The following is a 57671-nucleotide window of genomic DNA, read 5'->3' as shown; positions in this document are numbered from 1 at the left end:
CGGTCGTCAAGCACATCGGCTTGATCGTGCTGTCGATCGTGATGATCTATCCGCTGATCTGGCTGGTGGTGTCCTCCTTCAAGCCCAACAGCGAGATCTTCAGCGACCTGAGCATCTTCACCACCGACCTCACGCTCGACAACTACGTGCACGGGTGGACGGCGCAGCAGCTGCCGTTCAGCGTGTTCCTGGGCAACTCCACGATCCTCGTGGTCGGGGCGATCATCGGAAACCTGGTGTCGTGCTCGCTCGCGGCATACGCGTTCGCCCGGCTGAAGTTCTGGGGCCGCAACGCCTACTTCGCGATCATGCTCGGCACGATCATGCTGCCGTTCCACGTCGTGCTGGTGCCTCAGTTCGTGATCTTCCGGGAGCTGGGGTGGCTGGAGACGTTCCTGCCGCTGGTGGTGCCGAAGTTCCTCGCGACCGACGCGTTCTTCATCTTCCTGATGGTGCAGTTCATCCGCGGCATCCCGAAGGAGATCTTCGAAGCGGCCCGCATCGACGGGGCGGGCCACGCCCGCATCTTCGGTCAGGTGACGCTGCCGCTCATGGTGCCGGCGCTGGCGACGACGACGATCTTCACGTTCATCTGGACGTGGGGCGACTTCTTCGGACCGCTGATCTACCTGCGCACCCGGGAGAACTTCCCGGTGTCGGTGGCGCTGAAGGGCTTCATCGACGCGCAGTCGTCCTCCAACTACGGCGCGATGTTCGCGATGTCGGTGGTGTCGCTCATTCCACTGTTCCTCGCGTTCCTGATCGGCCAGAAGTACCTGGTCAAGGGCATCGCCACGACGGGCATCAAGTGAGGGAAGACGGCATGACCGCGCGCACGCGCTACGGGATCATCGGCACCGGCAGCCGGGCGCAGATGTACATCGATGCCATCTGCGGCATCCATTCGGAATCGTCCGAACTGGTCGCCTGGAGCGACCCGAATCCGGGGCGCGTGGATTGGCACGAGCGGCGGGTGACGGATGCCGGCGCGCCGGTGCCGGGGCGGTTCGCGCCGTCCGAACTGGCCGCGGCGGTGGCGGCGCACCGCATCGACCGCGTGATCGTGGCGTCGCCGGACTGGACCCACGCTGACCACATCGTCACAGCGCTGGAGGCCGGGGCCGACGTCGTGGTCGAGAAGCCGCTGACCACGAGCGAAGAGGGCGTGCGGCGCATCGCCGAGGCCGTCGAGCGCACCGGGCGGTCGGTGACGGTGACGTTCAACTACCGCTACTCGCCGCGCAACGCCGAGCTCAAGCGCATCGTGCAGTCGGGGCAGATCGGCGAGGTGACCTCGGTGCACTTCGAGTGGGTGCTGGACACGTCGCACGGTGCGGACTACTTCCGCCGGTGGCATCGCGATAAGCAGTATTCGGGGGGCCTGCTGATCCACAAGGCGTCGCATCACTTCGATCTCGTGAACTGGTGGATCGACGACGCGCCGGTGCGGGTGTTCGCGAGCGGTGGGCTGCGCTTCTACGGCGCCGACAACGCCGCGCGCCGCGGGATGGGCCCGCGCCCGGAGCGGGGGACGAGTGACTCGCCACTGCGCGACGGGTTCAGCCTCGACCTGCGAGACGACCCCACGCTGAGCGGGCTGTACTACGAGCAGGAGCACCACGACGGGTACCTGCGCGACCGCGACGTGTTCGACGCCGGCATCACGATCGAGGACAATCTTTCGCTCGTGGTCGACTACGCCGGCGGGGCGTCGATGTCGTACTCGCTCAACGCCCACTCGCCGTGGGAGGGCTATGTCGTGGCCATCAACGGCACGCAGGGTCGCGCCGAGCTGACCGTCGTCGAACGCGGCGCGGTGCTGCTGGCGGACAACGGCAGGCCGGGATCCATCGTCGATCCCAGCGCCCGGCCGGAGGACGTCGCGCGCACCGAGGCGCACCGCCCGGTGTCGGAGCGGCTGCTGGTGCAGCGGCACTTCGAGCCGGCCCGGGAGGTGCCGATTCCGGTCGCCGTCGGCGGGCACGGTGGCGGCGACGCGCAGTTGCTGGACGATGTCTTCCGCGGCGGTGCGCCCGATCCGCTCGGCCGTGCCTCGACCTGGCATGACGGCATCCGCTCGATGGCCGTCGGCCTGGCCGGCAACCGCTCCCTCGCGACGGGTCAGGCCGTCACGACCGACGCCGTCCTCGCCCTGCTGCGCCCCGTCACCGTCGACGCCGAGTGAGTATTCGCGCTGCCGAGTGAGTACTCGCGTCGGTGAGTGAGTACTCGCGTCGGTGAGTGAGTATTCGCCGCGGGGACCACGTATCCCGCGACGAATACTCACTCGAGCCGACGAATACTCACTCGAGCCGACGAATACTCACTCGAGGGCCGGAATACTCACTCGGGCGGGGCCGGGGTATTCGGCGGCGCCGTGCACCAGCGTCGTCCCGGCAGGGACCTCGACCTGCAGCCGGTCGGGACGCGCGTCCACGACCACGTCGCCGAACGGCGTCGGGGTCACCGCGGCGGCCCACTGCAGGGCACCCAGACACGGATCGACGGTGGACCGGCGCCACCCGTCGGTCAGCGGACGGATGCCGAGCACGAGCTCGGGCAGCAGCGCCGCCGGTCCCGCCGACCACGCGTGACACAGGCTCTTGCCGAACGGCCGCCCGTACATCTCCAGGTCGGACCCGTCGCCGCCGAAGTCCTCCCAGAACGTCGTCGCGCCGGCATCCAGCATCCCCGACCACAGCCGCCGCACCTCCGCGACCGCGGCGACCCGTTCGCCCGTGCGCCCCAGCGCCATCAGCGCGAACGCGCGCATGAACGGCGTCCCCGCCGACGAGCGGGACACAAGCTGCACCGCGTCCGCGCCGGGGGTCAGTTCCAGCCCCGCGAGCACCGCGAGGAAGTTCGGGTAAGCGCTGGAGCACTCCGGATCGTCGAGATACTCGCTCCACAGCCCGGACTGCGGATGCCACGCCCGCGCGACCAGCTGCGCGCGCACGGCCGCAGCCGCCGCCGTCCAGGGGGCGGCCTCCGGGTGTTCGGCCACCGCGAGCACCGATCCGGCCGAGCTCAGCGCCCAGAACCAGAGGATCTGGATCGCGGTCGGCACGCCGTCGGCGCGGAACTGCACCCCCCAGTCCAGGAACACCGCGCCGGGCCCGGCGTGCGGGAACGACCCCGCGACGCGACGGGGCCGGAACAGCCCATCGGCATCGGCGAACGTCGCCAGCTCCGTCAGGCACGCGTGAAGGTGCTCCGCCTCGGTGCGCGCGAACTCCGTATCACCGAAATACCGCTGGTACAGCCCGTGCGAGATCACCCACCACAGCGAGTAGTCCGAGATGCCGTTGACGAACCCGTCGCGCGGCCGGCCGAGCCCGCGCAGCGTGGTGCGGATGATCTCGGGGTCGGCGAACGCGGCGGCGTTGGTCAGCACGCCGAGGGCGTGGTCGCCCATCCACGGCATCCGGTCGCGTTTGATGCCCTCCAGCAGCACCGTCTGCATGCACAGCCGCAGCGTGTGGGCGCTCGTGGCCCAGATCGTGTTCAGCGTGGGGTCGTCGGTGAGGAAGGCCCCGCGCCGCGGTGCCGGACGGATGCTGGCGTGCACCGTGACGGACTCGGGGACCACGCCGGTGACCGAGGCGTAGCGGAATCCGATCGCATGGTCGGTGACGTAGACCCCGGAGGCGGTCTCGGTGAGGTCGCACCGGCTCTCAGCGGCATCCGCTCCGGCGGCGGCTTCGGCCTCGGACTCGCCCGTCGTGAGCACCGGGCGCTGCGCCGCGACGATCTGCACCCGGCCGAGCACCGGGGCAGGAAGAGCGTACGGCGAACCGCGCGGACGATCGCGTCGCCCTTGGTGAGCACGGCGAACGGCGCGACCAACCCGGCCGGGAACTGCGCATCCGCGGCGGGAACCGTCGGCCGGAACATCCCCGAGGGGGAGGTGCCGGCGACGTTCTCGGCGTAGTCGACGTGCCGGATGGCGCGCCGCCCCACACCGATCACGCGAAGCAGCGCGCCCGCCTCGTACTGGCCGCGCGGGTAGAACCACGCCCGACCGGATGCCGTGGGCAGCCGATCCGGCAGGGTGCCGGCCCCGCTGGCGCGGGAGCAGAGGATCAGCTCCTCCCGCTCCCACACCGGCGGCGGTTCAATGGGCTCTGTCGCCGTCACGACCTCGCTGCGTCGCTCGGCACGACCGCCGCGGCGGTGGCGACCAGCCGGTAGCGGCCGTGGGTGAGCGACGCCGGCGCCGGGGCGCCGTCGACCGTCGCCGTCGACCGTCGCCGTCGACCGTCGCCGTTGAGGCGGCGGTGGCGGGCAGATCCAGGTCGGCGCGGACACCGAAGGGCACCGTGAGGTCCGCGGTGAAGATGTCGTCCTCGCCCAGGGCCCAGTCGATTTCGACCGGGCCGTAGCACCTGCACCAGCGTGTCGTCGTGGAACCGCAACTGGTGCGCCGAGGCTCCACAACCGGCCACCGCCCCCGAGTGAGTATTCGCGCTGTCGAGTGAGTATTGCTGCTGCCGAGTGAGTATTACCCTCGCCGCAGATGCCGCGCGATGACCAGGCGCTGAATCTGGTTGGTGCCCTCAAATATCTGCATGACCTTCGCCTCGCGCATGTAGCGCTCGGCAGGGAAGTCCCGCGTGTACCCGGCGCCGCCGAGCACCTGGACGGCGTCGACAGCGACCTTCATCGCGTTGTCGGTCGCCAATAGTTTCGCGATCGATGCGTCGTGGCTGAACGGTTCCCCGCGGTCCTTCAGGCGTGCAGCGGCGAGATACATCGCGCGCGCCGACGAGACGGCGAGGGCCATATCTGCCAAGAGGAAGCCGAGTCCGTCGTGTTCAATGATCGGCCTGCCGAAAGTCTCGCGAGTGCGGGCGTACTCCACCGACAGGTCCAGCGCAGCCTGCGCCAGGCCGGTCGCGACTGCGGCGATACCGAGCCGCCCGGAGTCCAGCGCGGAGAACGCGATCGCCAGGCCCTGACCTTCTTCTCCGATGCGGTTGCCGACGGGGATGCGTACGTCATCGAAGTTCATCGTCGCGGTAGTCGAACCCGTCAGCCCCATCTTCTGCTCAGGTGAGGCCGCCGACAGCCCAGGCGTGTCCGAGGGCACGAGGAAGCAGGAGATTCCCTTCCCGCCGTCGTCGGAGGTGCGGGCCATGACGGTGTAGAAGTCGGCGTGGCCGCCGTGGGTGGTCCACGCTTTCGCGCCGGTGATGACGTAGCTGTCGCCGGTGCGCACCGCCTTGGTGCGCATCGCCGCCGGGTCGGAGCCCGCGTGCGGTTCGCTGAGGCAATAGGCGCCGAGGCGCTCACCGGAGAGCATGTCGGGCAGCCATCGCCGCTTCTGCTCATCGGTGCCGTAATACGTCAGCGGGAAGCACGCGAGGGCGTGCACGCTCACCCCCACGCCGATGCTCGCCCAGGCGGCGCCGATCTGCTCGAACACCTGCAGATACGTTTCGGCGGGCTGTGCGCCGCCCCCGTACTCCTCGGGGTACGGCAGGCTCAGCAGGCCCGAGCGTCCTAGTGCGAGGAAGACGTCCCTGGGGAAGGTGCCGTCGCGTTCGGCCGCTGCGGCGCGGGGGATGAGTTCACGACGCGCCAGCGCATCGGTCAGGCCGAACAGCGCCTCCGCAGTGTCATCGAGGCTGAGGTGGCGAGCCGGCATTCCTACCCCTTCGTCGCGAATGATCAAATACTATGCAATCTTTACATACATAAGTACACTGCTGTCGTCCCCGATCGAGTCCCAACGAAAGAGCCGCGAATGATCCGAACCGCGTTCACCGACACTTTCGGCGTCGAGCATCCCGTCCTGTGCGGCGGCATGACCGGCCTGGGAACGGCGGAGCTCATCTCCGCCGTGGCGAATGCCGGTGCCCTCGGTTTCCTCACGGCGCTCACCCAGCCGACGCCCGAGGCCCTCGCCGCGGAGATCGCGCGCACTCGCGAACTGACGGACAAGCCTTTCGGCGTTAATCTCACGATCCTGCCCACGATCAATCCCGTGCCCTACGACGAGTACCGCGCCGCGATCATCGATTCCGGCATCCGCATCGTAGAGACGGCCGGCTCCAGCCCCGCGCCGCACATGCCAGATTTCCATGCCGCGGGCGTGAAGGTGATCCACAAGGCGACCAGCGTGCGCCACGCGGTCTCCGCCGCCAAGTACGGCGTGGCGGCCGTGAGCATCGACGGCTTCGAATGTGCTGGGCACCCCGGTGAGGACGACGTCCCTGGCCTGATCCTCATCCCCGCCGCGGTGCGCGCCCTCGACATCCCCGTGGTCGCCAGCGGCGGGATTGCGACAGGCGCCGGTCTGGCTGCAGCCCTGGCGCTGGGCGCGTCCGCGGTGAACATGGGAACGCGTTTCGTCGCCACGACCGAGGCGCCTGTGCATGCGAACGTCAAGAAGCAGATCGTCGCCAACAGCGAGCGAGACACCATGATCGTCTTCCGGACCTTCCACAACTCTGCGCGCGTGGCACGCAATTCCATCTCCAGGCAGATCGTGGAGATCGAGGAGCGACCGGGCTCGACCTTCGCCGACGTCGCGGCGCTGGCATCCGGGGCGCGCGGGCGCGACCGTGTGCTGGGCCAGGGCGACATGGAGGACGGGCTCTGGTGGGCCGGTCAGACGCAGGGACTCATTCACGAGATCGACACGGTCGCGAATGTCGTCGACGGCATCGTGAGCGAGGCGGAGGAGATCATCCGGCACCGTCTCGCCGCCTTGGTCCAGCCCGCGGCAACCGCCGTCTGAGCCACGCGCTACGGCAACCGGCCCGCACGCGGGCCATCGGAAGGAGCACGCATGAAGGTCGACGAGATCACCGCCGTTGTCACTGGGGCCGCATCCGGCTTGGGAGCGGCCACCGCGGCGGCGCTGGCTGCCCGCGGCGCCGAGGTCCTGGGACTGGACCTCCCCGCGCAGATCGAGAAGGCGCCGGCCCGCGATGGGGTCCGCCTGGTCCCCGCCGACGTGACGAGCGAGCAGGACGTCGCCGACGCGCTGGGCACGGTGCGCGTGGATCGTCCCCTACGCGTCGTGGTCAACTGCGCCGGCATCGCGCCGGCCCGCCGCATCCTGTCGTCGAAAGGGGCGCACGAGCTCGACCTGTTCCGCCGCACGCTCGAGGTCAACACCCTCGGCACCTTCAACGTGATGCGGCTGGGAGCGGAGGTGATCGCCCGCGCCGAGGCGGATGAGCACGGGCAGCGCGGCGTCATCATCAACACGGCCTCGGTGGCGGCATACGAAGGCCAGATCGGGCAGATTGCCTACTCCGCCTCCAAGGGGGCGGTGGTGGGCATGACCGTCCCCGCCGCGCGCGACCTCGCCCGCGTGGGCATCCGGGTCAACACCATCGCCCCGGGCATCGTCGACACTCCAATGCTTGCGTCGCTTGGTCCTGAGGTGGGAGCATCGCTCGCTGCCGGCATCCCATTTCCGCAGCGCTTGGCCCGCCCCGACGAATTCGCGCAACTGGTACTCATGCTCATCGAGCACGACTACCTCAATGCGGAGGTAGTCCGCATGGACGGCGCACTGCGGATGCAGCCGCAGTGACAAGGGGCGGAGGACCGACGACGAAGCGCGAGCGGACGATGAGCGCGTCCGTCGCGCCGATCCGCACTCGTCTTGACGGTCAGCTGTTCCGCATCACGCTCGACCGGCCCGATGCGGGCAACGCCGTCGACCTCGACACTGCCCTGGCCCTGCAGGACGCGATCGCGTCCGCGGAGGCGTCCGCCGCCACGGTGATCGTGCTGGACGCCGTCGGTTCGGTGTTCTGTTCCGGAGGCGACGTGGCCGCCATGGCGCGCGCGTCCCATCCGTCCGCGTTCCTGGACCGATTGGCCGGGGCCATGCACGCGGCGCTCGAGGCGATGACCCGATCCCGGTTGTTCGTCGTGGCGGCGGTGGACGGTGCGGCCGCCGGCGGCGGTCTCGGTTTGGCCCTGACCGCCGACTATCTCATCGCGACACCGCGCGCGCGGTTCCTCACGGCCTATGCCGGCGTGGGCCTGACCCCTGACAGCGGGGTCTCCTCCCTGCTGGCCCGCAGCGTGGGGATGCACCGCGCCCTCGCGCTCGCCGCGACCGGACGCCCTCTGACGGCGGACGAGGCGCAGCGGTGGGGGATCGTTTCCGAGGTGGTCCCGCCAGAGCAGCTCGCCGCGACGGTCGACGGGCGCGCGCGCGACTTCGCCCGTGCTGCCGGCCCGGCGTTGGGAGAAACCAAGAGGCTGATCCGCGCGGCGGCTGAGGCAACGTATTCCGCACAGCTCGCGGAGGAACAGCGGACGATCGCCCACGCCGCCGGCACCCCTCACGCGCAGGAGCGTATCCGCGCCTTCCTGGACAGGGGCGCGGCGGCGCGCGCAGAATCGACGGCGGAGCCGGCGAAGGAGCAGGGAGTCTGACATGGAGAACGCGGTCATCGTGGATGCTGTCCGCACGGCATCCGGCAAGGGGAAGCCAGGCGGAGCCCTATCAGGCGTGCACCCTGCGGACCTCCTCGCCGAGCTTCTCGCGGCGCTGGTCGAGCGGAGCGGTCTGGACTCTTCTCAGATCGACGACGTGCTCGTCGGCTGCGTCAGCCAGGTGGGCGACCAGAGCACGAACATCGCGCGCGGCGCGGTGCTTTCGGCCGGCTTCGATGTCGCCGTGCCCGCCACCACCATCGACCGCCAGTGCGGATCGAGCCAGCAGGCAGCGACGTTCGCCGCGCAGGGCGTGATGGCCGGCGGATACGACGTCGTCATCGCAGCCGGGGTCGAGTCGATGAGTCGCGTCCCCCTCGGCGCCGCAGCAGGAGGAGGGTCGCCGGCGGGTTCCCGCCTGGCCGCGCGCTTTCCCGACGGGCTGGTGAACCAGGGAGTGGCCGCGGAGCTCATCGCGAAAAAGTGGGGGCTGAGCCGCGACGAACTCGACCGGTTCGCCGCCGAATCGCATCGCCGTGCCGCCGAGGCGGCGGCGTCGGGGGCGTTCGCGGAGGAAATCCTGCCGATCACGGTGCCCGGGCCGGGTGGGGAGCGCCTCGTCGACCGCGACGAGACCGTGCGGTCCTCGACCACGGCGGAGGGCCTTGCGGGGCTGCAGCCCTCCTTCCGGACCGATGAGCTGGCGCAGCGCTTCCCCGACCTGGACTGGTCGATCCATCCGGGCAACTCCTCACCCCTCACCGACGGGGCGTCTGCGGTGCTCATCATGAGCGAGAGCGCCGCAAAGGCACTCGGGCTGCGGCCGCGCGCGCGGTTCCATAGCTTCGCCGTCGTCGGCGACGACCCGCTTTACATGCTCACCGGCCCGATCCCGGCGACCCATCGGATCCTCCGTCGATCCGGTCTGGGTATCGGCGATATCGACGCCTTCGAGGTCAACGAGGCCTTCGCCTCTGTTCCGCTGGCCTGGGCTGCGGAGTTCGATGTCGATCCGGCCCGCCTGAACCCCCGCGGCGGCGCGATCGCCCTCGGTCATCCGCTGGGCGCGTCGGGAACCCGCCTGCTCACGACGATGCTCCACCACCTGGAGGCCACGGGTGGCCGCTACGGCCTGCAGACGATGTGCGAGGGTGGCGGGATGGCCAACGCCACGATCATCGAGCGTCTCTGAGAGCGAGCCGCCCGCGGCGTCACTCGGCCCAGTGCGGCTCGCGCTTCTCCTGAAAAGCCGCCGGACCTTCCTTCGAGTCCGGGTGCGCCCAGTGCCGTTGCACGAGCTCCCAGCCCAGGTCGCGATAGCTCCGCACGGAGTCTGCGAGATACGCACGGATCACCCGTCGCGTGTGTCGCACGGCGGTCGGCGATCCGCTGCACACCTTGTGAGCCAGATCCAGGGCGTGCTCGAGGAGATCCTCGGCGGCGAGCACCTCCGAGACCAGCCCGCTGTCCAGTGCGGTCGCGGCGTCGACGATCTCGTGTCGTCCCAGCAGTGCCATGCGTACCGCGCGGTCGCGTCGCATGAGCGTCATCAGCTCGACCGGCTCGATCCCGCTGACCTGCCCCACGCTCACGTGGGAATCGATGAAGCGGGCCCCGTCTGCGGCGATGACGATGTCGGCGTCGGCGACGAAGTGCAAGCCGCCGCCGGCGCACGTACCGTTGACGGCGACGATCACGGGCACGTCGACCACGCGGCCGGGCAGGAACGACAGCTCTTCGTCGGCGTCCCTGCCGACCTCGGTGCGATCGGACGCGAGCATGCTGACATCCGCTCCCGCGCAGAAATGGCGTCCTGCGCCAGTGAGGACGATGCACCGGATGCCGCGGTCGGCGGCGAGCGTGCGCCACAGTTCGCCGAGGTCACGGATGAGCTGCTCGTCGAGAGCGTTGGCGCTGGCCGGCCGGTTCAGCGTGACGAGCGCGATGCGGTCCTCGATGCGGAGGTCGACGACCTCGCTCCGGAAGTCTGCCGTAGGGGTCATCGCTTTCCTCCTCGAAAGGTCGATCTGACCACCATATATCTATACCCTTTAAATGATTAGCCGCGGTCATCGGGAGAGGTGGGCATGGTTGCATCGATTCTGGAGCCACCCGAGTCGCGCGGGATCGGCGAGTGACGAATTCGGCTCGTGTGGGTGAGGGTGTCGATCTCCTCGTCGAGCGGTGCGGTGCGACCGCCGTCATCAGCTTCGACCGGCCTGGGGCGCGCAATGCGCTGAACCGCCGCACACGCACCGCCCTCGTGGCCATCCTTGAGCGACTCGACGCCGATCCGGACGTGCGCGTCGTCGTGCTCACTGGCTCCGATCCGGCTTTCAGCAGCGGCGTGGACATCAAGGAGCTGCTCTCCGATGAGGCGTACGAGGCTCCATTGACCGACCCGGCAACGTGTCTGCGGGCGCTGAGCGTGCCGGTAATCGCCGCCGTGAACGGGGCGTGCGTGTCGGGCGCTCTGGAGATCGTCTTGGCGTGTTCGTTCGTCCTGGCATCTGACCGCGCGAGCTTCGCGGACACGCATGCGGTCCTCGGGCTGACCCCGGGGTGGGGGTTGAGCGCCGAATTGCCGGCGGCCGTCGGTACGGCCCGCGCACGCCAGATGACCCTGACTGGACGGCCGGTCGACGCGCCGACCGCTCTCGCGTGGGGCCTGGTGAACGAGGTCGTCCCGCACGAGCGGCTCCCCGACCGGGTGCGGGAGGTGGCGGAGGAGATCGCGGGGGCACCGCGTGCCGCGATCGCCAACGCCGTACGCCTCTACCGCGAGGGTCACGAGGAGCGCCTCACCGCAGCGCGGCAACGCGAGGCCCGGGTTCTGAGGGGGTGGGGATTGGAGAAGGGCGACGCTCGTCACCGGTTCTCGACGCGGCGAGCGGCATCCTTGCGCGACGGAGGTCTTTACTAGATAATACTTAATAAGATTACTATGTCGCGGCGGAGACGCCGAGGCGCCACGGAGGAGGGGCAATGACGCTCGACTATGGGGAGCCGAGCGAGGTCACCGCGCTGCGTGGCGAATTGCGGGACCTCGTTGCGCATCACGTTCCGGCGGGATTCCTCGGCGCTTTCACGAACAACCCTGCAGATCTCGCCATTACGGAGCGGTTCAGTCGCGAGCTCGGCGTACGTCGCCTCCTGACGCTCGCCTGGCCGTCCGAGTACGGGGGGCGCTCAGCCGACGTGCTGTCGCAGACGGCCATGCGCGAGGAGATGTGGGCCGCGCACGAACCGCGCGGCGCGCAGTACATGGGGCTGAACTGGGTCGGGCCGGTCATCATGCGTCACGGTTCGCCGCAGCAACGCGACGAGCACTTGCCCCGCATCGCTTCCGGACAGGTCGTCTGGTGCCAGGGGTTCAGCGAGCCCGGGGCGGGGTCCGACCTGCCCGCCCTGCGCACCCGGGCCACGCCGGTCGAGGGCGGATGGCGCATCTCGGGGCAGAAGGTGTGGACTTCGTACGCGAGCATGGCCCAGTGGTGCTTCCTGCTGGCCCGCACGGGGGATCCGGCCGGCCGCAAGGACGGCATCACCGTGTTCCTGCTCGACATGGACCAGCCGGGGGTGGAGGTGCGCCCGATCAGCGCGATGCTCGGTCCCCATCACTTGAATGAGGTGTACTTCGACGAGGCATGGGTGCCCGATGGCGCCGTCCTGGGAGAGGTGGGGGGTGGATGGCGCGTTGTGATGGATGTGCTCAGCTTCGAGCGCATCGGCATCGCGCGCTATGCGCGCTGCGAGAGCCTGCTGCGCGCCGCTCCGGATGCCCTCGGCGGGGCGTGGGAAGAGCTCCCCTCATCGCTGCGCGAGCGCTGGGCAGCCATGATGGTGCGCACGCGGCAGGTGCGCCTACTCGCCTACCGGCTACTCCTCGCCGCCCAAGCCGAGGCGCCGCCCATCGGCGAAACGGCGCTGTACCGCGTCGCCGTCACGTCCCTGGACCAGGAGGTCGCCGAAGTGCTCATGGAGATTGTCGAGAACGCCGCGCTCGGCACGCACGATCCGGGAGCCGGCTACGCACGCGAGGTCGAGGATCACTGGCGCTACGCGCAAGCCTCGACCGTCGCGTCGGGCACGCTCGAGATCAACAAGCACACCGCTGCCCGACAGCTGGTGCGTCCGTGAACGCCACGCTCTCGGCGGAAGCGCTTGAGGTCGGCGCGATGGTGCGCGAGCGCGTCGAGCGCGAGGGCGGCGTCCAGCTGCTCCGGCGAGCAGTCGCCGACCCTGGACTGCGCGCCGGCGTCGGGGACATGCTCGGTGAACTCGGAATCTGGGAAATCGATCCAGCGGAGGGCGCTACGGAGCTGGAGGTGGCGGCCGAAGTCTGCCGAGCGGCCGGCCGCTTTGCACTGCCGTATCCCGTCGTGGAGCGGCTGGGGCGATGCGGCGCCGACGCCACGGCACTGGTGTCGCGTCGCGCTCCCCGTATCGTGCCGCACATGGATCTCGGGCTCTCGTGGAACGGCGTCGACCTGCAGGGGGGTCGCCATCGGCTGACGCCGCGGGGGGCGGGGATCACGCTGGGAACACAGCTGGCGCCCTTCGGGGTCGAGGTCGACGCCGCCGCGGATGCCGGGGACGGGCGGCACGGGGCTGCGCTGCTCATCGCATTGGAATCATGGTGGCTGCTCGGACTCCTCGAGAATGCGGTCGAGGACACCGCCCGCTACGCGCGGGAGCGGGAGCAATTCGGTCGACCTCTGGCGCAGTTCCAGGCGGTCGCGTTCCAGCTCGCCGACATGTCCCTGGAAACGGTGGCCTCCGGAGAGTTGGCCAAGTACGCCCTGTGGGTCCTGGCGCGCAGCGCGGATGCGGATGAGGCGCTCGTGGAAGCGCTCGGATTGCGGGTCGCGATGCAGCGGGCTGCCGGGACCGTGTTGCGAGGCGCCCACCAACTGCACGGCGCCATGGGCTTCACCGACGAAGTGGACGTGTCGTGGCTGTCGCGGGCGAGCCAAGCTTCCCGCCGGTTGCCAGAGGACTCCCATCGCACGACCGGTGTTCTGCTTGAAATGCTCGGGCGCGTTGGATACCCGCAGTTGGGGCACGTTGCGGCACCCCGGTGACCTGGCAAGACTTTCAAGTTTATACTTGATTCCGTCCCACGTTTTGCAGATCGTTGAAGGATCGGTGCAATGGCAGACGAGAATCACAGAGCAACGGCCCTGCGAGTCGGCATGACTCCGCGCATCGCCGAGGCCATCGCCGCTGATCTGCGGCAGCGCATCCTGCAGAGCGATCAGACTGACATCCCGCTTCCTCGCCAGGAAGACCTCGTGCGTGAGTATGGCGTGAGCGGTCCGTCCGTGCGAGAGGCGCTCCGCATTCTCGAGGCAGAGGGCCTCATCACGGTGCGCCGCGGCAAGTTCGGCGGTGCATTCGTCCACAAGCCGGACTGGTCATCCGCGGCGTTTGCCGTCGCCCTTTCGATGCAGGGGCAGGGCGTGCGACTGTCCGACCTCGCGGAGTCACTCGTCATCCTCGAGCCGATGTGCGTGGCAGAATGCGCCACACGTCCCGACCGCCACGCGACGATCGTGCCGGCACTGAGGGAGAACCTGGCCGAAACCGAGCGCCTCGTGGGGGTTGGCGACCAGTACTCCGCACACGCCCGCGTGTTCCACGAGATCATCGTCGGCGGGCTGCAGAACCAGAGCCTGCGGTTGGTTGTGCGAACCTTGTCCGCAGTGTGGTCGATTCAAGAGAAGACGTGGGCGCAGAGCGTCAAGGCCACCGCGCAGTACCCCGGTGAGGACCAGCAGCGCGAGTCGCTGCGCACGCACGAGGTCCTGATCAAGCTCGTCGATGAGGGTGATGCCGAGGGGGCGCGTCAACTGGCGGAGAAGCACGTGCGCGCGACGCAGCACATCGTGCTTGATCGTCACGGCGACGAAGTCGTCGATTCATCGTCCCTCCTGGCAGTGCAGGCGTTCAAGAGTCTCTGAGCACCGCCGGATGCGGCGCGCTCATGCCTCGAACTCGGCGCGCAAGTCGTCGGCGTGGGCGCCGAGAACCGGTGCGGGGAAGAGCTCCGGCGTCCCGCTTCGCCCGAAGTGCACGGGTGCGCCCGCCTGCCGAAGCGGCCCCAGGACGGGATGCTCGACACGCTCGAAGAAGTTCGTGGCGCGCAGATGGGGATCATCGAACAGGTCCTCGATCGCGTTGACGCGCATGGCGGGCACCCGCGCGCCCTGCAGTGCCTCGAGCAATTGCTCGGTCGGATGCGCCGCCACCTCGGCGGCCAGCCAGGCGTAGAGTGCGTCGATGTTCGCGGTGCGACGGGTGATGCTGACGAACCGCTCGTCCTGGATGAGCTCGGCATGACCGAGCACCCGGAACAATGATGCCCAATGCGCGTCCGTGCTCGCGAGGATGCCGATGAGTCCGTCGGCAGTGCGGTAGGGATGTCGGTGCGGCGAGTTCGTGCGCGCGTAGCCGGCTGGACCCCGCGGAGGATCGAATATCTGAGCGCCCTGCTGCTCGACGAGAAGGAACCGGACCATGGTCTCGTACATGGGCACTTCGATGAGCTGCCCCGTGCCGGACTGCTCCCGCTCGTACAGGGCGGCGGCGATCGCCCCGGCCGCCACTATCCCGGTGATCTTGTCGGTCAGGGGCGTGCGGATGTACTGGGGCTCGCCTGCGCCGGTCTGGTGTGCCGCCAGGCCGGAGGCGGACTGGATGACGTCGTCGTATGCGGGTAGCGGGCCGTAGGGGCCATCCGCTCCGAAGCCGAACATGCCACACACGATGATGCGCGGATTGACGGCGGACAGCGTGTCATAGTCGAGCCCGATGCGAATCTCGGAGCCCGGCGGTCGGTTGTGCGTCACCACGTCGGCCCGCGCGACGAAGCGGTCGAAGAGGGCCCGGTCGTCGGCGTTGCGCAAGTCGAGTGCGATCGACTCCTTGCCGCGATTGAGGTTCAGGTAGATCGGGCCGAGGAGATTCTGCTCGCGGTCGTCGATGCCGCGGGAGATGTCGCCTTCCCGCGGCTCGATCTTGATGATCCGGGCACCCATCTCCCGAAGGACCGCCGTGCAGTACGGTCCCATGAGCATCGACGTGGTGTCCACGATCGTCACTCCGGCCAGTGGGCCGCCTTCGGTCGTGCGGTGGTCGCCGTGTCCTGATGCCATGGGGGTTCCTTCTGTGCTGTCGGTGGAGTTCGGGCGTCGCGCTCAGGAGGCCCGGAGCGCCTCGCGATGCTCCGGTGCCGCGATCGCGGTGAGCGCGTCGCGGCGCTCGCGCACCGTCGCGCCACGCAGATCCGCGACCCCGTGCTCGGTGACGACGAGGTCGACGCTGTGGTGGGCCGCGGTGACGGTGTCCTCGCTCCGGTGGGCGGCGACGATGGTCGACGCACCCGAGCGCGTGGTGGACCCCAGTGAGATGATGCGCAGACCGCCCGGAGAGAGGTGGGCCCCTTCGGCGAAGTCCGCGCTGCCGCCCACGCCGGCGATCACCGCGCCCGCGACGGACTCCGAGGCCACCTGCCCGCGGATGTCCACCGCGATCGCGGAGTTTACGGAGACGAGGTTCGGCACGCGGGCCAGGTAGAGCGGATTGTGCAGTTCCTGCGAGTCGGCCATCTGGACCACGGGATTCTCGTGCAACCAACGCATCAGTGCGTCGCTGCCGATGACCTCCAGCGCCTTTACTCGGCCGCCTGCGCGGGCGATCCGCTCGATGAGTGGGAGCATCGCGTCGGTCACGAGTCCGATCAGGCCGGGCGGGGCGTCTCCGTCCTCCTCTCCCAGGGCCGCAGCGATGGCATCGGGTACCTTGCCGATGCCGAGCTGCACCGTCGCCCCCGCGGGCAGCAGGGCGAGCACCTGCCCGGCTAGTGCGCGGCCTGCAACGTCCAGATCGCCGGGATCCTGGGTGGGCAGCGCGGTCTCGGATCGGACGAACCGGTCGATGCGCGAGATGTGGAGGCGGCTGTCTCCGTATGTGCGGGGCATGTCGTCGGTGACTTCGGCGATCACCATCGGAACGGTCTCGGCTGCGCGTCGCGCGTAGCTGGCGGATGGTCCGAGCGAGCACCAGCCGTCGGCGTCGGGCGGTCCCACACGCAGGAGTGCGACGTCGGATGCGGCGAGGACCCGCTGTGGGATGTCCAGCAGTCGCAGGGGGGTGTAGTCCACGAGGCCTTCCCGCTGCAGCCGGCGCATGGCGCCGTGCACGTGCCAGCTGCGTACGGTCAGGGCACCGGCGCGCACCGCAGGCTCGAGCCCGAGGTCGCCCAGGAGCAGTCCGCTGCGGAGGATCAAGCCGCGCACTTGCAGTGCGCGTCTGGCGAGTCCCGCCAGCAGGGTGTTGGGCGTTCCGGTCGCGTTGCCGGCGACGAATCGCGTGCCCGACGTGAGGTCGGCGAACGCGTCGTCGCGGTCCATCCACTCCATGTGCACCTCTTCCGGAGGGTCGTGGAGTCAAATATAGTAAAGATTAAGAGTTATTCTGTCCACGCTCGCCGCACCAGTGGCGAGCCGATTGCGGGAGCCCCCTTGGATTTCGAAGAGCCTGACCATCTCCGCGCCATCCGCGGTGCCATACGCGAGTTGTGCAAGGGTTTCGGCGACGAGTACTGGCGGCGTCACGACCGGGAGCACGAGTTCCCCTGGGAGTTCTACAACGCCATGGCGCAGGCCGGGTGGGTGGGGATCGCCATCCCGGAGGAATACGGCGGGGGCGGCGGGGGCATCACTGAGGCGTCCATCGTGCTGGAGGAGGTCGCCGCGTCCGGAGCCGCGATGAACGGCGCGAGCGCCGTGCACATCTCCATCTTTGGCATGAATCCCGTCGTCAAACACGGCACGGAGGAGATGAAGCGCCGATATCTACCGGTGGTGGCAGACGGCAGCCTGCACGTCGCGTTCGGCGTCACCGAGCCGGATGCCGGGTTGGACACGCCGTCGATCACCACACGAGCCGTGCGCGAGGGCGATCAGTACATCGTGCACGGCCAGAAGGTGTGGACCACGAAGGCACACATCGCGCAGAAGGTCCTCCTGCTGTGCCGCACGACGCCCGCGGCCGAGGTGACCCGCCGCACGGATGGGATGACGCTCCTGCTCGGCGACCTCCAGGTCCCCGAGGTCGACATCCGGCTCATCGACAAGATCGGCCGCAATGCCGTCGGATCGTGCGAGACCCGCTACGACGGGCTCCGGGTGGACGTGACGGATCGTGTTGGGGACGAAGGTGCCGGGTTCCGCTACATTCTCGACGGGCTCAACCCCGAGCGCATCCTCATCGCCGGCGAAGCGATCGGCATCGGGCGCGCTGCCCTGCGCAAGGCCACGCAGTATGCGCGCGAGCGGCGCGTGTTCGGCAGGCCGATCGGCAAGAATCAGGGCATCTCCTTCCCCCTTGCGGAAGCGCACATGCGGCTGCGTGCGGCCGAGCTCGCGGTACGCGAGGCCTCGTGGCGGTACGACAACGGAATGCCCTGCGGCGAGCAGGCCAACGCCGCCAAGTACCTCGCGTCGGATGCGGCCTTCTTCGCCGCGGACCGCGCCATGCAAACCCTCGGCGGCTACGCGTACGCCGACGAGTACGACGTGGGCCGCTATTGGGTCGAGTCCCGCCTGATGAAGAGTGCCCCCGTGCCTCAGGAGATGGTTCTGAACTTCATCGCCGAACACGTGCTGGGGCTGGAACGGTCCTACTGAGCGGTCGGCTGACCAGAGGAGCAAAACATGAGAGATCCCCAATGTTCCACGCAGGCGGGGCTTCCCGCGGCGGTGACGGTCTACGAAGTGGGCCCGCGAGATGGCCTGCAGAATGAGTCGGCGCTCGTCCCCACGGCGGCGAAAGTGGAGTTTATCCGTCGACTGATCGCCGCAGGCCTCACCACGATCGAGGCGACGAGCTTCGTGCGTCCTGACTGGGTGCCGCAACTGGGCGATGCCACCGAAGTCCTCGAACAGCTCGACCTCGACGGCCCGGTTACGCTGCCCGTGTTGGTCCCCAACGAGCGGGGACTGGATCGCGCGCTGGCTGCCGGTGTCCGTACCATCGCGATCTTCGGGAGTGCGACCGACTCGTTCGCGCGCAAGAACCTCAACCGGTCGCTAGACGAGCAGTACGCGATGTTCGAGCCCACCGTGACGCGTGCACGCGAACACGGCCTCGACGTGCGCGCGTACGTCTCGATGTGCTTCGGCGACCCTTGGGAGGGCGACGTGCCCATCGAGCAGGTCGTCGCGGCGGGCCGGCGACTACTCGATCTGGGCGCGACGCAGCTGTCGATCGGCGACTCGATCGGTGTGGGCACGCCTGGTCACGTCAAGGCCCTGCTCGCGGCCTTCGTCGACAGCGGTGTCGGCATCGATGCGCTCGCAGTGCACTTTCACGACACCTACGGGCAGGCGCTGGCGAACGCGTACGCGGCACTGGAGGTCGGCGTGCGGACCTTCGACGCATCGGCCGGCGGGCTTGGGGGATGCCCCTACGCCCCGGGGGCGACTGGCAACCTCGCGACTGAGGACCTGGTGTGGATGCTGCACGGGCTGGGAATTCACACCGGCGTCAATCTCCCCGCCCTGGTCGAGACGAGCGCCTGGATGGCGGGAGTGCTGGGGCGGCCGGCTCCCTCGGGCGTCGTGCGGGCCCTTGCGACGGGCTGATGCGCGACAGTTCTGATAAGAGAAGGGGGGGGGGGGGGGGGGGGGGGGGGCCCCCCCCCGGTGGCGGGGGGGGGGGGGGGGGGGGGGGCGGGCGCGCGTGGGGGCGGGCCGCCGCCCGGCGCCCCCCCCGGGGGGGGGGGGGCCCCCCCCCCCCCCCCCCCCCCCCTTCTATCAGCGTGGGCGGGTCACTCGTAGATGGCCTTCCAGTCGGCCAGGTAGCCGGCGAACCAGTCCTGATCGAGGACGCGGTCGACGTTGGTCAGCACCACTTCACTGGCTCCCGCGAGCGTTTCAACCGAGGGGAGGGGGCTGAAGGCGTTCTTCGCTGCGATCGCCTGGCCCTCTTCGGACAGGAAGAAATCCATGAACAGCTGTGCGGCGTTCTGGTTCTTGCCCGAAGCAGGGATGAAGAACATGTTGCCGATCGCCAGGGCCGGGTCGGGCACGGTGAACTCCACTGGAGCTCCCTTGTCCTTGAGGCCGACCATGTCGGCAGCCGAAACGAAGGCGCCCACGGCGACCTCACCGGCTGCAAGCGCCTCCTGGAGTGCGAACGCGCTCGGGTACAGCGCCGGGTCCTGCTCGGCCAGTTCGGCCTGGTAGTCCGGATTGTGCGACTCTTCCACGAAGGCCCAGTGGTCCGCGTGGATCGCAGGTTCCGGGCGGGCCGTACCGATGGCGCCGTCTCCCAGGTCGGAGATGAGGAGGTCGTCGTACGACTCGACGGTGCCGCTGTACAGCGAAGTGTTCCAGCCGAGCACCATGAGCCCCAGGCCGGCGCTGGCGATCTTGCCGTCGATGATGTAGTCGCTCCACTCCGGGACCTCGGCGGCGGGTCCTTCGAGGTCGCTGATCCAGCCTTCCTCCGACTTGTCGAGGATCCAGCCGTAATCGACGGACGTGACCACGTCGGCGCCTTCGGCTCCGGTGTCGTGCTCGGCCTCGAGCGCGGCGTTCATATCGGCCGTGCCCATGGCGAGGATCTCAAGCGTGATCTCCGGGTACTTCTCCTCGAACGCGGCTTTGAGGCCCTCGCGCACCTCGGCCGGTGCGACGGAGTACCACGTGAGGCGTCCCTCCTCCTTCGCGGCGTCGATGACGCCCTGCCACTCGCTGTCGCCGCTGGCTTCGGGTGTGGCATCTGGAGCAGTGTCGTCGCTGACTGCGCAGCCGGTCGCGACCAGCGAAATCGCGAGCAGCGAGCTTGCGATCACGCCCATGCGCATGGATTGCCTCTTCACGGTGTTCCCTTCGACTGTTTCACGGGAGAGCGCGGGTCGTCTCCCCGTGTGGGTGAGGAAGTGGTGTGCGACGCAGTGCGCCGATCCGCTCGGGACCTCGGGTCACCGGGGACTACTTCGTCCTCGGGCCGTGGGCCGTCCCGGTCGTCGACAGCTGTCGTTCCATGGGCGAACGCCCAAGACCTTCTTCGTAATCTTTATTATACTTAGCAAACTGGCGTGCCGCTAGATCTGATTTGGTTCACAGAGACTCCAGCGTGTCGCGACCGCCGAGCCGCATCGCCACGACGAGGCCCACCGCGGTGACCACCGACATGATGATGCTGACGGCGGCGACCATGGGGTACGAGCCGTGGGTCCACTCCTGGTAGAGCAGAGTGCCCAGCACCTGGGTGCGGGCGGAGCGGACGAACATGGACGCCGCGAACTCGTGCGTCAGGATCACGAAGGCCAGCACGGCCGCCCCGGCGAGCGCTCCGCGCATCATGGGGACGACGACGGTGAGGTGTGCGCGAATCGCGCCTGCGCCCGACGCACGCGCGGCATCCTCGTGCGAGTTGCCGACCGCCATCCGCGCCGCGAGCTGCATCCGGACGGTGAAGGGGAGGACGATGACCACGTATGTGAGGACGATGAGTGCGGGTGTGCCGTAGAGGGTGAACGGATTGCCGGTGTACACGAACAGCAGGCCCACGCCGAAGACGACGGCGGGGACTCCGAGCGGCATCTGCACGAGGACGTCGATGGTCCCGCGCGCGAGAGCGCTGCCCCGACGGCGGTAGAGGATGTCGGTGAGCAGATACCCAAGCGGGAGTGCGATGAGGATCGCCCCGACCGACGTGCCGACACTATTGCCGAGCGCGTCGAGGATGGCGGGCGTGGTGAGTGCGCGCACGAAGTTGTCGATCGTGAAGGTGGTGATCGTGGCGGTCCAGTACGGCACCAGTGAGACCAGGGCGATTGCGCCGAACGGCAGGACGATGGTGATGATGCCGTAGACCGCGATGAAGGGGGCGGAAAAGCGTGATGGCTTACCGGGGCGTGAGGCGCCCTTGGTCCCCGTGCTCACGAAGCGGAAGTCCCGGCGCAGGAGCAGTCGCTGCACCACGATGAAGAGAATGCCTGCGATCAGGAGGGGTGAGGCCACCGCCGCGGCCAGGGCGAAATCGGTGGGAGCCGTCCCGCCGAACCGATAGATCTCGGTGGCGAGCACGCGGATGCCGTCGCGTGCTCCCAGGAACTGGGGCGCCGTGAGCTGGCCGAGCCCCAGCAGCATTGCGAAGGCGGCGGAGTACACCAGAGCCGGTCGCAGCAGCGGCAGCACCACGGTCAGGAAGACGCGGACCGATCCGGCCCCCGCGACCGATGCGGCTTCGATGGTCTCGAAGTTGAGCTGCTTGAGGCTGCCCTGGAGGAAGAGGAAGACCAGTGGCGCCAACTGCAGACCGGTCACGATGATGATGCCCGGCACGGAGTAGATGTTGAGCGGACCGCTCGGCAGGCCGACCGTGGGGGTGGCGACGTCGACGAACGGGAGGGCGCGCAAGGCGATGTTGATGAAGCCCACCTGGGGCGAGAGCAGGAAGGCCCAGCCGACCACGACCGCGACGGCGGGGAGGACGATCGGCAGAATCGGGATGATGGACATCCACGCGTGCCGACGGGGGAGGCGCAGCGAGAACCATGCCAGGGCTGTGCCCAGGACCAGGGAGATGAGCAGGGAACCCACCCCGAGTGCCGCCGTGGTCAGCAGCGTGGTGGCGAGGTCGGGGAGCGCGATGGCCTCGCGGTAGGCGCGCGCGCCGTCCTCCAGGGCGAGGAACTGCAGTCGGAGGAGCGGGTAGAGCACCAGGAAGAGCAGGACCAGTGCCAGTCCTGTCGTCAGGCCGTGGCGGCGCAGCCATTTTCCTGCTGCGCTGCGTGCAGAGGTGGGGAACCGCGCGGGAGCACCCGGCAGCCGGGTGGATGCCTCTGGCGGGGTGGCTGTGAGGGTGTCCGGCACGTGCTCCTCCTGTGTCGCGTCCTTGCGAAATGCGCCGTCTTCGGCGCGCGCTATCTATTAATCTTTACGTTCATAACGTACTGCTGCCGTGAAGCTCACCGCTATCACTAATTACGTTAATCATTATAATTATGTTTGGGATCCGCACTACACTGATGTGCGATGGTCCGCCCCCACGATCAAAGGAGATCCGTGCAGCACACGATGGAAAAGCACGCACTGTCGGCACTGACGACGAACGTCAAGCGTATGGGCAGCGGGCCGGTCCTCCTGATGATCCAGGGGCTGGGAACCGACCACCGGGCGTGGGATCCGGCGATGCAACGGCTGGCTCCGCACCTGCAGTGCATCTCATTCGACAATCGCGGCGTGGGCGACGCCTCGGACGTCGGTCCGGAGACGACCATGGAGGATCTCGCCGACGACGCCGCCGAGCTCATCGAGGCGCTCGGTGAGGGCCCGGTCCACGTGTGCGGCGTGTCGATGGGTGGAGCCATCGCGATGCGCGTCGCGTCGCGGCATCCGCACCTGGTCCGCAGTCTCGCGCTGCACTCCACCGCCGCGCGTCCGGATCCGCGCCTGCGGGCGATCCTCGGTTTCCGACAGAGGATCGTCGACAGCGGCCTCGCGGGGGAACTTCTCCGCCCGTTCGTGGAGATCACCGCCTTCAGCCAGACGCACATCTCCCAGGCGCTGCCGGTCGGGGCGACCGAGATCGACAAGATCAACGCCCAGGAGTACGCGGCGCACCTGCGCGTCGCTACGGAACAGTGGATGACCGACGAGGAGCTGGCCAAGATCACGGCGCCCACGCTTGTCACCGTCGGGACCGAGGACATCCTCACCACGCCCGATCATGCCCGAGACCTGTACCGCGGCATCACCGACGCCGAGCTCGTCGTCGTGGAAGGAGGTGGGCACGCGTACTACGCGGAGTCCCCCGATATCTTCGCCTCGCTGCAACTCGGATGGACCCTGCGCCACTCGGCGCAGAACTGACAGAACGGAGAGCGGAGCGATGGCAGCGGGCATCACCGTCACGGGCCTCACCAAGGGGTTCGGCAACACCACCGTCGTCGACGGACTCGACTTGGAGGTCGAGCAGGGCGAGATCCTCGTGCTGCTCGGTCCCAGTGGGTGCGGCAAAACCACGACCCTGCGCTGCCTTGCAGGACTGGAGACGCCGAGTGGCGGAAGCATCCACTTCGACGGCACTCCTGTCTTCGGCGGCGGGACGCGAGCAAACGTGCCGATCAATAAGCGCAACATCGGCATGGTGTTCCAGTCATACGCGTTGTGGCCGCACATGACGGTGCGGCAGAACATCGCGTACCCCCTCAAGGTACGACGCATGAAGCAGGCGATCTCCGACGGATGGGTCGAGCGTGCGGCGGAAATGGTGCACTGCGCCAACCTGCTCGACCGCTATCCTGCTCAGCTCAGTGGCGGCCAGCAGCAGCGGATCGCGTTGGCGCGAGGACTCGTCGCCCAGCCGTCGGTGGTGCTGCTGGACGAGCCGCTCAGCAACCTCGACGCGAAGCTGCGCGATCAGGTGCGCACCGAGATCCGGGAGCTGCACCAGCAGCTCAGGTTCACGGGTGTGCTCGTGACCCATGACCAGGAAGAGGCTCTCGCGCTGGGTGATCGCGTCGCCATCATGAAGGACGGCCGCATCGAGCAGTTGGACACCCCAGAGGCGCTGTTCCTCGCCCCGGCGACGGAGTACGTCGCCGGCTTCGTGGGCATGTCCAACCGGCTTGAATGGGTGCGATCGGACGGTGCGTGGGTAGGCCCTGGCGGCCTGAACGTCTCGGCCCCGGTGCTCGGTGTCGACACAGACCGTGCAGTGTCGCTCATCCGTCCGGACGACCTCGTGCTACACCCCGTGCGCCCCACCGCCGTCGACGGGGCCATCGTGATGGATGCGAGCCTCGTCACCGCCGAGTACGGCGGACGCCACGTCGATGTGACACTGACCCTCGGTGATGAGTCGCGTCTGCACGTGCGGACCGGCACCGGCGCATCCGAGGCATGGGTCCGGAGTCTGCAGCCCGGCGCCAGCGTCGCGGTAAGCGTCGCGCAGCGCAGCCTGCACACCTACCCCGCCTGAGCCGGGCGACGAGGGAGGTGCCGGGGCGATACAACCCCGGGACCTCCCTCTACTAAGAACTGCGGACCGATGCTGCTGGTCGTACAGCAAGGTGACCGGGTTAGGCCGAGCCGCCGGGCGATCCGTGGCCCTCGGTGCCGTCGGGGCGTGACAGGTCGAACAGGCAGGTAGCCACGATGGCGGGTCGTTCTTCGTTCTCCCGCTCCAGCGCCATGTCGACCTGGAGTCGGCATCCTCGGGGGGTGGGAAGCACATCGGCGATCGTGGCCCGCATCCGGATTCGGCTGCCGCTGAGGACCGGGGCGGTGAACCGCACGCGTTCGAAACCGTAGTTCACCATCAGGGGCGCATCAGTGACCCACAGCAACCCCGGCCACAGTGCGCTGATCATCGCGAGCGTCAGGTACCCGTGCGCGATCGTCGTGCCGAAGGGCCCGGCGGCCGACTTCTCGGTGTCGACGTGCAGCCAGTAGTGGTCGTCTGTGAGGTCGGCGAACGTCTGGATATCGTCCTGCGTGATGGTGCGGTAGGGGGAAGGCCCGAGCGCGGTGCCCTTCATCCCCTGCAATTGTGCGTAGGTGATGTCCATGTCGTCTTCCGTTCTGGCGCGCACCGGGGTGTCGCGCCGTCAGTGGTGCATCGCGCGAATCTCGTCGGTGATGCGGCGGCGGTGCCACCGGCGGTCGCCGAAGAGGTGCTCGGCGAGCTTCGCGCGCTTGAAATAGACGTGCATCTCGTGCTCCCACGTGTAGCCGATCCCGCCGTGGAGCTGGATGCCGCGACCTGCCACCCACGCGGCACCGGCGCAGGCGAGGTCTTTGGCCATCGAGGCCAGTCGAGGCGCATCGGCTCTCCGCTCATCCACCGCGGTGGATGCCTCGTCGACGAGCGCTCGCGCCATCTCCGTCCGCACCAGCATGTCGGCGGCCTGGTGCTTGACCGCCTGGAAGGACCCGATCGCCCGGTCGAACTGCTCGCGCTGGGTGGCGTACGCGGTCGTGAGTTCGAGCACACGGCTGGATACGCCGAGTGCGTCGGCGGCCACCAGAAGGGACATCCGCTGGATGAGCGACTCCGTGGTGTCGTGCGCGGCGCCTCCGTCCACGACGACGGCGTCCGTTCCGACGCGTACGCCACTCAGCGTGAGGCGCCCAATGCTGCGCGTGAGGTCCAGCACCTCCTGGCGCTCGACGTGGACGCCCGACTGATCGGCCGGGACGACCGCGAACAGGGGCTGTTCGTCGGAATCGACCGCGCGCACGATCACGACCTGCGCACCCGGCAGGTCGAGCACGTGAGAGGCGCGGCCATCCAGCACGATGTCTGCGCCGTCCCGCCGCGCGCGGATGCCCTCGCCCGCTGCGCTCGAGAAGACGCCGGGCGCGGCAACGGCGGCGGATACTGATCCGCCGGCGATGTCCTCGATCAACGCTCTCGCGGCCGGCGCGTCGGAGTCTGTGAGGATGCCGGTGGCCGCCGCCGTCCCGAGGAGCCGGGTTGTGCCGGCGGCCCAGCCGCAGCCCTCCGCCACCTGCCGCAGGTGCGTGAAGGTACCGCCGCCGCCACCGAGGTCTTCCGGGACGTCTACCCCGAACATGCCGAGCTCAGCCAGTGCCGCGTCCAGCTCGGCATCCTGCGCGGTGCCGCCGTCGACGACGCGATGCACGTGCGCGGCGGGAAAGCGCTGCGCGAGGAGGTCCCACACCATCCCCCTCAGCGCGGAGAGCTCCTCATCGATGCCCAAGATCGTGGTCATGGTCTCACCTCGGTTCCCGGGGCAGGCCCAGGCCGCGCTCCCCGATGATCGTGCGCTGAATCTCGCTGGTGCCGCCGGGAATGGTCCACTCCCACGAGGAGATGTGGTCGAGGAGCCACACTCCGGACTCCCATCCGCCGCTGGCGACGCGGGGCGTGCGCAGCTGGCCGTCGAGCCCCGCGAGGGAAGCCCCGAAACCGGTCATGTCCTGCAGCAGCTCGCTGTACACGAGCTTGGTGACGGAGGCCAGCACGCCGGCGTTCTGGGGGATGATGTCGTCGGCGAGTCCTCTTGCCACGAGGAGGCGCAGCGCCTCCAGGCTCGTGGCGTACCCGGCGAGCTGGTCGGCAACGTACGCGTCCTGAGCGCCGAGCAGGCCGGGATCGCGCCCGGGATCATGCAGTTCGTCCCATAGCCACGAGAACCCGACCTTGAGGCGCTCGCTGAGTTCCACCATCGTGGCACCTCGTTCGGAGTTGAGTGTGGATTGCGCCACCCGCCAGCCGTCATTCTCCGGTCCGATGAGGTTGGCCACCGGGATGCGCACGTCGGTCAGGAAGATCTCGCAGAAGTGCTCCTCGCCCGTGGCCTTCTTGATGGGCCGTACCTCGACGCCCGGGGACCGCATGTCCATGAGCATGTAGGAGATGCCGCGGCGCTTGGGCGCATCGGGATCCGTGCGCACCAGCAGGAGGCACCAGTCGGCGTACATGGCAAGACTCGCCCAGATCTTCTGTCCATTGACGACGTAGTGGTCGCCGTCCCGCACGGCCTTGGTGGCCAACGCGGCGAGGTCGGACCCCGCTCCGGGTTCGGAAAAACCCTGGCACCACACCTCGCCGTTGCGGATCGCGGGCAGATGGCGCGCGCGTTGCTCCTCGGTGCCGGCGTGCAGCAGCGTGGATGCCGCGTGATGGAGCGAGATGAAATGCAGTACCAGCCTGGGTGCCTCGGCGCGCGCGAGTTCCTCGAAGATGACGCCCTGCTCGGCGAGGCTGTAGCCGCCTCCCCATTCGGTGGGCCAATGCGGCGTGGACCATCCAGCCTCGTTCAGCCGACGAAGCCAGTCGTTCTGGAACGCCACGAACTGGTCCCGAGACGCGTTGGCCTCGGTCTGCCGCCAATCCGCCGGGATCGAGGCCCGGCACCATTCGCGCACGTCGGCGCGCAGCTGTTCGATGGTCCTCGAGGGTGGCACCGGGCGCTCCTTCTTATCTCTGCGACGGAGGGTGCGCGAGCACCGCCCATAGGATCCAAAGCATTACACATAACACTTGACTGATTTGGCAATCATGTCAATATATGTAAGTATTCATCTCGGATTGGTCGCCTTGGGTGCCATTCCGCGGCAGTGTCGCCTCCTGAAGGGAACAGCACGTGAAGTTCGGCCTCTTCCAAACCCCGTTCACCCGACCCGAGCGCTCGCCGCGCGAGGTCTTCGACTGGGCGGTCGACCAAGCCGTCGCAGCCGAGCAGGCCGGGCTCGAGGAGTTCTGGGTCGGTCAGCACTTCACTCTCGGATGGGAGGCCATTCCCAACCCTGAGCTCGTGCTCGCGGCTGCGGCGCGGGAGACCGAGCGCATCATCCTGGCGCCCGGCGCACACCTCCTGCCTTACCAGCACCCGGCCCACCTGGCGTCGCAGACTTCATGGATGAGCCACATCACGCAGGGGCGCTACATCTTGGGCGTGGCCACGGGTGTCAACCCGGTGGATGCCAAGTTCCACGGGTTCACGTCGCAGGCCGAGAACCTCGACATGTCGATCGAGTCCCTTGCGCTCATGCGGCAGATCTGGGCCGGCGGCCCGGTTAAGTTCGAGGGGAAGTACTGGACCTCGCAGCTCCCCGGGAGCGAGCACGGCGGGCATCATTTGCGCGACCTGCGCCCGTACGGCGGCAAGATGACCATCGCGATGGCCGGCGCCAGCCCCAACTCGACGTCGATCGCCTACGCCGGCAACCAAGGCTTCATCCCCCTTTCCTTCGGTGGCAGCCCCGAGTTGGTGCGCAACCACTGGGAGACCTATCTTCAGGGCGCGCGTGACGGCGGAATCGATGTGTCGACTCTCAGTCGCGCCTCGCACCATGTCGGCCGCGAGATCTTCGTCGCGGACACGGATGCCGAAGCCGAGCGGCTCGTCGTCGAAGGCCCGATCGGTCATGCCTGGCGCGAGCACCTCATCCCGAACGAGCAGCGTCGCGCTGCCCGCATCGGCGTGAAGCCGCTGTGGGATGACAAGAGCGACCTGATCGAGCTCGTGCGCGAGAGCATGATCGTGGGCAGCCCCGACACCGTCGTAGCCAAGCTCAACAACCTGATGGACGACAGTGGCGGATGGGGGACGACGCTCATCTTCGGGCACGACTTCATCGACGACCCGGCCCCCTGGAACTACAGCCTCCAGCTGCTCCACACCGAGGTCGCGCCGCGCGTCAAGAGCGTGGCCTGAGCGATTCCCACGTAGCCATACCGGGGCCGCCAGGCCCCCGACGAAGGAGGACTCTGTGACCGAAGAGAAGGTCTCGAGCACCGTCACCGACGGCGTCATGCGCGTCGTGATCAACCGTCCGGAGGCGAAGAACGCGCTGAATAAGCGAATGTACGCCCAGGTCCGCGATGCATACCGCCGCGCATACCGCGACGCCGACGTGCGCGCGGTCGTGCTGGAAGGCACGCAGGGCTCCTTCGCGGTGGGCGGGGACCTGAAGGAGATGCTCGCCGCACTTGAGGACGAGGACGGCATCGATGTCTTCGGGTACGACGAGAGCGTGCCCTTCGAGGCCATCCGCAGCCTGCCCAAGCCCACGATCGCAGCGGTCGACGGGCTATGCATGGGTGGCGGCCTGACGCTCGCCCTGGTCAGCGACATCGTGATCGCCACTGAGGGATCGAAGTTCGCGATGCCCGAGTCGCGCGTGGGTGTCGTTGACGGACACATGCCTCGTCTCTTGCGCGACCGGGTGCCGCCGGCGTGGCTGCGCTACTGGCTGTACTCGGGGACGACCTTCTCGGCGGAGGACGCGTTTCGCGCCGGTCTGGTGACCAAGCTGGTGCCCGCCGGTGGCCTCGAGGACGCCGTGCAGGAGGTCCTCGCCGAACTTGGCAAGGCGTCCCTGGAGGCGATCCGGCTGTACAAGAAGATCCTCAACGAGACGCGGCCGCTGTCGTCCATGGAGGACGCCTACGAGACGATGCTCGGCGACGATGCGAGAGCGCGACTCGCGGCGTTCTCCGCCCGCTCGAAGTAGTGCTCCGCATCCGTACCCACTCATACACCGAGAGGCGAGAGCAGTGACGGCGATGGCGCGGTTCCTGTCGGCGCAGGCACACCACTACGCGGACGAGGAGATGATCCGCGTCGACGGAGCAGGTCGCACATACTCCCGCCTGCTGCAGGATGCACGGGCGCTGGCGGCGGGACTGGCGGGACTGGGAGTGGGCGCCGGCAGCCGCGTGGGCCTGCTTATGGACACCTCGCACCGGGCTATCGACGTGTGGTTCGCGCTATCCCTGCTGGGCGCTGTGGATGCACCGTTCAACTGCAATTACCGCGGTTCGCTGCTGTTGCACCTCGTCGAGGACAGTGACGTATCGATCATCGTGTGCGACGCGCGCTACGCCGCCGAGCTCGAGCGCGTCGCCGCGCAGGCGAGCCGACCGCTCACGATCGTGATCGACGGCGCCGCCGGTGCCGGCATCACCCGGCTTGACTCGCTCTATCTCGACCCGCCCGACCTCGACGCCTTCGACGGGGTGGGTGGCGAGGTCGTGCTTTACACCTCGGGGACGACGGGGCCCTCGAAGGGTGTTGTGCACAATCAGCGGGGCTGCATCCTGCTCGCGCAGTACGTCGCTGAGGTATGCGGCTACGGTCCCGGCGACCGTCTGCTGAACTTCTTCCCGCTGTATCACCAGAACGCCCGCTACACCGGGGTGCTTGCCGCGATCGCCGCCGGTGCCGCGATCGACTTGGAGAGCCGGTTCAGCAGTAGCGGATTCTGGCGCCTGTGCCGGGAGCGCGGGATCACGGCCTTCAACTATCTCGGCTCGGTGCTGACGATGATCCTGGCAGGTGCTGACCGGGATCCCGACGGTGCCGGCGCGCATTCCGTGCGCATCGGCTGGGGGGCCGGCGCGGCTGAGAGCGATCGTCGTGCGCTGCGGGAGCGATTCGGCGTCGAACTTGTCGAGGTCTACGGGCTCACGGAGGCGCCGATGGCCACGGTGAACCTCCCGGGGGCCGGGTGTCCCGCGGGATCGGCCGGGCGGGCGAGCGCTTTCTTCGACGTGCGCATCCTGGCGGACTGCGGCCGGGCCGCCGCGGTGGGCGAGCCCGGTGACATTCAGCTGCGTCCCCGCGTCGCCGACGTCTTCACGCGTGGTTACCACGGCAACGATCGCGCGACGGTGGCGGCCACGCGTGATCTCTGGTTCGACACGGGAGACCGGGGATACATGACCGCCGACGGTGATCTTTTCTTCGCCGAGCGCGCCAAGGATTCGCTGCGCCGGCGCGGAGAGAACATCTCCGCGTGGGAGGTCGAGAGCGTCCTCGTCTCGGACGCCCGAGTCGTCGAGGCAGCCGTCTATGGTGTGGAGGTCGACGGCGAGGAGGAGGTCATGGCGGCGTTGTTGCTTGATTCCGCTGAGCACGACCCCCGCCGCATCATCGCTGACGTCGCCGCGAACCTGCCCCGCTACGCCGTGCCGCGCTTTGTGCGCGTGGTCGCCGACATGCCGCGCACTCCCACGATGAAGGTGCAGAAGAACGAACTCAAGAAGGAGGGCGTCACCACCGACGCCCTCGACCTCGCATTGGAGAGATGACATGGACCTCGGACTCGACCAGCGCGTCGTGATCGTCACGGGCGCGAGCGCCGGGATCGGCCGCGCCAGCGCGGAGATCCTCGTACAGGAGGGGGCTCGCGTCGTCGCGGTCGCCCGCAGTGAAGAGCGGCTGGAGGCCTTCGCGACGACGCTGCGGCAGGCCGGCGGGCAGGTCCTCACCGTCGCCGCCGATGTGTCGGAGGAGGCATCGAGCGAGCGGATCCGCGATGCCGCACTCGAGGCGTTCGGCCACATCGACGGCGTGATCAACGCCGCCGGACTCTCGACTGGGGAGCATCTGCGCGCCTTCTCCGACGACTCGTGGTCGGAGGCATACCGCGTGAACACGCTCAGCGCGGTCCGGCTGTCGATGGCCTGCGCGCCCACGATGCAAGCGGCCGGCTGGGGGCGCATCATCACCATCGGGTCCACCGCAGGGCGGGACCCCGACCCGCGTTTCGCGTCGTACGGGGCAGCCAAAGCCGCCCTCATGCACGCCACCCGGGCGATGTCGCGGTCATACGCCAAGTACGGGATTACGGCCAATTGCGTCATGCCGGGGCTCACGCGCAGCGAGAGTGTCATTTCGGGCTACGCTTCGGCGGCCGAGCACATGGGCGTCTCCGCAGAGGATGTCGAGAAGCGGATGTTGCAGCTGCAGCCGATCGCGATGGGGCGCACGGGGGAGCCGGCAGAGGTCGCCCGCACCGTCGTGTTCCTGTGCTCAGAAGCGTCGAGCTGGACCACCGGGGTCGCCATCGCGGTCGACGGGGGAACCATCCGCGACCTGCCCTGAGCGAAAGGTCGGCGGCGGCGGCGACGGTGGGGACGGGGCGGCAGGCCCCGTCCCCACGCGATCGCCATGTCGGTGCCATCTGGGGTCACGGCATGTCGGCGGAGCAGGGCACGTGCATTACTTCGAAGACGGTCCTCACCGCCGCGCTGCAGTCCGGCTGGATCAGCGCGCGGGCGCGGGGCCGCCCGGAGGCCGACCGTTCAGCGCCTCGGTGACGCGGGCGCAGGCCGCCAGCAGCTCGTCGCGCAGTTCGTGGATGCGCTCCAGCGTCGCCCCGCGCGGAATGCCCGTCAGCGACAACTTGAGGACGACATCACCGTCGGGGCCGAAGACAGGGGCCATGACGGCTTGCACGCTTCCGGCGGTGTCCTCGGTGACATCGTCGGGCGTGCTGTGGCGCTCGAGGTGAGTGATCGCCTCAGTGACGTGCCGCACTAGCGAGGGGGTCTGGCCCACCTGCCCGATGCGGCCGATCGTCTGCCACAGATCGTCAAGGCGCTCGGAGGAGAACGCGGGTGTCCACCCGCTCTCCCGCACGGCCGCCAGCTCCTGATCCAGGGACATGCGGTCCTGCTCGGTGAGAGGCTCGACGCTGCGTGCGAACCATTGCTCGATCCGCTCCCGGCCCGCCCACGCGACGAAGACGCGGCCGGCCGGCGGAGCCAGCGGCATCGTCATGCCGATGCGGTGTGGCGAGGCAGTGCCGTCGGGCGACGCCGAGGCGACAAGGACGAAGGTGTCACCTGATGGTGCGAGAGCGAGCACCTCGACCCCCGTGCGATCGGCCAGTCGCTCCATCTCGTCACGGGCCCGGTCGGCGCGCACGAGGTGCTCGGTGAGGCCGGGCCGTGCACCGACCACGAGCGACCCCAGGGAGAATGCGCCATATCCACCCTGGAAGAACAACAAGGGAAGCGTGGGGTTCTCCACAGCGAGATCGGTCACCCGCCCGATGCAGATGTAGTGGTCGCCCGCTTCGTGGAGCGTATCGGGGACGCAGTCGATCCACGCCACGACGCCGTCGAGGATCGGTGCTCCCGATGGGGCGGGCCGCCAGCTGACCGTGGCGAATTTATCGGCGCCTCGGGAGGCGAATGTGCGGCAGACGGGCTCTTGATCGGCTGCCAGCACGTTGACGCAGAAGGACGCTGCGTCACGGATGCGGGGGAAGGTCGTGGAGGAACGATCTGGCAGGAATGCCACGAGTGGGGGGTCGAGCGAGACCGAGGTGAAGGATCCGACCGCCATCCCGACCGGTGTTCCGGCGGCGTCGATGGCGGTCACGACGCACACGCCGGTGGGGAAATGACCGAGCACGGTCCGGAAACTAGGTGCGTCTATAGGGCTGACCGCGTTGTCGCTCATGGTCTAATAGATTACACAGATAAAACCCCCGAGGGTGAGGGTTTGATCGCCCCGATCACGAGGAGGACGCAATGAGCCAGACCCGGATCGTGCAGCGCGGACTTTACTTCGACGAGATGGAGGAAGGCGTCGTCTACGAGCATCGCCCCGGTCGAACTGTCAGTGAGGCGGACAATGTCCTTTTCACGACGCTGACCATGAACACCCAGGCGCTGCACCTGGATGCAGCGTGGTCAGCGGGCACTGAGTTCGGCGAGCGCCTGGTCAACAGCATGTTCACCCTGTCCACGATGGTGGGCCTGTCGGTGTCACAGCTGACAGCGGGAACGATCGTCGCGAATCTGGGCTTCTCTGACATTTCCTTCCCCGCCCCGGTCCGGCAGGGCGACACGCTTTACGCCGAGACCTTGATCGAGTCCAAGCGGAGATCGATCTCCCGCCCGGGTCAGGGGATCGTGCAGTTCCACCACACGGCCCGCAATCAGCGCGGCGTGGTGGTGGCGACGGCCCGCCGTCAAACACTGGTGCACGTCTCGCCCGCCGCGATGAAGGGTGAGGCGCCCGGCGTCGACGCGTGATCATCACAGCGCCAGGCGGCCGGCAACGCCACGCCACTGGCGAGTGAGTATTGCTGCTGCCGAGTGAGTATTGCTGCTGCCGAGTGAGTATTCACGTACTCACTCGAGGGCGCGAATACTCACTCGAGGGCGCGAATACTCACTCGGCAGCGGAGGTCAGGGGCGCGGGGTGTAGCGCGTGGGCGCGTGGGTGCGGGCCACGAGATCGCGCAGAGACTCGAGGGACCCCGACACCAGGCCGGCGGCGCGCGCCTGCACCAGCAGGTTCCCCAGCGCGGTCGCCTCGACGGGACCGGCCAGCACCTCGAGCCCGGCGCGGTCGGCGGTGCGCTGGCACAGCAGCCGGTTCAGGGACCCGCCGCCGACGATGTGGATCGTCTGCACGTCCACGCCGCCGATGCGCCCGGCGAGCCGGGCCGTGTCGGCGAACGCCTGCGCCAGCGACTCCACGATCGACCGGGTGTACTCGGCGCGCGAGCGGGGAGCAGCGACACCGTGCTCCGCGCACCACGCGTCGATGCGCGCGGGCATGTCGCCCGGCGGCATGAACCGCGGGTCGTCGACGTCGAACACCGGCACGGATGCCGCATCCACTTCGGCCGCCGAATCCAGCAGCGTCGGCAGGTCGATGCGGTGCCCTTCCCGCTCCCAGCCGCGCACCGCCTCGCTCAGCACCCACAGGCCCATCACGTTGTGCAGCAGCCGCACGCGGCCGTCCACGCCGCCCTCGTTGGTGAAGTTCGCATCGAGCGCCTCCGCCGTGAGCACGGGGCTCTCCACTTCCACGCCGACCAGGCCCCACGTCCCGCAGGAGATGTAGGCCGCCGACTCCGCCCGCATCGGCACCGCCACGACCGCCGAAGCGGTGTCGTGGGAGCCGACCGCCGTCACGCCCACCGACGACGCGGCGCCGAGCGATGCCGCCACCTCCGGCAGCAGCGCCCCGAGGCGCTCGCCCGGAGCGATGAGCTCCGGCAGGATGCCGCGGGGAAGGCCCAGCGCGGCGATCAGTTCGTCATCCCAGCCGCTGCCGCCACCGCGCAGCAGCCCCGTGGTCGAGGCATTGGTTGACTCGGCACGGGCGTGGCCGGTGAGCCAGTACCCGATCAGGTCGGGCACCAGCAGCGCGGTGTCGGCGAAGTCCAAGAGCTCCGCGGGCTCCGCGGCCAGCTGGTACAACGTGTTGAACGGCAGGAACTGCAGCCCGTTGCGCCGGTACAGCCCAGCGTGCGGCATCCGCTCGTGCACCGCCGCGACGCCCCGCTCGGTGCGGGTGTCGCGGTAGTGGAAGGGCGAACCCAGCAGCCGGCCGGCCCGCAGCAGTCCGTAGTCGACCGCCCACGAGTCCACGCCGATGCTCGCGATGTCCGGCGCCTGCCGGAACGCCTCCCGAAGACCGGTCAGCGCGCCGCCGTACAGCCCGAGCAGGTTCCAGTGCAGCCCATCGACGGTCACAACCGGGTCGTTGGGGAACCGGCCGACCGTGGTGGCCTCCAGCGTGTCGGGCCCGACGTGGCCGACGATGACCCGCCCGCTGGTGGCGCCGAGGTCGACCGCCGCAACGGCGCCGGACCCCGTCGAGCCCGACCCGCTCATCGCAGGAAGGCGGCGGCGACGCCGGAGTCCACCGGGATGTGCAGACCCGTGGTGCGGGTCAGCTCCGGTCCGGTGAGCACGTACACCGCGTCGGCGACGTTCTCGGGGACGACCTCGCGCTTGAGGATGGTGCGGTTGGCGTAGTACTGGCCGAGGTCCTCTTCCTTCACGCCGTACGTCGCGGCGCGGTTGGCGCCCCAGCCGGCGGCGAAGATGCCGGAGCCTCGCACGACGCCGTCGGGGTTGATGCCGTTGACCCGGATGCCGTGCTCGCCCAGTTCCACCGCGAGCAGACGCACCTGGTGGGCCTGGTCGGCCTTGGTCGCCGAGTACGCGATGTTGTTGGGGCCGGCGAAGACGCTGTTCTTCGAGGAGATGTAGATGACGTCGCCGCCCATCTTCTGCGCGATGAGCGCCTTCGCGGCGGCCTTGGCGACGAGGAACGAGCCCTTCGCCATGACGTCGTGCTGCAGGTCCCAGTCCTTCTCGGTGGTCTCCAGCAACGGCTTGGACAGCGACAGCCCGGCGTTGTTGACGACGAGGTCGATGCCGCCGAAGGCGAGCACGGTCGCGTCGATCGCGGCCTGCACGCCCGCGGCATCCGCCACGTTCGCCGCGACGCCGATCGCCACGTCGGTACCGCCGAGCTCGGCGGCGGCGGCCTGCGCCTTCTCGAGGTCGAGGTCGGCCACGACGACGCAGGCGCCCTCGGCGGCCAGGCGGGTGGCGATGGCCTTGCCGATGCCGGAGGCCGCGCCGGTCACGAACGCGATGCGCCCCTGGTGCGTCTTGGGCTTGGGCATGCGCTGCAGCTTGGCCTCTTCCAGCGCCCAGTACTCGATGCGGAACTTCTCGGCATCCGAGATGGGGCTGTAGGTCGACAGCGACTCGGCGCCGCGCATGACGTTGATGGCGTTGACGTAGAACTCACCGGCCACCCGCGCGGTCTGCTTGTTCGCGCCGTAGCTGAACATGCCCACGCCCGGCACCAGCACGATGAGCGGGTCGGCGCCGCGGATCGCGGGGGAATCGGCGTCGGCGTGCGCGTCGTAGTACGACTGGTAGTCGGCGCGGTACTCGGCGTGCAGTTCCTGCAGGCGCGCCAACTGCTCGTCCACGGTCGCCGTGGCCGGCAGGTCGAGGATGAGCGGCTTGACCTTGGTGCGCAGGAAATGGTCGGGGCAGCTGGTGCCGAGCCCGGCCAGGTACGGCGCCTTCTCGGCGGCGAGGAAGTCCAGCACGGCGGCGCTGTCGGTGTAGTGGCCCACCATCGGCTTGTCGGTCGAGGCGATGCCGCGGATCGTCGGGGCCAGCGCTGCGGCACGGGCGTGACGCTCGGCCTCGGGGAGGGCGTCGAAGCCGGCGCGGATGCCGCCGAACGGGTCGGCCTTGCCGTGTTCGGCGATGTAGGTCGCCGCCGTCTCGATGATCCACAGCGAGTTGCGCTCGGACTCCTCGGAGGTCTCGCCCCACGCGGTGATGCCGTGGCCGCCGAGGATGCAGCCGATGGCCTGCGGGTTCTGCGCCTTGATCTCGGCGATGTCCAGACCCAGCTGGAAGCCGGGGCGGCGCCAGGGCACCCACACGACCTTGTCGCCGAAGATGGTGGCGGTCAGCTCCTCGCCGTCGGCGGCGGTCGCGATCGCGATGCCGCTGTCGGGGTGCAGGTGATCCACGTGCGCGGCATCCACCAGTCCGTGCATCGCGGTGTCGATCGAGGGGGCGGCGCCGCCCTTGCCGTGCAGGCAGTAGTCGAACGCGGCGACCATTTCGTCTTCGCGCTCGACGCCGGGGTACACGTTCACGAGCGCCCGCATGCGATCAAGGCGCAGCACGGCAAGGCCCGCCTCGGTCAGGGTGCCGAGGTCGCCGCCGGAGCCCTTGACCCACAGCAGCTCGACCGGCTCCCCCGTCACGGGGTCGGTGTCGGTGCCCTTCGCGGACGTGTTGCCGCCGGCGTAGTTGGTGTTCTTCGGGTTCGCGCCCAGGCGGTTGCTGCGGGCGATCAGTTCGGCTGCTGCGGGGTTGGTCATGAGGGAGTTCCTTCGGTGGCGGGAGAAAGTGCAGAAAGTCGGGCGGCGATGCGCTTGATCGAGGCGGATGCTGCGGCCTCGTCGGGCCGGTTGAGGTGGCCGTGCTGGGTGCCGCGTTCGGTCACGGCCTCGATGGGGACGCCGGCTGCCGAGAGCGAGCGCGCGAACGCCTCGCCCGACATGCGCAGCTCGTCCGCCTCGCCGTTGATCATGAGCACGGACGGGAACCCCGCCAGCTGTGCGGCTGTCGCGGCGCCGGGGACCGCGTAGACGTCGGCGGCGTCCAGCGACCCACCCAGGTAGTTCTCGTACATGCGGCGGACGACGTCGGGACCGAACCGATCGGCGTCGGGGTCGGCGTCCAGCAGCGCCCGCAGGTCGGCATCCGGAGCATCCTGCACCGCGTGGAGCGTGGGGTACGCGAGCGCCACCAGCGCAGGAACCGGGCCGCCCTTGTGCACGAGGCGCAGCGCGGCGCCGGTGGCGAGGTTGGCGCCGGCGCTGGCCCCACCCAGCGCCCAGGGCCCGGCGACGAGGCCCGAACCGACGGCCCAGGTGAACGCGAACCCGACCTCCTCGGAGGCGACCGGGTAGCGCAGGCGCTCGCGCGTGTTGCCCGCCGGGGGCATCGTCCATCCGGCCGGCACCGGGGCGAGGGCGTAGTCGACCGAGACCACCGCGATGCCGCGGTCGGCCAGCTGCCGGGCGACCCAGTCCGCCTCGGGCATGTCGAGGTCGCCGCCGGCGAATCCGCCGCCGTGGGCCCACACCAGGCCCACGCGGGCGGGCTCCGCGGGGGCGTAGACGCGCACGCCGAACGGGCCGTGCGGACCGTCCAGCGTGCGGTCGTCGGCGGCGGCGAACGGCTCCGTCATCGGGTCAGGCTCCCCAGCCGGCCTGGGTCCCGCCGACGCGCTCGGCCTCGATCTTCTCCTGGTATCCGGAGGCGGCATACGCGGCCATCGGATCGGCGGGAAGCCCGCGCGACTCGCGCCATTCGGCCAGTGCGGGACGCACGTCGGTGTAGAAGGCATCCATGAACACCGCCTGCGCTCCGAGCACGTCGTTCGCCGTCTGCGCCGCGGCGAGCGCGTTGTGGTCGACCAGCAGCGCGCGAGCGGTCATCTCCTGCACGTTGAGCACGGAGCGGATCTGACCGGGGATCTTCGCCTCGATGTTGTGGCACTGGTCCAGCATGAACGCCACGTCGGGGTTGTTCAGGCCACCGCCGCGGATGACCTCGAACAGGATCCGGAACAGCTGGAACGGGTCGGCCGCGCCCACGATGAGGTCGTCGTCGGCGTAGAAGCGCGAGTTGAAGTCGAACGAGCCGAGCTTGCCCAGGCGCAGCAGCTGCATCACGATGAACTCGATGTTGGTGCCGGGCGCGTGGTGGCCGGTGTCCAGGCACACCATGGCGCGCTCGCCGAGGGCGGCGACCTGCACGTAGGACGTTCCCCAGTCGGGAACATCGGTGTGGTAGAACGACGGCTCGAAGAACTTGTACTCCAGCACGAGCCGCTGCTCGCCGGTCAGGCGGGCGTAGATCTGCTGCAGCGAGTCCTGCAGGCGGTCCTGACGGGAGCGCATGTCGGTCTGGCCGGGGTAGTTCGACCCCTCGGCGAGCCAGATCTTCAGGTCACGGGAGCCCGTGGCATCCATCACGTCGACGCACTCGATGTGGTGGTCGATCGCCTTGCGGCGGATGGCCTCGTTCTCGTGCGTGAGGGCGCCGAACTTGTAGTCCTCGTCCTGGAACGTGTTGGAGTTGATCGTGCCGAGCTTCACGCCCAGGTCCTCGGCATGACGACGCAGCACGCTGTAGTCCGAGACCTTGTCCCACGGGATGTGCAGTGCCACCGAGGGGGCAAGACCGGTGACGCGGTTGACCTCGGCGGCGTCGGCGATCTTCTCGAACGGGTCGCGCGGGGTTCCTTCGGTGGTCCACACGCGGAACCGGGTACCGGAGTTGCCGAACGCCCACGAGGGCAGTTCGATGCCCTGCTGGGCCAGGGCGGCCTGGATGTCGGGGGTGAGGATGCTCATCGGGTGCTCTCTGTCGTGTCGGTGGTCGCGACGGATGCGGCCAGTTGATCGTGGAGGTTGAAGATCTCGGTCAGCGGAGTGGATGCCTGGTCGGGCCGGCCCTGCAGGCCCACGAAGAACCGGGACATTTCGGCCTCCCAGCGCGCGGCGACGGGGGAGGCGGCGAGGTAGGCCTGAGCGGCGTCGTCGTCGTCGGTCTCGTAGTAACCGATCAGGCGGCCGCCGTCGCCCAGGAACAGCGAGTAGTTGCGCCGGCCGGAGGCGGCGATCTCTGCCAGCATCTCCGGCCAGACGGGGCTGTGGCGGCGGATGTACTCGTCGAGCAGTTCAGGCTCGATCTGCAGCTGGAAGCAGACGCGTTGTGGCTGTCTCGTCATTGAGGTTCCTGTTCGGAGGGAGTGAATCGTTTCAAAAGGGTAACTCATCCCTGTACCTCCGCGCAATCGGATAGCGTTTGCCCCAGCGCGTCGCCGCACTCGATAACCTGGGCGACGGACGAGGGGACGCGGATGGTCGTCAGTATCAGGGACGTCGCTGCGGCGGCCACGGTCTCTGTCGGCACGGTCTCCAACGTGCTGAACCGGCCGGAGAAGGTCGCGCCCGCCACCGTCGAACGCGTGCAGCGGGCCATCGAGCAGCTCGGCTTCGTGCGCAACGACGCGGCCCGCCAGCTGCGGGTCGGACGCAGTCGCAGTATCGGCCTGGTCGTCCTGGATGCGGGCAACCCGTTCTTCGCCGATGTCGCCCGCGGCGCCGAGGCGCGCGCCGACGAAGCGGACATGGCGGTGCTGCTGGGCAACGCCGACGAGGACGCTCCGCGCGAGGCGCGATATCTCGACCTCTTCCTCGAGCAGCGGGTCAACGGCGTGCTGATCACCCCGACCACCGACGACATCGGGCGGCTGACGCGGCTGCGGGATGCCGGTACGCCGGTGATCCTCGTCGACCGCGAGATGCCCGATTCGGGGTTCTGCTCGGTGTCGGTCGACGACGTCGAAGGCGGGTTTCTCGCGGCATCCCACCTGCTCGCCGGTGGCCGGCGGCGCCTGATGTTCCTGGGCGGGCCGCAGGCGCTGCGCCAGGTCGCCGATCGCCTCCAGGGCGCGCGGCGGGCCGTGGAGGCCGTCGCCGGCGCGACGCTGGAGGTCGTGGAGATGCCGGCCCTCACCGTGCTGCACGGCCGGGAGGCAGGGCTTGCCGTTCTCGAGCGCGGCATGACCGCGAGGCCCGACGCGATCTTCGCGGCGAACGACCTGCTCGCCGTCGGTGCGATCCAGGCGCTGTCGATCATGTCGGGCGTGCGCATCCCCGACGACATCGCGCTCATCGGCTACGACGACATCGACTTCGCGGCATCCACCGTCGTGCCGCTGAGTTCCATCCGTCAGCCGGCCAGCCTCATCGGCTACACCGCGGTGGATCTGCTGCTGGCGGAGCTGGCCGATCCGACAGCGGACCACGAGCGCAACGTGCGCTTCCAGCCCGAGCTGGTGGTGCGCGACTCCACCGAGAGCGCGTGAGCCGGCGGCTCGACGAGCACCATCAGGGAAGGCAGTGCACCATGCGACACACCGATCTCGGCGCGACGGGACTGACGGTGGGCGAACTCACCCTCGGCACCTCTGCGCTCGGCAAGCAGAGCCTGCCCGGCTCGCCCGAAGAGGCCGAGGCTGTCAGGGTCGCGGCGGCGTTCCTGACCGGCCCCATCCCGCTCATCGACACCTCCAACAACTACGGCGACGGCCGCTCCGAGACGGTGCTGGGGCTGGGGCTGGCGGCGGTGGGGTCTCGCGCGACCGCCCGCATCGCGACCAAGGTCGATCGCGATCCTGTGACCGGCGCCTTCGGCCGCGACCGGGTGCTGCGCTCCTACGAAGAGAGCCTGGCCCGGCTGGGGCTGGACCGGGTCGAGATCCTGCACTTCCACGATCCGTACAGCGTCACGTTCGCCGAGGCCACCGCACCCGGAGGCGCGGTGGACGCGCTGCGCGAACTGCGCGACGCCGGCGCCGTCGATGCGATCGGCATCGCCGCCGGTCCCATCCCGCTCATGACCGAGTACGTCGAAACCGGGCTGTTCGACGTCGTCCTCTCCCACAATCGCTATACCCTCGTCGACCGCAGCGCCGAGGCGCTGTTCACCGAGGCGCGTCGCCGGGGCATGGGCGTGTTCAACGCGGCACCGTTCGGGGCCGGCATCCTCGCCAAGGGCGCGAATTCCCGCGCGACCTACGGTTACGTCGATGCGCCGCCGGAGCTGGTCGCCTGGATCGCCCGCGCCGAGGAGGTGTGTGCCGACCACGGCGTGCCGCTGGCCGCGGCCGCGCTGCACTTCTCGCTGCGCTCGCCGCTGGTGGACTCCACGATCGTGGGGATCGCGTCCATCCCGCGGCTGGAGCAGTTGCTCGCCCTCCACGCGGTGACGGTGCCCGACGCGCTCTGGGTCGCGCTGGACGGGCTAGGCCCTGCTCCCACGCCGCTGGCCGCGCAGGACGCGCAGGACGCCAGGGACGCCCGGGACGCGAGGTGACCCGCCCCGACATCGGGGTGATACTGCCCCGCAACATCGCTCCGGCGCGCGTGCGCGAGTTCGCGCTTCGGGCAGAAGCCCTCGGGTTCGATGAGCTGTGGGTCGTGGAGGATCTCGGGTTCCGCGGCGGCATCGCGCAGGCCGGCGCCGTGTTGGCGTGGACCGAGCGCATCCGGGTGGGGCTGGGCATCCTGCCCGCCGGTGCCCGCAACGCGGCGTTCGGCGCGATGGAGCTGGCCACCCTCGCGCAGCTCTTTCCCGGCCGGCTGCACGCCGGCATCGGGCACGGGATGCCGGAGTGGATGCGGTCCGTCGGGGCGTGGACCGACCGGCCGCTGCGCACCCTCGACACGCACGTGACGACGCTGCGTACGCTGCTGCGCGGCGACGCGATCGCCGGCGGTGTGCGCCTGGACGCCTCCAGTGTCCCGGCCGACCCGCCGCCGCTGCTGCTGGGGGTGCGCGGGCCGCGTTCGCTCGCGCTGTCGGGGCGCATCGCCGATGGCACGGTGCTGGCGGAGCCGGTGACCCCGGAGTACGCCCGCGCCGCGGTGGAACGGATCGGTGTGGCATCCGGTCATCGGCTCGTCGCGTACAACGTCGGGTCCGTCGATGCGGATGCCGCTGCCGCGCTCGCCGCGGCCCGGCCCGCGCTGGCGTGGATCGGGGAGCCGGGCTGGGCGCCTCACATCGACCCGCTGCCGTTCGCGGCGGAGTTCCATGCCCTCCGGGCTCGCAGCGCGTCGCGCGAGGAGTTCGCGCAGGCGCTTCCCGACGAGTGGGTCGCGCAGCTGGCGCTGGCGGGCACGCCCGCGCAGGTGCGGGCGCGCATCGACGAGCTGGCAGCCGCCGGCGTGCACAGTTCGGTGTTCGCGCCGCTGGGCGATCCCGTTGCCGCGCTGGAGTCGCTCGCCGCCGTCCTCTGACCCCGCTGCCGAGTGAGTATTCGTCGCGTCGAGTGAGTATTCACCGCGAATACTCACTCGCGACCGCGAATACTCACTCGGCAGCACGAATACTCACTCGACGGCTAGGTTGTGGGGACCGTGAAAACGCGGGGGAGAAGGGGCGAGGATGCCACGCAACTGGGCAGGGACCTACACCTACCGCGCGCCGCGGATCGAGGCCGCCGAGACCATCGATGACGTGCGGCGCCTCGTCGCCGCCGGCGGCCGCGTGCATGCGCTGGGCACGCGGCACTCCTTCACCGACCTCCCCGACACCGACGGCACGCTCATCGATGTCACCGGCATCGACCCGGCGTTCCACCTCGACGTCGAGGACCGCGCCGTCACCGTCGGCGCCGGCACCCGCTACGGCGAACTCGCGCTGTGGCTCGAGGAGCGCGGCTGGGCCCTGGGCAACCTCGGGTCGCTCCCGCACATCAACGTCGGCGGGGCCACCGCCACCGGCACCCACGGGTCGGGCGACCGCAACGGCGTGCTGTCGGCGGCGGTGCGGGCGCTGCGCTACGTCGGCGCCGACGGCGACCTGCACGAGGTGCGCCGCGGCGACCCCGACTTCCCCGCCCTCGCGGTGGGGCTGGGCGCGTTCGGCATCCTGGTGTCGCTGACCCTCGATGTGCAGCCGACGTTCCGGGTGCGGCAGGACATCTACACCGGCATCACGTGGGACGCCGCGCTCGCCGGGTACGACGAGCTCACCTCCGCCGGCTACAGCGTGTCGCTGTTCTCCCTGTGGGAGCCGGGCTCGATAGGTTACGCGTGGGTGAAGACGCGGTTGGATGCCGACGACGACCCCGTCCCTGACACCCTGCTCGACGGCGTGCGCGCCACCGGCGGCGAGTCACCGCTGAGCGACGCGGACAACGTCACCGAGCTCGCCGGTGTCCCCGGCCCTTGGCTGCAGCGGTTACCGCACTTCCGCCTCGACGCCGAGCCGTCGTTCGGCGACGAGATCCAGAGCGAGTACTTCGTGGACCGGGCGGATGCCGCGGCGGCGCTGACGGCGGTGCGGCAGCTGGGCGACGGCATCCGTCCGCACCTCATCGTCACCGAGCTTCGCACGGCCGCCGCCGATGAGCTGTGGCTCAGCCCGGCCTACCGCCGCGATGTCGCGATCATCCACTTCACCTGGCACAACCATCCCGACGGCGTCGCGGCGATGCTGCCGCCCATCGAGGCGGCCCTCGCGCCGTTTCACGCCCGCCCGCACTGGGGCAAGGCGCACCGGTTCGACCGCGCCGCGATGCAGCGCGTGCACCCACGCCTGGCCGATGCGCGTGCGGTGTTCGAGCGGCTCGACCCCGATGGGCGCTTCGTCAACGACCACCTGGTGCGTGTCGGGGTGCGCGAGCCGCGCTGACGCGGATGCCGCGCGCGCCCGCCCGCAGCCTCAGCCTCAGCCCGCGCGCTTGCGCACGCGCGGCGCCGCCTCGTCGTCGGGCAGGCGGATCGGCGTGGTCGCGGCGATCTCGTCGGAGAACGACTCCGGGGACACGACCGACAGTGGCCGGGTCTCGCCGAGCGTGAGGTGGAACCGGCGCGACTCGGTGCGGGTGACCCGCCCGGATGCGAGCAGCCAGATCGCACCGATCAGGAACGCCGCGAAGGCCGCCACGGCTCCCAGCAGGATGGCGTTGCGCGGGCCGAATTCCGCAGCCACCCAGCCGACGATGGGGGCACCGATGGGCGTGCCGCCCATCAGGATCGCCATGTACAGCGCCAGCACCCGACCGCGCAACGCGGGGTCGGTGGTGGTCTGCACGTAGCCGTTCGCGGTGGTCAGGGTCGTCACGACCGCGAACCCGGTGAGCATGAGCGTCAGGGCATACAGCCAGTAGTTCGGCATGAACGCCGACACGGTCGCCGCGACGGCGAACAGCGCGGTGCCGCCGATGACGACGCGGATGCGGGCGCGGTCGCGGCGGGCGGCCAGCAGCGCGCCGATGAGCGAGCCGACAGCCAGGATCGAGCTGAGCAGGCCGTAGCCATCGGCTTCCTGCCCGAACTCCAGCGCCATCGTCGAGGCGAAGATCGGGAAATTCATGCCGAACGCGCCGAGCAGGAACACCATCGCGAACGCGACCATGAGGTCGGGGCGCTTGCCGACGTAGCGGATGCCGTCGGCAAGCCGCGACGCCCCGGAGGCGTGCACGCGGGGGATCAGCTCACCGGTGCGGATCAGCAGCAGCGCCACGATCATCGCGATGAAGGTGACGGCGTTGACGAAGAACACCCAGCCGGTGCCGACCACCACGATCAGGACACCGGCGACGGCCGGACCGATCATGCGGGCCCCGTTGAAGGATGCCGCGTTGAGCGCGACCGCGTTGGAGGCGTTCTCCCGGGTGACCAGGTCGGATACGAACGCCTGACGGCTGGGGTTGTCGAAGGCGGCCACGACGCCCAGCAGCAGCGCGAAGGCGTACATCAGCGGCAGCGTCATGACGCCTGCCAGTAGCAGCGAACCGATGATCACGCCGATCACCAGGAGCGAGCTCTGCGTGATCATGAGCAGCCGCCGCCGGTCGAACCGGTCGGCCACCCAGCCGGTGACCCCGACCAGCAGCAGCGGCGGGGCGAACTGCAGCGCCATCGTGACGCCCATCGCGCCGGCATCGTTGTTGGTCAGTTCGGTCAGCACGACCCAGCTCAGTGCCGTCGCCTGCATCCAGGCGCCGACGTTGGAGACGAGCGCGCCGATGAACCAGACGCGGTAGTTGAACACGGAGAAGGAGCGGAACATGGCGCTCATCGCGACGCCACCTCCCGCATGATGTCGGCGGCCTGCGCGAGCACGGCGCGCTCGGCGTCGGTCAGCGAGGCGAACGCCTGCTCGAGCCATGAGTCGCGGCGGCGGGTGGTCTCCTCGACGACGGCCCGTCCGGTCTCGGTCAGCGAGATGTTCACCTTGCGGCGGTCCTGCTCGTCGGGGGTGCGCACGATGTAGCCCGACTCCTCGAGGCAGTTCACGGTGCGGTTCATCGACGGCGCGGAGACCCGTTCCCGGTCGGCGAGTTCGCCGAGGGTATGGTCGCCGTGCGTAGTGAGCGCGGCGAGCACGGCGAACTGGCCGTCGCTCATGGCATCCACCGCGCGCTGGGCGCGCAGGCGCCGGGCGAGGCGAAACGTGGCCATGCGCAGGTCGGAGGCCGAGGTCGATAGGTCCGGCGAGGGGGAGGGGGAGGCGTGTGGCGAACTCATACAGGTCCTTAGCGTAGCTCATTAGTGTTGCTAAGCAAAATGGGGTCCGATGGGCGTTGACCCGGCGGTGTGCAGACCTCTAGGCTCGACCTGCGACTGGGGAAAGCGCATTCCAAGCAAATCCGATTCAAAGGTGAACCGCATGAGAACCCCTGTCCCATGGACCCGTTCGTCCACCCGGATGACCATCGCTGCCGCCGTCACGGCCGCTGCGCTGGTGCTTCCGGTCCACGCCGCCAGTGCCACCGGGGCGGATGCCGCGGCATCCGCCCCCACCTCCGGCCCCGGCACCTCATCCCCGCAACTGGAGAGGCTCGACCGCGGCGTCGTTGCCGTGAGCACCGCGTCGGGGGTGTTCGTCAGCTGGCGCCTGCTGCAGGGCGAGGCCTACGGCGCCGGTGACACCGGCCTGGTCGGCACCGACTTCGTCGTCTATCGGGACGGTGCGAAGATCGCCACCGTCACCGACAGCACCAACTTCCTGGACGCTGCGGGATCCGCCGCCGCGACCTACCAGGTCGCCCCGGTGCTCGCCGGCCGCGAGGGCGAGCCGAGCCCGGCCACCGCGCCACTGGCCCAGGGACACCTCGACATCCCGCTGACCCGACCCGCTGACGGCGTCACACCCGCAGGGGAGGCCTACACATACGCCGCGAACGACGTGTCGGTGGGCGACGTGGACGGTGACGGGGCCTACGAGTACGTCGTCAAGTGGGACCCGTCCAACGCCAAGGACGTCTCGCAGGTCGGCTACACCGGACCGGTGTTCATCGACACCTACGAGCTGGACGGCACGCTGCTGAACCGCATCGAGCTGGGCGCCAACATCCGCGCCGGTGCGCACTACACGCAGTTCCTCGTCTACGACTTCGACGGCGACGGACGGTCGGAGACGATCCTCAAGACCGCGCCGGGGACGAGGTCGATCGGCTACGCCGCTGACGGTTCGGTCACGAACGAGGCCTACGTCACGATGCCGGCCGAAGATGTCGCAGCGGGCTACTCGCACGACGACGACTACCGCATGAGCGCCGCCGATTACGAGGAGCACCTCGTCGAGATGTTCCTCGGCTGGTCCGAGCGCGAAGAGGTCATCTCCGGCCAGTGGCCGGCCACCCTCGAGCAGGCCTTCGGCACCGAGGTGACCCACGAGTACCCGTTGTCGCGGGAGTCCGCCGAGGAGCTGGTCGACTACTTCATCGATGTCTACGCGCCGGGCAGGTCGGCCCGCAACGTGCTGCGCGCGTTCGAAGGCTTCATCCTGGACGGCCCCGAGTACCTCACCGTGTTCGACGGCGCCACCGGAGCGGAACTTCAGACGGTCCCCTACCAGCCGGGCCGCGGCGACGACGGCCTGCTGTGGGGCGACTACGCGATGAGCCGTATCGAACCGGGCAACCGCGTCGACCGGTTCCTCTCCGGCGTGGCCTACCTCGACGGAGAACGGCCGTCGGCGGTGTTCGCCCGCGGCTACTACACCCGCTCCACGATCGCCACCTACGACTGGGACGGCACCGCGCTCACGCAGCGATGGTTCGTCGACAGCGGCCACGTGCCGATGACGAACCCGTTCAACGACGGCCCGCACGGCCGCGACGGCACCGACCCGCAGTACGGCACCATCACGACGCAGGGCTTCCACAGCCTCAGCGCCGCCGATGTCGACGGCGACGGCAAGCAGGAGGTCGTGTACGGCTCGGCGACCCTCGACGACGACGGATCGCTGCTGTACTCGTCGTTCGATGTCATGCCCGAAGGAAGCGGCGCCCCCGGTGAGAACACCCGCCTCGGTCACGGCGACGCCATGCACGTCACCGACATCGACCCGGCGCGCCCGGGGCTCGAGATCTTCACCGTCCACGAGGGTGGCGCGTGGGCTCCCTACGGCACCGCGCTGCGCGACGCCGCCACCGGCGAGGTCATCTTCGGCGCCTACTCGGGCCGCGACACCGGCCGCGGCCTGATCGGCGACGTCCGCACCGACGTCCCCGGCATGGAGGTCTGGTCGAGCATGCCGGCGGGGACGGATGCCTCCGGCTTGCTGTCGGCGACCGGCGACGTGCTGGCATCCACCAACCCCGGCACCAACATGTCGATCCGGTGGGCAGGGGATCTCACCACTCAGATCGTCAACGGCGCCGAGGCGGTCACCCCGACGATCGACGACTGGACGCGCGGCACCCTTGTGACGGCATCCGACACCCGCACCAACAACGGCACCAAGGGCAACCCGTCACTGGTCGCCGACGTCCTCGGCGACTGGCGGGAAGAGCTGTTGGTGCGCACCGCAGACTCCAGCGCGCTGCGGCTGTTCGTGTCCACCGAGGTGACCGGCCACAAGCTGTACACGCTCATGCACGACCCGCAGTACCGGGCCGAGATCGCGCGGCAGCAGACGGCGTACAACCAGCCGGCCTACACCGGGTTCCACCTCGCCTCCGGCATGGACTTCGCCGGGGTACCGCTGCGGGCAGCCCCGCAGCCGGTCGCAGCCCCGGGTATCGCAGTCGGCACCGACGGCGTCACCGTGACGTGGGAGGCACCCGCTGAACCCGGCACGCACGACATCACCGGCTACGTCGTCACCCTCACCCCGGAGCGGGGCGAGCCGCTCGTGCAGGAGGTGGCAGCCGATGCCCGCAGCGCCCTGTTCACGCGCGTCGCACCGGGCAAGTGGACGGCGACCGTCGTCGCGGTCAGCGCCGCCGGCGCATCGGACCCGTCCGACCCCTCGGCCACCGCAGTGGTCAAGAAGGGCCAGGCGGTGCCGCTGGTGACCCGCGCCTATGCGCACTGCGTGGGGAACAAGGTCTTCGTCGGCGTGTTCGCGCTGAACGCGGGACCGCAGAAGGTCGACGTGCACATCTCGGTGCTCGACGCTGAGAAGCACAAGACCCTCAAGCGCCTGGGCGTCGTCACCGAGCTGCACAACACCGGTGAGCGGTCGATCCCGGCCGGCACCGCGACCGTCACGGCATCCACGGTCTCAGGCGGCGTCAGCTACACCTCGACGTACGAGGTGGCCTACCCCGCGGCGGCCTGCCGCCGCTGAGGCTCGTCGCACACGGAAGGCCCCGCTTCGTGCGGGGCCTTCCGTGTGCGTGGGGCGACCCTAGAATCATCGGCATGCCCGAGTTCATCGACGCACACGGCATCGCGATCGTGTACGACGTACACCCCGCCCGCACCGAACCCCGCGCCGCCGTGCAACTGCTGCACGGCGTCGGCGAGCATGCCGGCCGTTACGGCGCCCTGATCGCGGCGCTGACCGACGCCGGCTACATCGTCTACGCCGACGATCACCGCGGGCACGGGCGCACCGGCATCCGCCAGCACAACGGCGATGTCAGCAAGCTCGGGCGGCTCGGCAAAGGCGGGCTGCGGGCCGCGAAGGCGGCCGTGTGGCAGCTGACCCAGATCATCCACGAGGACAATCCCGCGCTGCCGCTGGTGCTGCTGGGGCATTCCTGGGGGTCGTTCCTGGCGCAGATGCTCGTCGATGAGCACCCCGAAGCGTATGACGCGGTCGTGCTGTCGGGGTCAGCGCTGCGCTGGCCGGGATCGCTGAACGCCGGCAACCTCAACGCGCCGTGGCACTCGCCCGGTGCGCTGGGTACCGAGTGGCTGTCGTCGGATGCCGCCGTCTGCCAGGCCTTCATCGACGATCCGCTGACGACGACCGTTCCCCTGGCGAAGCTGTTCGGGCTGATCGACGGGTTGCGGCTGTTCGGCCGGCCGCGGCGCGGGCTCGGCGTCGATATGCCCGTGCTGCTGCAGGTCGGGCGGGACGACACGGTCGGCGGGCCGCGCAGCGTGCACCGCCTGGCCGATGCCTACCGGCGCCGTTGCGGCTTCACGGACGTGACCACCCTGGTCTACCCCGAGGCCCGGCACGAGATCTTCAACGAGGTGGCGCAGGCCGACGTGCGAGGCGACCTGCTCACCTGGCTCGCCGCCCGCTTCCCCGCGGCATCCGCCGGCCCCGTCCCCGCCGCCTCCCTGGACCGTGAAACAGCAACTGGCGGCCGAGACAGCGGTAAATAACACGGTCTCGGCCGCCAGATGCGGTCTCAGCGTTTTGGGGCGTGAGGGGTCAGCCGTTGGCGCGGCGTGAGCCGCGACCGCGACCTGTGCCGGCGGTGGCGCGGATGTCCGCGACCGTGCTGCCGGTGGTCGGGCGCGAGGCGCGCTGCGCAGGACGAGCGGATGCCGGGGCGCCGGCCGCACGAGGTGCGCCCTGACCCGACCCCTGACCGTCACGGCCACGTCCGCCACCGCCACGGCGGGCACCGCCGCCACCGGCGCCGGAACGCTCGGGGCGCTCCGACCGACCGCCGCCGCGCTGGCCGCCACCGCCACCGCCGCCGCCGCGCTGGGCGGGGGCCTCGGGTGCGGGGGTGACGTGATCGGCGGGCTCGCCGACGAGAACGGACACTTCGGAGCCGTGCGGGGTGACGGCCTCGAGCGCGGCGGCCACCTGGGCCTTGCGCAGCAGGTCCTTCACTTCGCTGCGCTGGGCGTGCAGGGCCACCGTCACGACGACGCCCTCGGCGCCGGCGCGGGCGGTGCGGCCCGAGCGGTGCAGGTACGCCTTGTGCTCCATGGGCGGGTCGACGTGCACGACGAGTTCGACGTCGTCCACGTGCACGCCGCGGGCTGCGACGTCGGTGGCGACCAGGACGCGGACGCCGCCCTTGGACAGCTCCGCGCCGAATGAGGCGAGGTTGCGGTCACGAGCACCCTGCGACAGGTTGCCGTGCAGGTCGACCGCCGGGATGCCCGACGCGGTCAGCTGCTTGGCGAGCTTCTTTGCCTGGTGCTTGGTGCGGGTGAAGAGGATGCGGCGGCCACGGCCGGACGCGAGGTGACGCACCAGCGCGGTCTTGTCGTCGGTGCCGTGCACCACGAACACGCGGTGGGTCATGACGCCCTGCGGCACGCTGGACTCGTCGACCTCGTGACGGACTTCGTCGCGCAGGAACTTGCGCACCAGGCCGTCGACGCCGCGGTCCAGCGTCGCGCTGAACAGCAGACGCTGACCACCGGCGGGCGTGGCGGCGAGGATGCGGGTGACACCGGGCAGGAAGCCCAGGTCGGCCATGTGGTCGGCCTCGTCCAGCACGGCGATCTCCACGGCGGAGAGGTCGACGACCTTCTGCTTCATGAGGTCCTCGAGGCGGCCGGGGCAGGCCACGACGATGTCGACGCCGCGACCGAGCGCCTGCTCCTGCGGGCGCTGGCTGACGCCACCGAAGATCGTGGTGACGGTCAGGCCCACGGCGTTTGCCAGCGGTGCGATGACCGCGGCGATCTGCGTGGCGAGCTCGCGGGTCGGGGCCAGCACCAGGCCGCGGGGGCGACCGGGGCGACGGCCCGACGCTGCGGCGCCGGAGAGGCGGGCGACCATGGGAAGGGCGAAGGCGATGGTCTTGCCGCTGCCGGTGCGGCCGCGGCCGAGCACGTCACGCCCGGCGAGGGAGTCGGGGAGGGTGTCGCGCTGAATGGCGAACGCCTCGGTCTTGCCTTCGGCGGCAAGCACCTGGGCGAGTTTCTCGGGCACGCCGAGGGACAGGAAAGAAGAAGACATGGAAGTGCTTTCGGGCAGGGCGCACGGAGAAGTCGTGAAGGTCTCGGGTGCGGTATGGCGACGGCGCGGATTCGCGCTTCGGTTCGCCGTTCGAAAAGATGCCGCGACCTGGATCGGGGAGTCGTGACGACGACGTAGCGGCACGTGGCCGCTTCCCCCAGTCTATCAGCGGGGCCCGTAGGGTTGACGCATGCACGGTGAGTACAAGGTTCCAGGCGGCAAACTCGTCGTCGTTGATCTCGAAGTCGACGAGGGGCTGATCACCGACTTCCGCCTCGCGGGGGACTTCTTCCTCGAGCCCGATGACGCCCTGGCCGACATAAACGCCGCCGTTACGGGGCTTCCCGTCGAGGCCGACGTGGCCACGATCGCGGCGGCCGTGCGCTCGGCACTTCCCGCCGGTGCGCAGTTACTGGGATTCACCCCCGAATCGGTCGGCACCGCCGTGCGGCGGGCGCTGGTGACCGCACCCGGCTGGCGCGACTTCGAGTGGGAGATCGTGCACGACCGGCCGCTGTCGCCGCACATGAACCTGGCCCTGGACGAGGTGCTCACCGCCCGGGTGGGCGACGGCCGCCGCAAGCCCACCATGCGCATCTGGACGTGGGACTCGTCCGCCGTCGTGATCGGCTCGTTCCAGTCGTACCGCAACGAGGTCGACCCCGAGGGGGCTGCCAAGCACGGCTTCGAGGTCGTACGTCGCATCTCCGGCGGCGGGGCCATGCTGATCTCCGCGGAGTGGATCATCACGTACTCGCTGTACGTGCCGGCATCCCTCGTCGCCGGCATGACCTTCGCGGATTCGTACGCCTTCCTCGACGACTGGGCCCTGCAGGCGCTGCGGTCGCTGGGCATCGACGCCACCTACAAGCCGCTCAACGACATCTCCTCCCCCCAGGGCAAGATCGGCGGGGCCGCGCAGAAGCGCCTCGCCAACGGCGGGGTGCTGCACCACGCGAGCCTCAGCTACGACATGGACGGGCAGGTGCTGACCGAGGTGCTGCGCATCGGCCGGGAGAAGCTCAGCGACAAGGGCACCGCCTCTGCCGCCAAGCGGGTCGATCCGCTGCGCAGCCAGACCGGCCTGCCGCGGGAGGAGATCATCGAGCGGTTCAAGACCACCTTCGCCAACCTGTACGGCGCGACCGAGGGGCAGATCACCGAGGACGAGTACGCCGAAGCCGAGGCCCTCGTACAGTCCAAGTTCGCCACCGACGCGTGGCTGCACCGGGTTCCGTGATCGGCGCAGGCGAGCAACCCGGCCGCGTCGACATCCACCACGGCGACAACCTCTCCGTCGCGCGCACCCTCGACGACGGCTCCTTCACCCTCATCTACCTCGACCCGCCGTTCAACACCGGCCGCACGCAGAAGCGTGCCGTCGAATCCGCCGTCAGGATTCAGGCTGAGAGCGACGAACCGGCCGAAAACGGGGGATCTGCGCCGCTGAGGCTGAATTCCGACGCCGATCCGGTGAAGACCGGGTTCCGCGGGCGCGAATACTCCCGCCTGCGCGGCGACCTCAGCCGCTACGACGACCGGTTCGAGAACTACTGGGACTTCCTCGAGCCCCGCCTCGCCGAGGCCTGGCGCCTGCTCGCCGACGACGGCACGCTGTACCTGCACCTGGATTACCGCGAGGCCCACTACGCCAAGGTGCTGCTGGATGCCCTCGTCGGGCGGGACCGGTTCCTCAACGAGCTGATCTGGGCCTACGACTACGGCGCCAAGAGCCGCAGCCGCTGGCCCACCAAGCACGACACGATCCTGGTGTACGTCAAGAATCCCCGCGGCTACCACTTCGACTCCACCGCCGTGGACCGGGAGCCCTACATGGCCCCCGGCCTGGTGACCCCCGAGAAGGCGGCACGCGGCAAGCTCCCCACCGACGTGTGGTGGCACACCATCGTGCCGACGTCGGGACGGGAGAAGACCGGCTACCCGACGCAGAAGCCCGAGGGCATCCTGCGGCGCATCGTGCAGGCCTCCAGCCGCCCCGGCGACCGCGTGCTGGACCTCTTCGCCGGCAGCGGCACCACCGGCGCGGTCGCGTCGGCACTCGGCCGCGACGCGGTGCTGGTGGACGCCAACACCGAGGCCATCGAGATCATGCGCACGCGGATGCCGCACGCCACGATCCACCGCACTGAAACGTTGCAGCCAGGGCCCGTGGAATCCGTAGGCTGACCGCATGCGATTCGGAACTTTCCTCCCCCAGGGCTGGCGTCACGACCTCGTCGGCATCGACCCGGCCGACCACTGGCCCCTCATGCGGAGCCTCGCCCAGCAGGCGGATGCCGGGCCCTGGGAGTCCCTCTGGGTGTACGACCACTTCCACACCGTCCCGGTCCCGAGTGACGAGGCCACCCACGAGGCGTGGACCCTGATGGCTGCGTTCGCCGCGTCGACCAGCCGCATCCGGCTCGGCCAGATGTGCACGTGCATGGGGTACCGCAACCCCGCCTACCTCGCCAAGGTCGCCGCGACCGTCGACCACGTCTCGGCCGGACGGGTCGAGATGGGCATCGGCGCCGGCTGGTACGAGCACGAGTGGCGTGCCTACGGCTACGGGTTCCCCGGCATCGGCCAGCGGCTGAAGATGCTCGCCGAGGGCGTCGACATCATGCGGCAGGCGTGGACCACCGGACAGGCGACCCTCGACGGCGAGCACTACCAGCTCGACGGCGCGATCGTGCAGCCGCTGCCGCGGCAGGCCGGCGGCATTCCGCTGTGGATCGCCGGCGGCGGCGAGAAGAAGACCCTCCGCATCGCCGCGGAGTATGCGCAGTACACCAACTGGTCCAGCGTGCCGGCGGAGTTCAGTCACAAGAAGCAGATCCTCGAAGCGCACTGCGCCGACATCGGCCGGGACCCGGCCGAGATCGTGCTGTCGGCCAACTTCAACACCGTGATCGGCGCGACCGAGGCCGACGTCGCCGACCGGCTTGCGGCCATCGAGGCGCGGGTGGCCCCGTTCCTCGGCGACGCGACCGAAGGGTTCATGGCCGACTACCACTCCGACCGGGCCCTCGTCGGCACGCCGGCGCAGGCGATCGAACGGCTGCAGGACATGCGCGATCGGGGCCTGGCCTACGCGATCCACTACTTCCCGGAGATGGCGTACGACCGCTCCGGCGTCGAGCTGTTCGAGCGCGAGGTGATCCCCGCGCTCAGCTGACGAGCGGCTGCACGCCGGCGTACCCGTCGGCGATCACGTCGGGGGCAGATGCCGCACCGCCGAACACCCGGGTGGCTCCCGGCTGCGACGTCCACGGCGTCCAGCCGGGGTCGCCCTCGCGGAGGAAGGCGACCGCCGAGCCGTGCACCGCGTCGGCCAGGGCGCGCGGCGGCGCGTCGCCGGCTATCGCGGCGACCCCGTCGGCGTCGAGGCAGTCGAACCAGAACGGCACGTCGACGCAGTGCATCGCCCAGTGCTTGGTGGGGGAGACCCACGAGAACCGGTACACCCACGTCGGCGCGGACGCGGTCGCTCGTGCCTGGGCCACCCGCATCACGAGGGAGCGGAAAATCCGGTCGGTGACGAACCGGCCGAGCACCGCCGCGGTGCCGAGCCGGCGCTGCGGCCGGTTCGCGGCGAGGTAGCCGCGGCGCGTCACCCGGTCCGGCAGCACCAGGCCGACCGCGATGGATGCCGGGACGAACCGCAGCGTCTTGTGCAGTCCCTCGGTGACGCCGGTGAACTCGTCGTCGGTCGCGCCGATCACGAGAGGTTTGTCGGCGCCGACACCGGCGGCCAGCGCCTCGAGGGTCGGCTGCGGCAGCAGATCGCCGTCGACCAGCGGCCCCCAAGGCGGCCCCTGGTCGAGCAGGTCCCGCACCGGCGCAAGCCTGCCCGCTGTCTCGGGCCTGCCCGCCGCTTCCTGCAGGGCGGACAGCCGCTCCTCCGGCACCGAGGCGAAGCCGGCGCGGGTGGCGGGCACCCCGGCCAGGGTGGCCAGTCGCCGGGCCGCCCGGGCGGCGCGCGGCGGCCGCACGTCGGCGATCGCGGCGGACAGGGCGATCGCGGCGCGGAAGAGGTGCTGGGCGGCGGGCATCCCCAGCAGCGCCAGCACCGCGCCGCCGCCGGCGGACTGCCCGGCGATCGTGACGCGCTCCGGGTCGCCGCCGAACGCGGCGATGTTCTGCCGCACCCACTCCAGCCCGGCCAGCCAGTCCCGGACGCCGCGGTTGGACGGCGCGCCCTCGATCGCCCCGAAACCGTCGAAGCCGAGCCGGTACGACACCGTGACCGTCACCACCCCGTCGCGGTTGAACGCCCGCCCGTCGTACCAAGGGCTCGCCGGCGACCCCGAGGTGAACCCGCCGCCGTGGATGTAGACCAGCACCGGCAGCCGGGCGGCCGAGTCGGCCGGCCGCGGGGTGAACACGTTGACGTTCAGGGTCGACTCGCCCGGGATCGACGGCTCCGGGATGAGCGTGATGCCCTCGGCGTTGCGGTGCGGGGTGGCGCCGTACGCGGTGGCATCGCGGACGCCCTGCCACGGCGGCACCGGTACCGGCGCGGCGAAACGCAGGTCGCCGGTCGGCGGCTGGGCGAAGGGGATGCCGAGGAAGGCCGCCGACGCGGCGCCGGCATCCTCCCGCCAGAACCCGCGCACGGCGCCTGCTGCGGTGGTGACGACGGGGGGTTCGTTCATGGCTGAAGCGTAAACCGCCCGGCACTCGCCGCTGCGAACCGGGTGACATATGGTGTGCCCATGACAGCGCAGTCGCTTCCGCCAGCATCCGAACTCACCCTCGAGCAGAAAGCCTCGCTGACCAGCGGCGCCGACTTCTGGACAACGAAAGCCGTCGACAGCGCCGGCGTCCCGTCGATCATGATGACCGACGGCCCGCACGGCCTGCGCAAGCAGACCGAGGCGACCGACCACCTGGGGTTGGGCGCCAGCGTGCCGGCGACGTGCTTCCCGCCCGCCGTGGGGCTGGGTTCCTCGTTCGACCCGGAGCTGGTGGAGCGGGTGGGCGCGGCGATCGGGCTCGAGGCGGCCATCGAGGACGTGGCGGTCGTGCTCGGCCCCGGCATCAACATCAAGCGGATGCCGCTGTGTGGCCGCAACTTCGAGTACTACTCCGAGGACCCGCTGGTGTCGGGGGTGCTCGGTGCGGCCGCGGTGCGCGGCATCCAGTCCCGCGGCGTCGGTGCGTCGCTGAAGCACTTCGCCGCCAACAACCAGGAGACCGACCGGCTGCGGGTCAGCGCCGACGTCGACCCGCGGCCGCTGCGGGAGATCTACCTGCGCGGCTTCCAGCGGGTCGTGCAGCAGGCGCGGCCGTGGACGGTGATGTGTGCGTACAACCGGATCAACGGCGTCTACGCGTCGCAGGATCCGTGGCTGCTCACGCGGGTGCTGCGCGAGGAGTGGGGCTTCGAGGGCCTCGTCGTCTCGGACTGGGGCGCCGTCGAGGATCGCGTCGTGGGGCTGCCGGCGGGGCTGGATCTGGAGATGCCCGCCAGCGGTGGGCGCACCGACGCGCAGCTGGTCGCCGCCGTCCGGGGCGGCACGCTTGCCGAAGCGGCGCTGGACACCGCCGCGCAGCGGGTGATCGATCTGGTGGCCAAAGCCGGCCGCCGGCCCGCCGCGACCGGTCCGCTGGACATCGACGCCCACCACGCACTGGCGCGGGAGGCGGCGGGCCGCTCGATCGTGCTGCTGAAGAACGACGACGACCTGCTGCCGCTACGGCCGGACGCGCGACTGGCCGTGATCGGCGCGTTCGCCGCCGCGCCCCGCTACCAGGGCGCCGGGTCGTCGCTGATCAACCCGACCCGGCTGGACAACGCCCTCGCCGAGATCCGCGAACTCGCCACGGGGGAAGTGGCCTTCGCACCCGGGTTCATCCTCACCGGCGACGCGGACCCCGAAGCGGATGCCGCGGCGCTGCGGGCCGAGGCGGGCGCCCCCCCCGCCACCCCCCCACACCCCGGGGGGGTTGAGGGGGGGGGCGGGGGCGGGGCGGAG

The 57671-nt window shown here is 69.6% G+C and carries 50 protein-coding genes (1 of these 50 running past the window's edge); 29 read left to right on the top strand and 21 right to left on the bottom strand.

Annotated elements, in window-relative coordinates; all coding sequences use genetic code 11:
- On the top strand, positions 1–812 hold the 3' portion of the coding sequence (locus NQ151_RS09530) for a carbohydrate ABC transporter permease (RefSeq protein WP_257527926.1). 97 nt of this gene lie to the left of the window's left edge; 812 of the gene's 909 nt are visible here — the last part of the coding sequence; the start codon falls outside the window, past its left edge; it ends in the stop codon at positions 810–812.
- Positions 813–823: 11 nt separating this feature from the next.
- Entirely contained in the window at positions 824–2185 is a 1362-nt protein-coding gene (locus NQ151_RS09525; protein WP_257527925.1) for a Gfo/Idh/MocA family protein, read from the top strand.
- Between the two features lie 138 nt (positions 2186–2323).
- Here NQ151_RS09525 and NQ151_RS09520 read toward each other — a convergent pair whose 3' ends face one another.
- The 3 genes from NQ151_RS09520 to NQ151_RS09515 form a co-directional block, all read right to left on the bottom strand.
- Positions 2324–3769: an alpha-L-rhamnosidase-related protein gene (locus tag NQ151_RS09520; protein WP_257527924.1), complete on the bottom strand. Its 1446-nt coding sequence runs from the start codon at positions 3767–3769 to the stop codon at positions 2324–2326.
- A 345-nt stretch (positions 3770–4114) separates the two neighbouring features.
- Complete coding sequence (locus NQ151_RS16765; protein WP_353477568.1) at positions 4115–4435, bottom strand: alpha-L-rhamnosidase C-terminal domain-containing protein; 321 nt, start codon at positions 4433–4435, stop codon at positions 4115–4117.
- A gap of 66 nt (positions 4436–4501) precedes the next feature.
- Complete coding sequence (locus tag NQ151_RS09515; RefSeq protein ID WP_257507557.1) at positions 4502–5647, bottom strand: acyl-CoA dehydrogenase family protein; 1146 nt, start codon at positions 5645–5647, stop codon at positions 4502–4504.
- 99 nt (positions 5648–5746) lie between these two features.
- Between NQ151_RS09515 and NQ151_RS09510 the strand changes: the two genes are divergently transcribed.
- The 4 genes from NQ151_RS09510 to NQ151_RS09495 are packed head-to-tail and all read left to right on the top strand — an operon-like array spanning position 5747 to position 9598.
- Positions 5747–6742: an NAD(P)H-dependent flavin oxidoreductase gene (locus tag NQ151_RS09510; protein WP_257527923.1), complete on the top strand. Its 996-nt coding sequence runs from the start codon at positions 5747–5749 to the stop codon at positions 6740–6742.
- Between the two features lie 51 nt (positions 6743–6793).
- Positions 6794–7549, top strand: coding sequence for an SDR family NAD(P)-dependent oxidoreductase (locus NQ151_RS09505; RefSeq protein WP_257507559.1), 756 nt, complete (start codon positions 6794–6796; stop codon positions 7547–7549).
- Between the two features lie 38 nt (positions 7550–7587).
- Positions 7588–8406 (top strand): enoyl-CoA hydratase/isomerase family protein, encoded by an 819-nt coding sequence (locus NQ151_RS09500; protein WP_257507560.1) that lies wholly within the window; start codon positions 7588–7590, stop codon positions 8404–8406.
- Between the two features lies 1 nt (position 8407).
- Positions 8408–9598 (top strand): thiolase family protein, encoded by a 1191-nt coding sequence (locus NQ151_RS09495; RefSeq protein ID WP_257507561.1) that lies wholly within the window; start codon positions 8408–8410, stop codon positions 9596–9598.
- Between the two features lie 19 nt (positions 9599–9617).
- On the opposite strand, the gene NQ151_RS09490 is transcribed toward NQ151_RS09495, so the two are convergent.
- Positions 9618–10409, bottom strand: a complete 792-nt coding sequence (locus NQ151_RS09490; protein WP_257507562.1) for an enoyl-CoA hydratase/isomerase family protein — start codon at positions 10407–10409, stop codon at positions 9618–9620.
- Between the two features lie 131 nt (positions 10410–10540).
- On the opposite strand from NQ151_RS09490, the gene NQ151_RS09485 reads away from it, so the two are divergent.
- The 4 genes from NQ151_RS09485 to NQ151_RS09470 all read left to right on the top strand — a co-directional run bounded on the left by NQ151_RS09485 (position 10541) and on the right by NQ151_RS09470 (position 14369).
- The gene (locus NQ151_RS09485) at positions 10541–11329 is read left to right on the top strand and encodes an enoyl-CoA hydratase-related protein (RefSeq protein ID WP_257527922.1); all 789 of its coding nucleotides are present in this window, start codon (positions 10541–10543) and stop codon (positions 11327–11329) included.
- Positions 11330–11391: 62 nt separating this feature from the next.
- On the top strand, positions 11392–12546 hold the full coding sequence (locus NQ151_RS09480) for an acyl-CoA dehydrogenase family protein (RefSeq protein WP_257527921.1): 1155 nt from the start codon (positions 11392–11394) through the stop codon (positions 12544–12546).
- A complete protein-coding gene (locus NQ151_RS09475) occupies positions 12543–13490 on the top strand; it encodes an acyl-CoA dehydrogenase family protein (protein ID WP_257527920.1) in 948 nt (315 codons plus the stop codon). Before NQ151_RS09480 ends, NQ151_RS09475 begins: the two co-directional genes overlap by 4 nt.
- Positions 13491–13559: 69 nt before the next feature.
- Complete coding sequence (locus tag NQ151_RS09470; protein ID WP_257527919.1) at positions 13560–14369, top strand: FadR/GntR family transcriptional regulator; 810 nt, start codon at positions 13560–13562, stop codon at positions 14367–14369.
- 21 nt (positions 14370–14390) lie between these two features.
- Here the strand turns inward: NQ151_RS09470 and NQ151_RS09465 are convergent, their stop codons facing one another.
- Positions 14391–15563, bottom strand: coding sequence for a CaiB/BaiF CoA transferase family protein (locus NQ151_RS09465; RefSeq protein ID WP_257507567.1), 1173 nt, complete (start codon positions 15561–15563; stop codon positions 14391–14393).
- Positions 15564–15605: 42 nt separating this feature from the next.
- On the bottom strand, positions 15606–16829 hold the full coding sequence (locus tag NQ151_RS09460) for an acetyl-CoA hydrolase/transferase family protein (RefSeq protein ID WP_257527918.1): 1224 nt from the start codon (positions 16827–16829) through the stop codon (positions 15606–15608).
- Positions 16830–16931: 102 nt separating this feature from the next.
- Here NQ151_RS09460 and NQ151_RS09455 point away from each other — a divergent pair, with 102 nt between their 5' ends.
- Both NQ151_RS09455 and NQ151_RS09450 read left to right on the top strand, forming a co-directional pair.
- Positions 16932–18098, top strand: coding sequence for an acyl-CoA dehydrogenase family protein (locus NQ151_RS09455; protein ID WP_257507569.1), 1167 nt, complete (start codon positions 16932–16934; stop codon positions 18096–18098).
- 27 nt (positions 18099–18125) lie between these two features.
- A complete protein-coding gene (locus NQ151_RS09450) occupies positions 18126–19055 on the top strand; it encodes a hydroxymethylglutaryl-CoA lyase (protein WP_257507570.1) in 930 nt (309 codons plus the stop codon).
- Between the two features lie 185 nt (positions 19056–19240).
- Here NQ151_RS09450 and NQ151_RS09445 read toward each other — a convergent pair whose 3' ends face one another.
- Positions 19241–20296, bottom strand: coding sequence for an ABC transporter substrate-binding protein (locus NQ151_RS09445; RefSeq protein WP_257527917.1), 1056 nt, complete (start codon positions 20294–20296; stop codon positions 19241–19243).
- A 241-nt stretch (positions 20297–20537) separates the two neighbouring features.
- Positions 20538–22298: an ABC transporter permease gene (locus NQ151_RS09440; protein WP_257507572.1), complete on the bottom strand. Its 1761-nt coding sequence runs from the start codon at positions 22296–22298 to the stop codon at positions 20538–20540.
- 204 nt (positions 22299–22502) lie between these two features.
- Here NQ151_RS09440 and NQ151_RS09435 point away from each other — a divergent pair, with 204 nt between their 5' ends.
- Positions 22503–23297 carry an alpha/beta fold hydrolase gene (locus NQ151_RS09435; RefSeq protein ID WP_257527916.1) on the top strand — a complete coding sequence of 265 codons (795 nt, stop codon included), beginning with the start codon at positions 22503–22505 and terminating at the stop codon, positions 23295–23297.
- Between the two features lie 19 nt (positions 23298–23316).
- On the top strand, positions 23317–24408 hold the full coding sequence (locus tag NQ151_RS09430) for an ABC transporter ATP-binding protein (RefSeq protein ID WP_257527915.1): 1092 nt from the start codon (positions 23317–23319) through the stop codon (positions 24406–24408).
- 100 nt (positions 24409–24508) lie between these two features.
- On the opposite strand, the gene NQ151_RS09425 is transcribed toward NQ151_RS09430, so the two are convergent.
- The 3 genes from NQ151_RS09425 to NQ151_RS09415 are packed head-to-tail and all read right to left on the bottom strand — an operon-like array spanning position 24509 to position 27362.
- The gene (locus tag NQ151_RS09425; protein WP_257527914.1) at positions 24509–24997 is read right to left on the bottom strand and encodes a MaoC family dehydratase; all 489 of its coding nucleotides are present in this window, start codon (positions 24995–24997) and stop codon (positions 24509–24511) included.
- A 39-nt stretch (positions 24998–25036) separates the two neighbouring features.
- Positions 25037–26164 carry an acyl-CoA dehydrogenase family protein gene (locus NQ151_RS09420; RefSeq protein WP_257527913.1) on the bottom strand — a complete coding sequence of 376 codons (1128 nt, stop codon included), beginning with the start codon at positions 26162–26164 and terminating at the stop codon, positions 25037–25039.
- A 4-nt stretch (positions 26165–26168) separates the two neighbouring features.
- Positions 26169–27362 carry an acyl-CoA dehydrogenase family protein gene (locus NQ151_RS09415; RefSeq protein WP_257527912.1) on the bottom strand — a complete coding sequence of 398 codons (1194 nt, stop codon included), beginning with the start codon at positions 27360–27362 and terminating at the stop codon, positions 26169–26171.
- Positions 27363–27541: 179 nt separating this feature from the next.
- Between NQ151_RS09415 and NQ151_RS09410 the strand changes: the two genes are divergently transcribed.
- The 4 genes from NQ151_RS09410 to NQ151_RS09395 are packed head-to-tail and all read left to right on the top strand — an operon-like array spanning position 27542 to position 31789.
- Positions 27542–28615 (top strand): LLM class flavin-dependent oxidoreductase, encoded by a 1074-nt coding sequence (locus NQ151_RS09410; protein ID WP_257507578.1) that lies wholly within the window; start codon positions 27542–27544, stop codon positions 28613–28615.
- 55 nt (positions 28616–28670) lie between these two features.
- A complete protein-coding gene (locus NQ151_RS09405) occupies positions 28671–29414 on the top strand; it encodes an enoyl-CoA hydratase/isomerase family protein (protein ID WP_257507579.1) in 744 nt (247 codons plus the stop codon).
- Positions 29415–29466: 52 nt separating this feature from the next.
- Positions 29467–30993, top strand: coding sequence for an AMP-binding protein (locus tag NQ151_RS09400; protein ID WP_257528193.1), 1527 nt, complete (start codon positions 29467–29469; stop codon positions 30991–30993).
- A 1-nt stretch (position 30994) separates the two neighbouring features.
- Positions 30995–31789: an SDR family NAD(P)-dependent oxidoreductase gene (locus NQ151_RS09395; protein WP_257507580.1), complete on the top strand. Its 795-nt coding sequence runs from the start codon at positions 30995–30997 to the stop codon at positions 31787–31789.
- Between the two features lie 162 nt (positions 31790–31951).
- Here NQ151_RS09395 and NQ151_RS09390 read toward each other — a convergent pair whose 3' ends face one another.
- On the bottom strand, positions 31952–33154 hold the full coding sequence (locus NQ151_RS09390; protein ID WP_257527911.1) for a flavin reductase: 1203 nt from the start codon (positions 33152–33154) through the stop codon (positions 31952–31954).
- 71 nt (positions 33155–33225) lie between these two features.
- On the opposite strand from NQ151_RS09390, the gene NQ151_RS09385 reads away from it, so the two are divergent.
- Positions 33226–33732 (top strand): MaoC family dehydratase, encoded by a 507-nt coding sequence (locus tag NQ151_RS09385; protein ID WP_257527910.1) that lies wholly within the window; start codon positions 33226–33228, stop codon positions 33730–33732.
- Between the two features lie 156 nt (positions 33733–33888).
- Here NQ151_RS09385 and NQ151_RS09380 read toward each other — a convergent pair whose 3' ends face one another.
- The 5 genes from NQ151_RS09380 to NQ151_RS09360 are packed head-to-tail and all read right to left on the bottom strand — an operon-like array spanning position 33889 to position 39784.
- A complete protein-coding gene (locus NQ151_RS09380) occupies positions 33889–35328 on the bottom strand; it encodes a rhamnulokinase (RefSeq protein ID WP_257527909.1) in 1440 nt (479 codons plus the stop codon).
- On the bottom strand, positions 35325–37361 hold the full coding sequence (locus NQ151_RS09375; protein ID WP_257527908.1) for a bifunctional aldolase/short-chain dehydrogenase: 2037 nt from the start codon (positions 37359–37361) through the stop codon (positions 35325–35327). Before NQ151_RS09375 ends, NQ151_RS09380 begins: the two co-directional genes overlap by 4 nt.
- Complete coding sequence (locus tag NQ151_RS09370; protein ID WP_257527907.1) at positions 37358–38236, bottom strand: alpha/beta hydrolase fold domain-containing protein; 879 nt, start codon at positions 38234–38236, stop codon at positions 37358–37360. Before NQ151_RS09370 ends, NQ151_RS09375 begins: the two co-directional genes overlap by 4 nt.
- Positions 38237–38240: 4 nt before the next feature.
- Positions 38241–39407, bottom strand: coding sequence for an L-rhamnose isomerase (gene rhaI / locus NQ151_RS09365; RefSeq protein WP_257527906.1), 1167 nt, complete (start codon positions 39405–39407; stop codon positions 38241–38243).
- Positions 39404–39784 carry an L-rhamnose mutarotase gene (locus NQ151_RS09360; RefSeq protein ID WP_257527905.1) on the bottom strand — a complete coding sequence of 127 codons (381 nt, stop codon included), beginning with the start codon at positions 39782–39784 and terminating at the stop codon, positions 39404–39406. The genes rhaI and NQ151_RS09360 overlap by 4 nt, the downstream gene beginning before the upstream one ends.
- Positions 39785–39916: 132 nt before the next feature.
- On the opposite strand from NQ151_RS09360, the gene NQ151_RS09355 reads away from it, so the two are divergent.
- The 4 genes from NQ151_RS09355 to NQ151_RS09340 all read left to right on the top strand — a co-directional run bounded on the left by NQ151_RS09355 (position 39917) and on the right by NQ151_RS09340 (position 44262).
- A complete protein-coding gene (locus NQ151_RS09355; RefSeq protein ID WP_257507588.1) occupies positions 39917–40927 on the top strand; it encodes a LacI family DNA-binding transcriptional regulator in 1011 nt (336 codons plus the stop codon).
- Positions 40928–40968: 41 nt separating this feature from the next.
- Positions 40969–41937 (top strand): aldo/keto reductase, encoded by a 969-nt coding sequence (locus NQ151_RS09350; RefSeq protein WP_257527904.1) that lies wholly within the window; start codon positions 40969–40971, stop codon positions 41935–41937.
- Positions 41934–42863 (top strand): LLM class flavin-dependent oxidoreductase, encoded by a 930-nt coding sequence (locus NQ151_RS09345; RefSeq protein ID WP_257527903.1) that lies wholly within the window; start codon positions 41934–41936, stop codon positions 42861–42863. Before NQ151_RS09350 ends, NQ151_RS09345 begins: the two co-directional genes overlap by 4 nt.
- Positions 42864–43011: 148 nt before the next feature.
- Positions 43012–44262, top strand: a complete 1251-nt coding sequence (locus tag NQ151_RS09340) for a D-arabinono-1,4-lactone oxidase (protein ID WP_257527902.1) — start codon at positions 43012–43014, stop codon at positions 44260–44262.
- A gap of 36 nt (positions 44263–44298) precedes the next feature.
- Here the strand turns inward: NQ151_RS09340 and NQ151_RS09335 are convergent, their stop codons facing one another.
- The gene (locus NQ151_RS09335; protein WP_374113784.1) at positions 44299–45645 is read right to left on the bottom strand and encodes an MFS transporter; all 1347 of its coding nucleotides are present in this window, start codon (positions 45643–45645) and stop codon (positions 44299–44301) included.
- A 5-nt stretch (positions 45646–45650) separates the two neighbouring features.
- Positions 45651–46037 carry a MarR family winged helix-turn-helix transcriptional regulator gene (locus tag NQ151_RS09330; protein ID WP_502883572.1) on the bottom strand — a complete coding sequence of 129 codons (387 nt, stop codon included), beginning with the start codon at positions 46035–46037 and terminating at the stop codon, positions 45651–45653.
- Positions 46038–46245: 208 nt separating this feature from the next.
- Here NQ151_RS09330 and NQ151_RS09325 point away from each other — a divergent pair, with 208 nt between their 5' ends.
- Together NQ151_RS09325 and NQ151_RS09315 are read left to right on the top strand one after the other, a co-directional pair.
- The gene (locus NQ151_RS09325; RefSeq protein ID WP_353477567.1) at positions 46246–49155 is read left to right on the top strand and encodes a rhamnogalacturonan lyase family protein; all 2910 of its coding nucleotides are present in this window, start codon (positions 46246–46248) and stop codon (positions 49153–49155) included.
- Between the two features lie 74 nt (positions 49156–49229).
- On the top strand, positions 49230–50147 hold the full coding sequence (locus NQ151_RS09315) for an alpha/beta fold hydrolase (protein ID WP_257527901.1): 918 nt from the start codon (positions 49230–49232) through the stop codon (positions 50145–50147).
- A gap of 49 nt (positions 50148–50196) precedes the next feature.
- On the opposite strand, the gene NQ151_RS09310 is transcribed toward NQ151_RS09315, so the two are convergent.
- The gene (locus tag NQ151_RS09310) at positions 50197–51690 is read right to left on the bottom strand and encodes a DEAD/DEAH box helicase (RefSeq protein ID WP_257507595.1); all 1494 of its coding nucleotides are present in this window, start codon (positions 51688–51690) and stop codon (positions 50197–50199) included.
- A 190-nt stretch (positions 51691–51880) separates the two neighbouring features.
- On the opposite strand from NQ151_RS09310, the gene lplAB reads away from it, so the two are divergent.
- Genes lplAB through NQ151_RS09295 form a run of 3 tightly spaced genes read left to right on the top strand, consistent with a single transcriptional unit; the run spans position 51881 to position 54868 of the window.
- Positions 51881–52930, top strand: a complete 1050-nt coding sequence (gene lplAB / locus NQ151_RS09305) for a lipoate-protein ligase LplAB (protein WP_257507596.1) — start codon at positions 51881–51883, stop codon at positions 52928–52930.
- Positions 52909–53877 carry a DNA-methyltransferase gene (locus tag NQ151_RS09300; RefSeq protein WP_502883571.1) on the top strand — a complete coding sequence of 323 codons (969 nt, stop codon included), beginning with the start codon at positions 52909–52911 and terminating at the stop codon, positions 53875–53877. The genes lplAB and NQ151_RS09300 overlap by 22 nt, the downstream gene beginning before the upstream one ends.
- 4 nt (positions 53878–53881) lie before the next feature.
- The gene (locus tag NQ151_RS09295; protein ID WP_257527900.1) at positions 53882–54868 is read left to right on the top strand and encodes an LLM class F420-dependent oxidoreductase; all 987 of its coding nucleotides are present in this window, start codon (positions 53882–53884) and stop codon (positions 54866–54868) included.
- Here NQ151_RS09295 and NQ151_RS09290 read toward each other — a convergent pair.
- Positions 54861–56348, bottom strand: coding sequence for a carboxylesterase/lipase family protein (locus tag NQ151_RS09290; RefSeq protein ID WP_257527899.1), 1488 nt, complete (start codon positions 56346–56348; stop codon positions 54861–54863). The genes NQ151_RS09295 and NQ151_RS09290 overlap by 8 nt on opposite strands.
- 60 nt (positions 56349–56408) lie before the next feature.
- Between NQ151_RS09290 and NQ151_RS09285 the strand changes: the two genes are divergently transcribed.
- Positions 56409–57671, top strand: a 1263-nt coding sequence (locus NQ151_RS09285) for a glycoside hydrolase family 3 N-terminal domain-containing protein (RefSeq protein ID WP_257527898.1), incomplete at its 3' end; no start/stop codon positions are given.

Source organism: Microbacterium sp. zg-YB36 (assembly GCF_024623575.2).
GTDB lineage: Bacteria > Actinomycetota > Actinomycetes > Actinomycetales > Microbacteriaceae > Microbacterium.
Note: the sequence above shows the minus strand (reverse complement) of the source record. Positions and strands in the feature narration are given on the sequence as shown.

Excerpts from the sequence above, each read along its gene's own strand:
- NQ151_RS09510 (WP_257527923.1), top strand. The coding sequence starts at position 5,747 with ATGATCCGAACCGCGTTCACCGACACTTTCGGCGTCGAGCATCCCGTC.
- NQ151_RS09430 (WP_257527915.1), top strand. The coding sequence starts at position 23,317 with ATGGCAGCGGGCATCACCGTCACGGGCCTCACCAAGGGGTTCGGCAAC.
- NQ151_RS09425 (WP_257527914.1), bottom strand. The coding sequence starts at position 24,997 with ATGGACATCACCTACGCACAATTGCAGGGGATGAAGGGCACCGCGCTC.
- NQ151_RS09385 (WP_257527910.1), top strand. The coding sequence starts at position 33,226 with ATGAGCCAGACCCGGATCGTGCAGCGCGGACTTTACTTCGACGAGATG.
- NQ151_RS09335 (WP_374113784.1), bottom strand. The coding sequence starts at position 45,645 with ATGTTCCGCTCCTTCTCCGTGTTCAACTACCGCGTCTGGTTCATCGGC.
- NQ151_RS09460 (WP_257527918.1), bottom strand. The coding sequence starts at position 16,829 with ATGGAGTGGATGGACCGCGACGACGCGTTCGCCGACCTCACGTCGGGC.
- lplAB (WP_257507596.1), top strand. The coding sequence starts at position 51,881 with ATGCACGGTGAGTACAAGGTTCCAGGCGGCAAACTCGTCGTCGTTGAT.
- NQ151_RS09480 (WP_257527921.1), top strand. The coding sequence starts at position 11,392 with ATGACGCTCGACTATGGGGAGCCGAGCGAGGTCACCGCGCTGCGTGGC.
- NQ151_RS09315 (WP_257527901.1), top strand. The coding sequence starts at position 49,230 with ATGCCCGAGTTCATCGACGCACACGGCATCGCGATCGTGTACGACGTA.
- NQ151_RS09400 (WP_257528193.1), top strand. The coding sequence starts at position 29,467 with ATGGCGCGGTTCCTGTCGGCGCAGGCACACCACTACGCGGACGAGGAG.
- NQ151_RS09375 (WP_257527908.1), bottom strand. The coding sequence starts at position 37,361 with ATGACCAACCCCGCAGCAGCCGAACTGATCGCCCGCAGCAACCGCCTG.
- NQ151_RS09310 (WP_257507595.1), bottom strand. The coding sequence starts at position 51,690 with ATGTCTTCTTCTTTCCTGTCCCTCGGCGTGCCCGAGAAACTCGCCCAG.
- NQ151_RS09450 (WP_257507570.1), top strand. The coding sequence starts at position 18,126 with ATGAGAGATCCCCAATGTTCCACGCAGGCGGGGCTTCCCGCGGCGGTG.
- NQ151_RS09420 (WP_257527913.1), bottom strand. The coding sequence starts at position 26,164 with ATGACCACGATCTTGGGCATCGATGAGGAGCTCTCCGCGCTGAGGGGG.
- NQ151_RS09330 (WP_502883572.1), bottom strand. The coding sequence starts at position 46,037 with ATGGCCACGTTTCGCCTCGCCCGGCGCCTGCGCGCCCAGCGCGCGGTG.
- NQ151_RS09380 (WP_257527909.1), bottom strand. The coding sequence starts at position 35,328 with ATGAGCGGGTCGGGCTCGACGGGGTCCGGCGCCGTTGCGGCGGTCGAC.
- NQ151_RS09495 (WP_257507561.1), top strand. The coding sequence starts at position 8,408 with ATGGAGAACGCGGTCATCGTGGATGCTGTCCGCACGGCATCCGGCAAG.
- rhaI (WP_257527906.1), bottom strand. The coding sequence starts at position 39,407 with ATGAGCATCCTCACCCCCGACATCCAGGCCGCCCTGGCCCAGCAGGGC.
- NQ151_RS09465 (WP_257507567.1), bottom strand. The coding sequence starts at position 15,563 with ATGGCATCAGGACACGGCGACCACCGCACGACCGAAGGCGGCCCACTG.
- NQ151_RS09525 (WP_257527925.1), top strand. The coding sequence starts at position 824 with ATGACCGCGCGCACGCGCTACGGGATCATCGGCACCGGCAGCCGGGCG.
- NQ151_RS09290 (WP_257527899.1), bottom strand. The coding sequence starts at position 56,348 with ATGAACGAACCCCCCGTCGTCACCACCGCAGCAGGCGCCGTGCGCGGG.
- NQ151_RS09325 (WP_353477567.1), top strand. The coding sequence starts at position 46,246 with ATGAGAACCCCTGTCCCATGGACCCGTTCGTCCACCCGGATGACCATC.
- NQ151_RS09490 (WP_257507562.1), bottom strand. The coding sequence starts at position 10,409 with ATGACCCCTACGGCAGACTTCCGGAGCGAGGTCGTCGACCTCCGCATC.
- NQ151_RS09470 (WP_257527919.1), top strand. The coding sequence starts at position 13,560 with ATGGCAGACGAGAATCACAGAGCAACGGCCCTGCGAGTCGGCATGACT.
- NQ151_RS09505 (WP_257507559.1), top strand. The coding sequence starts at position 6,794 with ATGAAGGTCGACGAGATCACCGCCGTTGTCACTGGGGCCGCATCCGGC.
- NQ151_RS09370 (WP_257527907.1), bottom strand. The coding sequence starts at position 38,236 with ATGACGGAGCCGTTCGCCGCCGCCGACGACCGCACGCTGGACGGTCCG.
- NQ151_RS09295 (WP_257527900.1), top strand. The coding sequence starts at position 53,882 with ATGCGATTCGGAACTTTCCTCCCCCAGGGCTGGCGTCACGACCTCGTC.
- NQ151_RS09390 (WP_257527911.1), bottom strand. The coding sequence starts at position 33,154 with ATGAGCGACAACGCGGTCAGCCCTATAGACGCACCTAGTTTCCGGACC.
- NQ151_RS09340 (WP_257527902.1), top strand. The coding sequence starts at position 43,012 with ATGCCACGCAACTGGGCAGGGACCTACACCTACCGCGCGCCGCGGATC.
- NQ151_RS09360 (WP_257527905.1), bottom strand. The coding sequence starts at position 39,784 with ATGACGAGACAGCCACAACGCGTCTGCTTCCAGCTGCAGATCGAGCCT.
- NQ151_RS09435 (WP_257527916.1), top strand. The coding sequence starts at position 22,503 with ATGGAAAAGCACGCACTGTCGGCACTGACGACGAACGTCAAGCGTATG.
- NQ151_RS09350 (WP_257527904.1), top strand. The coding sequence starts at position 40,969 with ATGCGACACACCGATCTCGGCGCGACGGGACTGACGGTGGGCGAACTC.
- NQ151_RS09355 (WP_257507588.1), top strand. The coding sequence starts at position 39,917 with ATGGTCGTCAGTATCAGGGACGTCGCTGCGGCGGCCACGGTCTCTGTC.
- NQ151_RS09395 (WP_257507580.1), top strand. The coding sequence starts at position 30,995 with ATGGACCTCGGACTCGACCAGCGCGTCGTGATCGTCACGGGCGCGAGC.
- NQ151_RS09500 (WP_257507560.1), top strand. The coding sequence starts at position 7,588 with ATGAGCGCGTCCGTCGCGCCGATCCGCACTCGTCTTGACGGTCAGCTG.
- NQ151_RS09515 (WP_257507557.1), bottom strand. The coding sequence starts at position 5,647 with ATGCCGGCTCGCCACCTCAGCCTCGATGACACTGCGGAGGCGCTGTTC.